Origin of the sequence: Salegentibacter tibetensis, assembly GCF_020164485.1 — a bacterium.
Lineage (GTDB): Bacteria > Bacteroidota > Bacteroidia > Flavobacteriales > Flavobacteriaceae > Salegentibacter > Salegentibacter tibetensis.
Genome location: NZ_JAIQZA010000023.1, coordinates 1 through 57,671 on the forward strand (window position 1 = coordinate 1; position 57,671 = coordinate 57,671).

54 protein-coding genes and 1 tRNA gene (1 of these 55 running past the window's edge) are annotated in these 57,671 nt (G+C 37.6%); 21 read left to right on the forward strand and 34 right to left on the reverse strand.

The window, feature by feature from the left end; all coding sequences use genetic code 11:
* Positions 1 to 252: 252 nt before the first annotated feature.
* The 4 genes from LB467_RS12350 to xerA form a co-directional block, all read right to left on the reverse strand.
* Positions 253 to 717, reverse strand: coding sequence for a hypothetical protein (locus LB467_RS12350; protein ID WP_224474350.1), 465 nt, complete (start codon positions 715 to 717; stop codon positions 253 to 255).
* A gap of 153 nt (positions 718 to 870) precedes the next feature.
* Positions 871 to 1,485, reverse strand: coding sequence for a hypothetical protein (locus tag LB467_RS12355; RefSeq protein WP_224474351.1), 615 nt, complete (start codon positions 1,483 to 1,485; stop codon positions 871 to 873).
* A gap of 237 nt (positions 1,486 to 1,722) precedes the next feature.
* Positions 1,723 to 2,328 (reverse strand): hypothetical protein, encoded by a 606-nt coding sequence (locus tag LB467_RS12360; RefSeq protein WP_224474352.1) that lies wholly within the window; start codon positions 2,326 to 2,328, stop codon positions 1,723 to 1,725.
* 1,074 nt (positions 2,329 to 3,402) lie between these two features.
* On the reverse strand, positions 3,403 to 4,527 hold the full coding sequence (gene xerA / locus LB467_RS12365; protein ID WP_224474353.1) for a site-specific tyrosine recombinase/integron integrase: 1,125 nt from the start codon (positions 4,525 to 4,527) through the stop codon (positions 3,403 to 3,405).
* Positions 4,528 to 4,622: 95 nt separating this feature from the next.
* Here xerA and LB467_RS12370 point away from each other — a divergent pair, with 95 nt between their 5' ends.
* The 4 genes from LB467_RS12370 (at position 4,623) to LB467_RS12385 (ending at position 8,260) form a co-directional block, all read left to right on the forward strand.
* Entirely contained in the window at positions 4,623 to 5,015 is a 393-nt protein-coding gene (locus LB467_RS12370; protein ID WP_224474354.1) for a hypothetical protein, read from the forward strand.
* A gap of 1,145 nt (positions 5,016 to 6,160) precedes the next feature.
* A complete protein-coding gene (locus LB467_RS12375) occupies positions 6,161 to 6,517 on the forward strand; it encodes a BfmA/BtgA family mobilization protein (protein WP_224474355.1) in 357 nt (118 codons plus the stop codon).
* Positions 6,518 to 7,214: 697 nt separating this feature from the next.
* The gene (locus tag LB467_RS12380) at positions 7,215 to 7,505 is read left to right on the forward strand and encodes a helix-turn-helix domain-containing protein (protein ID WP_224474356.1); all 291 of its coding nucleotides are present in this window, start codon (positions 7,215 to 7,217) and stop codon (positions 7,503 to 7,505) included.
* Between the two features lie 5 nt (positions 7,506 to 7,510).
* The gene (locus LB467_RS12385; protein ID WP_224474357.1) at positions 7,511 to 8,260 is read left to right on the forward strand and encodes a hypothetical protein; all 750 of its coding nucleotides are present in this window, start codon (positions 7,511 to 7,513) and stop codon (positions 8,258 to 8,260) included.
* A gap of 242 nt (positions 8,261 to 8,502) precedes the next feature.
* Here the strand turns inward: LB467_RS12385 and LB467_RS12390 are convergent, their stop codons facing one another.
* Both LB467_RS12390 and LB467_RS12395 read right to left on the reverse strand, forming a co-directional pair.
* The gene (locus tag LB467_RS12390) at positions 8,503 to 9,744 is read right to left on the reverse strand and encodes a site-specific integrase (protein ID WP_224474358.1); all 1,242 of its coding nucleotides are present in this window, start codon (positions 9,742 to 9,744) and stop codon (positions 8,503 to 8,505) included.
* A 239-nt stretch (positions 9,745 to 9,983) separates the two neighbouring features.
* Positions 9,984 to 10,071: transfer RNA gene (locus LB467_RS12395), tRNA-Ser, on the reverse strand.
* 183 nt (positions 10,072 to 10,254) lie between these two features.
* On the opposite strand from LB467_RS12395, the gene LB467_RS12400 reads away from it, so the two are divergent.
* The gene (locus LB467_RS12400) at positions 10,255 to 10,962 is read left to right on the forward strand and encodes an SGNH/GDSL hydrolase family protein (RefSeq protein ID WP_224474359.1); all 708 of its coding nucleotides are present in this window, start codon (positions 10,255 to 10,257) and stop codon (positions 10,960 to 10,962) included.
* Positions 10,963 to 11,070: 108 nt separating this feature from the next.
* The gene (locus LB467_RS12405) at positions 11,071 to 12,075 is read left to right on the forward strand and encodes a M28 family metallopeptidase (RefSeq protein WP_224474360.1); all 1,005 of its coding nucleotides are present in this window, start codon (positions 11,071 to 11,073) and stop codon (positions 12,073 to 12,075) included.
* A gap of 223 nt (positions 12,076 to 12,298) precedes the next feature.
* On the opposite strand, the gene LB467_RS12410 is transcribed toward LB467_RS12405, so the two are convergent.
* A complete protein-coding gene (locus tag LB467_RS12410; RefSeq protein ID WP_224474361.1) occupies positions 12,299 to 14,149 on the reverse strand; it encodes a fasciclin domain-containing protein in 1,851 nt (616 codons plus the stop codon).
* 231 nt (positions 14,150 to 14,380) lie between these two features.
* Between LB467_RS12410 and LB467_RS12415 the strand changes: the two genes are divergently transcribed.
* From LB467_RS12415 to LB467_RS12435, 5 genes are all read left to right on the forward strand, one after another.
* Positions 14,381 to 14,779, forward strand: coding sequence for a lipocalin-like domain-containing protein (locus LB467_RS12415; protein WP_224474362.1), 399 nt, complete (start codon positions 14,381 to 14,383; stop codon positions 14,777 to 14,779).
* Between the two features lie 105 nt (positions 14,780 to 14,884).
* On the forward strand, positions 14,885 to 15,421 hold the full coding sequence (locus tag LB467_RS12420; RefSeq protein ID WP_224474363.1) for a 2'-5' RNA ligase family protein: 537 nt from the start codon (positions 14,885 to 14,887) through the stop codon (positions 15,419 to 15,421).
* Positions 15,422 to 16,159: 738 nt separating this feature from the next.
* Positions 16,160 to 17,170: a TlpA disulfide reductase family protein gene (locus tag LB467_RS12425; protein ID WP_224474364.1), complete on the forward strand. Its 1,011-nt coding sequence runs from the start codon at positions 16,160 to 16,162 to the stop codon at positions 17,168 to 17,170.
* A gap of 210 nt (positions 17,171 to 17,380) precedes the next feature.
* On the forward strand, positions 17,381 to 17,773 hold the full coding sequence (locus tag LB467_RS12430) for a hypothetical protein (protein ID WP_224474365.1): 393 nt from the start codon (positions 17,381 to 17,383) through the stop codon (positions 17,771 to 17,773).
* Between the two features lie 66 nt (positions 17,774 to 17,839).
* Positions 17,840 to 19,117: a hypothetical protein gene (locus LB467_RS12435; RefSeq protein WP_224474366.1), complete on the forward strand. Its 1,278-nt coding sequence runs from the start codon at positions 17,840 to 17,842 to the stop codon at positions 19,115 to 19,117.
* Between the two features lie 1,002 nt (positions 19,118 to 20,119).
* On the opposite strand, the gene LB467_RS12440 is transcribed toward LB467_RS12435, so the two are convergent.
* From LB467_RS12440 to LB467_RS12520, 17 genes are all read right to left on the reverse strand, one after another.
* Positions 20,120 to 20,881, reverse strand: a complete 762-nt coding sequence (locus LB467_RS12440) for a hypothetical protein (RefSeq protein WP_224474367.1) — start codon at positions 20,879 to 20,881, stop codon at positions 20,120 to 20,122.
* Positions 20,882 to 20,920: 39 nt separating this feature from the next.
* The gene (locus LB467_RS12445; RefSeq protein ID WP_224474368.1) at positions 20,921 to 21,829 is read right to left on the reverse strand and encodes a L,D-transpeptidase; all 909 of its coding nucleotides are present in this window, start codon (positions 21,827 to 21,829) and stop codon (positions 20,921 to 20,923) included.
* A gap of 522 nt (positions 21,830 to 22,351) precedes the next feature.
* Positions 22,352 to 26,332: an HYR domain-containing protein gene (locus LB467_RS12450; RefSeq protein ID WP_224474369.1), complete on the reverse strand. Its 3,981-nt coding sequence runs from the start codon at positions 26,330 to 26,332 to the stop codon at positions 22,352 to 22,354.
* A gap of 342 nt (positions 26,333 to 26,674) precedes the next feature.
* The gene (locus LB467_RS12455) at positions 26,675 to 27,397 is read right to left on the reverse strand and encodes a response regulator transcription factor (protein WP_224474370.1); all 723 of its coding nucleotides are present in this window, start codon (positions 27,395 to 27,397) and stop codon (positions 26,675 to 26,677) included.
* A 4-nt stretch (positions 27,398 to 27,401) separates the two neighbouring features.
* Positions 27,402 to 28,973 (reverse strand): sensor histidine kinase, encoded by a 1,572-nt coding sequence (locus LB467_RS12460; RefSeq protein WP_224474371.1) that lies wholly within the window; start codon positions 28,971 to 28,973, stop codon positions 27,402 to 27,404.
* Positions 28,974 to 29,040: 67 nt separating this feature from the next.
* Entirely contained in the window at positions 29,041 to 29,631 is a 591-nt protein-coding gene (gene coaE, locus LB467_RS12465; protein WP_224474372.1) for a dephospho-CoA kinase, read from the reverse strand.
* Complete coding sequence (locus LB467_RS12470; protein ID WP_224474373.1) at positions 29,628 to 30,584, reverse strand: YbbR-like domain-containing protein; 957 nt, start codon at positions 30,582 to 30,584, stop codon at positions 29,628 to 29,630. The genes coaE and LB467_RS12470 overlap by 4 nt, the downstream gene beginning before the upstream one ends.
* Positions 30,577 to 31,584, reverse strand: coding sequence for a glycosyltransferase (locus LB467_RS12475; protein WP_224474374.1), 1,008 nt, complete (start codon positions 31,582 to 31,584; stop codon positions 30,577 to 30,579). The genes LB467_RS12470 and LB467_RS12475 overlap by 8 nt, the downstream gene beginning before the upstream one ends.
* Before the next feature lie 216 nt (positions 31,585 to 31,800).
* Positions 31,801 to 31,926: a HepT-like ribonuclease domain-containing protein gene (locus tag LB467_RS19445; RefSeq protein WP_224474408.1), complete on the reverse strand. Its 126-nt coding sequence runs from the start codon at positions 31,924 to 31,926 to the stop codon at positions 31,801 to 31,803.
* 662 nt (positions 31,927 to 32,588) lie between these two features.
* Positions 32,589 to 33,416, reverse strand: a complete 828-nt coding sequence (locus LB467_RS12485) for an enoyl-ACP reductase FabI (RefSeq protein ID WP_224474375.1) — start codon at positions 33,414 to 33,416, stop codon at positions 32,589 to 32,591.
* Positions 33,417 to 33,485: 69 nt separating this feature from the next.
* On the reverse strand, positions 33,486 to 35,138 hold the full coding sequence (gene recN, locus LB467_RS12490; RefSeq protein ID WP_224474376.1) for a DNA repair protein RecN: 1,653 nt from the start codon (positions 35,136 to 35,138) through the stop codon (positions 33,486 to 33,488).
* A 162-nt stretch (positions 35,139 to 35,300) separates the two neighbouring features.
* Positions 35,301 to 36,188: a type IX secretion system protein PorD gene (porD, locus tag LB467_RS12495; RefSeq protein WP_224474377.1), complete on the reverse strand. Its 888-nt coding sequence runs from the start codon at positions 36,186 to 36,188 to the stop codon at positions 35,301 to 35,303.
* On the reverse strand, positions 36,181 to 37,386 hold the full coding sequence (gene coaBC / locus LB467_RS12500) for a bifunctional phosphopantothenoylcysteine decarboxylase/phosphopantothenate--cysteine ligase CoaBC (RefSeq protein ID WP_224474378.1): 1,206 nt from the start codon (positions 37,384 to 37,386) through the stop codon (positions 36,181 to 36,183). Before coaBC ends, porD begins: the two co-directional genes overlap by 8 nt.
* A 5-nt stretch (positions 37,387 to 37,391) precedes the next feature.
* Complete coding sequence (locus tag LB467_RS12505; protein WP_133547446.1) at positions 37,392 to 37,724, reverse strand: DNA-directed RNA polymerase subunit omega; 333 nt, start codon at positions 37,722 to 37,724, stop codon at positions 37,392 to 37,394.
* Positions 37,725 to 37,737: 13 nt separating this feature from the next.
* Positions 37,738 to 38,565 carry an outer membrane protein assembly factor BamD gene (locus LB467_RS12510; protein WP_317196369.1) on the reverse strand — a complete coding sequence of 276 codons (828 nt, stop codon included), beginning with the start codon at positions 38,563 to 38,565 and terminating at the stop codon, positions 37,738 to 37,740.
* 302 nt (positions 38,566 to 38,867) lie between these two features.
* On the reverse strand, positions 38,868 to 39,746 hold the full coding sequence (gene dapA, locus LB467_RS12515) for a 4-hydroxy-tetrahydrodipicolinate synthase (RefSeq protein ID WP_224474379.1): 879 nt from the start codon (positions 39,744 to 39,746) through the stop codon (positions 38,868 to 38,870).
* 201 nt (positions 39,747 to 39,947) lie between these two features.
* Positions 39,948 to 40,646 carry a hypothetical protein gene (locus LB467_RS12520; protein WP_224474380.1) on the reverse strand — a complete coding sequence of 233 codons (699 nt, stop codon included), beginning with the start codon at positions 40,644 to 40,646 and terminating at the stop codon, positions 39,948 to 39,950.
* A gap of 302 nt (positions 40,647 to 40,948) precedes the next feature.
* Here LB467_RS12520 and LB467_RS12525 point away from each other — a divergent pair, with 302 nt between their 5' ends.
* Positions 40,949 to 41,707 carry a 5'-nucleotidase C-terminal domain-containing protein gene (locus tag LB467_RS12525; protein ID WP_224474381.1) on the forward strand — a complete coding sequence of 253 codons (759 nt, stop codon included), beginning with the start codon at positions 40,949 to 40,951 and terminating at the stop codon, positions 41,705 to 41,707.
* 95 nt (positions 41,708 to 41,802) lie between these two features.
* Positions 41,803 to 42,711 carry a bifunctional metallophosphatase/5'-nucleotidase gene (locus LB467_RS12530; RefSeq protein WP_224474382.1) on the forward strand — a complete coding sequence of 303 codons (909 nt, stop codon included), beginning with the start codon at positions 41,803 to 41,805 and terminating at the stop codon, positions 42,709 to 42,711.
* Between the two features lie 65 nt (positions 42,712 to 42,776).
* Here LB467_RS12530 and ligA read toward each other — a convergent pair whose 3' ends face one another.
* The 5 genes from ligA to LB467_RS12555 form a co-directional block, all read right to left on the reverse strand.
* Entirely contained in the window at positions 42,777 to 44,771 is a 1,995-nt protein-coding gene (gene ligA, locus LB467_RS12535; protein WP_224474383.1) for an NAD-dependent DNA ligase LigA, read from the reverse strand.
* 18 nt (positions 44,772 to 44,789) lie between these two features.
* Positions 44,790 to 45,458 carry a VOC family protein gene (locus LB467_RS12540; protein WP_224474384.1) on the reverse strand — a complete coding sequence of 223 codons (669 nt, stop codon included), beginning with the start codon at positions 45,456 to 45,458 and terminating at the stop codon, positions 44,790 to 44,792.
* Between the two features lie 10 nt (positions 45,459 to 45,468).
* Positions 45,469 to 46,074: an LOG family protein gene (locus tag LB467_RS12545; protein WP_394371788.1), complete on the reverse strand. Its 606-nt coding sequence runs from the start codon at positions 46,072 to 46,074 to the stop codon at positions 45,469 to 45,471.
* Between the two features lie 90 nt (positions 46,075 to 46,164).
* A complete protein-coding gene (gene prmC / locus LB467_RS12550) occupies positions 46,165 to 47,022 on the reverse strand; it encodes a peptide chain release factor N(5)-glutamine methyltransferase (protein ID WP_224474386.1) in 858 nt (285 codons plus the stop codon).
* 196 nt (positions 47,023 to 47,218) lie between these two features.
* Positions 47,219 to 47,704, reverse strand: a complete 486-nt coding sequence (locus LB467_RS12555; protein WP_224474387.1) for a GNAT family N-acetyltransferase — start codon at positions 47,702 to 47,704, stop codon at positions 47,219 to 47,221.
* A gap of 28 nt (positions 47,705 to 47,732) precedes the next feature.
* Between LB467_RS12555 and ribD the strand changes: the two genes are divergently transcribed.
* The 4 genes from ribD to LB467_RS12575 are packed head-to-tail and all read left to right on the forward strand — an operon-like array spanning position 47,733 to position 50,904.
* On the forward strand, positions 47,733 to 48,779 hold the full coding sequence (gene ribD, locus LB467_RS12560) for a bifunctional diaminohydroxyphosphoribosylaminopyrimidine deaminase/5-amino-6-(5-phosphoribosylamino)uracil reductase RibD (protein ID WP_224474388.1): 1,047 nt from the start codon (positions 47,733 to 47,735) through the stop codon (positions 48,777 to 48,779).
* On the forward strand, positions 48,772 to 49,380 hold the full coding sequence (locus LB467_RS12565) for an HAD family hydrolase (protein ID WP_224474389.1): 609 nt from the start codon (positions 48,772 to 48,774) through the stop codon (positions 49,378 to 49,380). The genes ribD and LB467_RS12565 overlap by 8 nt, the downstream gene beginning before the upstream one ends.
* Positions 49,377 to 50,249: an EamA family transporter gene (locus LB467_RS12570; protein ID WP_224474390.1), complete on the forward strand. Its 873-nt coding sequence runs from the start codon at positions 49,377 to 49,379 to the stop codon at positions 50,247 to 50,249. Before LB467_RS12565 ends, LB467_RS12570 begins: the two co-directional genes overlap by 4 nt.
* Before the next feature lie 46 nt (positions 50,250 to 50,295).
* Positions 50,296 to 50,904, forward strand: a complete 609-nt coding sequence (locus tag LB467_RS12575; protein ID WP_224474391.1) for an IMPACT family protein — start codon at positions 50,296 to 50,298, stop codon at positions 50,902 to 50,904.
* 120 nt (positions 50,905 to 51,024) lie between these two features.
* On the opposite strand, the gene LB467_RS12580 is transcribed toward LB467_RS12575, so the two are convergent.
* A complete protein-coding gene (locus LB467_RS12580) occupies positions 51,025 to 51,420 on the reverse strand; it encodes an acyl-CoA thioesterase (protein WP_224474392.1) in 396 nt (131 codons plus the stop codon).
* 204 nt (positions 51,421 to 51,624) lie between these two features.
* Here LB467_RS12580 and dnaA point away from each other — a divergent pair, with 204 nt between their 5' ends.
* Genes dnaA through LB467_RS12595 form a run of 3 tightly spaced genes read left to right on the forward strand, consistent with a single transcriptional unit; the run spans position 51,625 to position 54,258 of the window.
* Positions 51,625 to 53,052 (forward strand): chromosomal replication initiator protein DnaA, encoded by a 1,428-nt coding sequence (gene dnaA / locus LB467_RS12585; RefSeq protein ID WP_224474393.1) that lies wholly within the window; start codon positions 51,625 to 51,627, stop codon positions 53,050 to 53,052.
* 10 nt (positions 53,053 to 53,062) lie between these two features.
* Positions 53,063 to 53,533, forward strand: a complete 471-nt coding sequence (locus tag LB467_RS12590; RefSeq protein WP_224474394.1) for a low molecular weight protein-tyrosine-phosphatase — start codon at positions 53,063 to 53,065, stop codon at positions 53,531 to 53,533.
* Positions 53,533 to 54,258 carry an SAM-dependent methyltransferase gene (locus tag LB467_RS12595; RefSeq protein ID WP_224474395.1) on the forward strand — a complete coding sequence of 242 codons (726 nt, stop codon included), beginning with the start codon at positions 53,533 to 53,535 and terminating at the stop codon, positions 54,256 to 54,258. The genes LB467_RS12590 and LB467_RS12595 overlap by 1 nt, the downstream gene beginning before the upstream one ends.
* On the opposite strand, the gene LB467_RS12600 is transcribed toward LB467_RS12595, so the two are convergent.
* From LB467_RS12600 to dapF, 4 genes are all read right to left on the reverse strand, one after another.
* Positions 54,255 to 54,926, reverse strand: a complete 672-nt coding sequence (locus tag LB467_RS12600) for a peptidoglycan-binding protein LysM (RefSeq protein WP_224474396.1) — start codon at positions 54,924 to 54,926, stop codon at positions 54,255 to 54,257. The two genes, LB467_RS12595 and LB467_RS12600, sit on opposite strands and share 4 nt — an antisense overlap.
* Positions 54,927 to 55,130: 204 nt before the next feature.
* Entirely contained in the window at positions 55,131 to 56,174 is a 1,044-nt protein-coding gene (mltG, locus tag LB467_RS12605) for an endolytic transglycosylase MltG (RefSeq protein ID WP_224474397.1), read from the reverse strand.
* Positions 56,174 to 56,698, reverse strand: a complete 525-nt coding sequence (locus tag LB467_RS12610; protein WP_224474398.1) for a GNAT family N-acetyltransferase — start codon at positions 56,696 to 56,698, stop codon at positions 56,174 to 56,176. Before LB467_RS12610 ends, mltG begins: the two co-directional genes overlap by 1 nt.
* A complete protein-coding gene (gene dapF / locus LB467_RS12615; protein ID WP_224474399.1) occupies positions 56,686 to 57,480 on the reverse strand; it encodes a diaminopimelate epimerase in 795 nt (264 codons plus the stop codon). The genes LB467_RS12610 and dapF overlap by 13 nt, the downstream gene beginning before the upstream one ends.
* A gap of 135 nt (positions 57,481 to 57,615) precedes the next feature.
* Between dapF and LB467_RS12620 the strand changes: the two genes are divergently transcribed.
* Positions 57,616 to 57,671, forward strand: partial view of a S1C family serine protease gene (locus LB467_RS12620; protein ID WP_224474400.1) — the start only. The gene runs 1,342 nt beyond the window's last position; the window shows 56 of its 1,398 coding nt (coding positions 1–56); its start codon is at positions 57,616 to 57,618; the stop codon falls past the right edge of the window.

Here is a 57,671-nt window from a genome sequence, read left to right on the forward strand (position 1 = left end):
TCATCGCTAAATACTTGGGGACGCTACTAAAAAGTATGTCCTTCTCTTTCCTTTAGCTATACCTCCCAAAATCAGCCCAGGATCCTCAAAAGATGACCGCTCGCGACAAGAAATTGCATACAACGTCCCGTATAAAAACTGTGCCGCTGGCGAGCTTGATTGTCCGCAGGACAATCCGTTAAGTAAGCGAGCACGGAGGTTCGATTTGAGACCGATTTAAGCATTGTTTTTATATAATGTTGGCAACTGGCTTTATTTCAGGGTCTTTATCGATTTATTAAAAAGTTCTTTATCAGCTGGAGAAACATTTAAATAACCAATAAACTCTTCACCTACCTTTATTTCTTTCCAAAAAAGACCATTGCCCTGTTGCCCGTAAACAACGGTATCTTTATTCTTATTCAAAAGATCAAATCCTTGCCAACCTATAGTCTCATAGTTCTTGAAATTTGGAGTTGCGATAGCATCATCATTAGTATAATAAATTATTGAAGAGTCCGCATAAACAATCTTAAATCCGTGTCCGTGCCCTCCAAATTCCTGATATACTTTCTTTTCGTTTTCCTCAAGATCAGGTACTTGAATCGTGTAGGTTTTTCTAACTCCAGTATCTTCAGGTTTAAAAATTATTCTTTCTTTTTCCAATCCGTTATTTAGGCTTACACAGCCAATAATGGTCAAAAAAATTGTTGCGAATATAATATGATGTCTTTTCATTTGTTTTTCAGCTTGTTGCCAACGTCTCGTATAAAAACTGTGCGAGCTGGGGAGCGTGATTGTCCGCAGGACAATCCGCTGAGCACGCGAGCACTATGTTTCGATTCAAGTTTGGTTTTAGCATTGTTTTTATATGTTGTTGTGCAACGTTTTTTATCTGTCTCCTTTTTTACTGTCGACTATTTCCCTCATTTCGTGGAATTGGAAAAAATTTGTGCTATCAAAGTCTTCAAGTTTTTTCCAATCTATCCAGCCAATTTTAGTCTCTGTATCAAATTCTCCTAATAAACCGTCGAATAATTGGTAGACCGCGTTTTTAGCTCTTGGACTGCCATCGTAATTCCGAATATATAATTCAACTCCTATCTTTTCACCTTCATCAGCATATTTGAAAAAGATGTCCGAGTAGCTGAGTGAAAAATCATCAAATTCTATTTTTAATTCGTCCCCAGGAATTCTTTGTCTAAAGGCTTTTATTTTCCAGTTCGTAATTTTAGGAGCAGATTCTACCAACTTGATAACATTAGGAAAAAATTCCTGCATTCCATCAGCAGAAATGGTCAGTTCTCGTATCCCTTTTTCGTTTAACGGACTAAATTCGAATGTCAGCTCTGGATGAACTTTATGAAGTTGTTTTAAGAGTTCGTCAAATAGTTTCTCCCTTTCTGTTATGTCATCCACATCCCGATAATAACTTTGTTCATTTTTTTGAAACCATTCCCAAAATTTTTCTTCATTATTTTTACCCGAAAAAAAACTTATTACCATGAGAATTGAAATTAAAATTTTTGTAGTCATATTTCCTTAATGTTGCACAACGTCCCATATAAAAACTGTGCGCGGGCGGGCTTGATTTTCCGTTAGGAAAATCAGGCGCAGCAAGCAAGCACAGACTTTTGAATTGAGACAGGTTTTAGCATTGTTTTTATATTTTGTTGTAGCACGTTTTTGTACGTCCTTTAAAATCACTAATGGTCTTTAACATATTGGCTCCATCCTCAAAATTCACCACCATTCCCAGTGAGATTTATGATTTGAAATAGTGATTTTTGTTTTCGCCCCTTGTTCAATACAAATTTCCTTATTTGCTCGAATGTAGGAAGGTGAGAATTGAGAGAGTAAATTTTTCATTGGCTCGGAATAATCCTGGTGATCCCCAAGTAGATTATAGAAATTAAAATAAGGCTGCAAGTTTAATTCTAAAGTATCGTTAGGTTTGACACTAAACTCAGTTCTATCTATTGAACTTAAAAAATGGATGGTATCAGTTCTTGTAGTCTCATTAATAATCCAGGAAAAATTCGACTTTACCTCCTCTTTGTCATTTAAAAAAATCTTCTTAGGCTCACTATCGTTGTTAATCGCCTTCAATTGTAAACTTAATCTCAAATCAGTATGGCTTCGAACCAGAAAAGTATCTTGCACGGTATTCCAAACAGAAATTTCTTCTAAAACAAAATAAAGATTTTCTCTGTTACAGTCTTGGTCTCTAATATTTACCTGGTCCGATATGTCGATTTCTTCAATATAAGTCACATTTTTTCCACAACCGCAAAGAAAAAGCAGAAAGCCTACAAATAGTATTCTATTAATGAATGAGTAATCCTCCATATTAAAAATCGAATTTAAGCATGATTAAAATATCGTAGTTCGAATTCTGACTAACGTCAAAATTAATTATTATTTGTTCCAATCCTTTTGGTGGTCGGCTCTAACCAACTTTTAAGGTCTTTTTTTATGAAAAAAATCCAGAAATTTGACGTTAGCCTAAGAAATTAATGGAGTTTCTTCATGTGGGGAATGTGCTACAACGTTATGTGTAAATGCTGTGGCCCCTTTTCAGGCTAATATTTTGGGCCATGGCATTTACATAGTGTTGTATGCTTTTTTGGTTATCTGCCTTAAGATAAGTAAAAAAGGGACTGTTGATTGGAGCGGCCAAAATTAAAAGTCATTTTTTGGGGTCCGTGCCCCGTTTCCATTGTGTTTTAGATCCCCATCTAAACATCTGTGGAATAAGGGGAGGGCTTTCCAATGGTTCGTATAGCTAAGGGAAAATTAAGGGATTTGACCTATAGACTCTTTCAGTCAGGTCAACTACCTTAACCGCAAGTATTTGTAACGTGATAACGTTTGGATAGTCGGAAAAGACTCTCCACGATCTCATCGCCACATACTTGGGGACGCTACCAAAAGGTATGTCCTTCTTTCCCCTAGCTGTACACCTCTCAAAGTAAGCCCAGGATCCGCAAAAAAAGACCATTCGCTACAAGCAATTGCATACAACGTCTCGTATAAAAACTGTGCTGCTTACAGGCAATGATTTCCCGTTAGAAAATCAGGCAAAACAAGTAAGCACAAAGTTTCGAGTTGAGACCAAATTAAGCATTGTTTTTATATTTTGTTGTGAAAAGTGTTTATTCCCGCTACTTATATTTTTTTGAGTGTTGCTTGCGAAACGCCACCCCGGTAGGGGGAATTCCGCGTACCGCTTCCGCCCTGCTCCGCTCTGATTGGAAAGCTTTTTGCGCAATGATTGCGAACTGCTTGGAAGTCCGCTTTTAGATTTTTTTGAGGGATTTCCTTTTAAAAATCAATCTCATCTTTAAAAGATCGACCCCACATTTTTCACAACGTACGTATAAATGCAGTATTACATTTATATCTATTATGTCTTTACTCCAGCTAATCTAGCGGATTTTTGATCTTTAAAAAAATATTAGTGGCCACGTGAGTGTAAATTTCGGTAGTCTTGGTGCTTCTATGCCCCAGGAGTACCTGAATATACCGTAAATCGGTTCCACTCTCTAACAAGTGGGTTGCAAATGAATGCCGTAACATATGTGGTGTAACTCTCTTTTTAATATTTGCTTTTTTTGCGGCATTTTTTACTATACAGGAAACACTTTCGCCACTATAAGATTTCCTGCCGGGTCCTTCAAATAAAAATTTCGTTGGCCGCCATTCCAGGAAATATTTTCGTAGATCCCTAAGGAGTTTTTCACTTAGAATAGTAAACCTATCCTTATTTCCTTTTCCAGCACTTACTTTAATGACCATCCTTTTGCTATCAATATCTTCCAGCTTTAAGTTTAAGAGCTCCTTTCTTCTTAAACCGGCTGAATAAAGCAGGCCTACTATACACCGGTGTTTAATATTATTGGTATTCTCAATAATAGCCATTATTTCTTCTTTTGCCAGTACCTTGGGAAGTTTCTCAATTGGTCTTGGACGTTCTATGGCATAAAACCTATTGGGCATTTCCAGTACTACCTCATAATAGAATTTAATAGCATTGATAGCCTGGTTTATATAAGAATGCGAGAAATCGTCCCGTATCAATTTCTGAAGGTACATTCTTATATCTTCTTCATTTAGGTCCTGTATTTCTCGATCATTATAATGGTTGATAAAAGTTTCAAAGCAAGAAACGTAGGTTCTTATGGTACTATTGGCGTATCGCTTTAATTCTAACTTCCTTAGGTAGCTTTTAGGGCAGTATCGCCGGCCACTTAATTTTTCCCTATTTTCCAACTGCTGCACCTCAACGGGGTTTTCCTGGCGGCCGAAACTAGCCCTGGAATAGAAATGATTACAATTTATCCAGGCCACTCCACGGAAGGTCCTAAAAATAAGCTCCAGGTTTTTTGGTGTGTTTGAAATATAATTCATTCGAAATTTCTCACTCCATTTTATATCGGGTAAGTCATTTACCATCGCTTGCACTACTTTATCCGTAAAGAATTTTAATCCAATACACTTCTCCTTTTCAATGATTAAATTCTTTAATGTAATGTATTTCCTGTCCATACGGTCTGGTCATTTATTATATATAAATGTAAACAGACTAAAACCCTAAAACGTTTATTATCCGTATATTATACGACTAAAACGGCTTTATAGTTATGGAGATTAAAAAATATTGCCTGGCCTGTAATAAAGAATTAGAAGGTAGACCAGATAAAAAATTCTGTGACCCCTATTGTAAAAGTGCCTGGCATTACAAAAAAACCAAAGAAGGAGCTTCCGGATTTTATGCAAAAGTAGATCGCCAGTTAAAAGCCAATAGAAGAATTCTAAAAAGCTTTAATAAAGCGGGAAAAGCAACGGTTAGGGCTGCAATACTAATAGAACAGGGTTTCGATCCCAACTTTTTTACGCATTTTTGGAAAAATAAAAATGGCGATGTATATCTCTTCATCTATGAATTCGGTTTCCTAAGTAGAATTGAAAACGGAAGAAAAAAATATATTCTTGTTACCTGGCAGGCTTATATGGAAAAAAGCAAAATTCCATAAACCGATCTAATACGACTGAGTGTTCTCAAAATATTTATTTAAACCTATTCTCCAATTTTCACTCGAAAAAAAAGAAAAACATGGCTTCGCCGCCGTCAATCACATTGATGCTCTTTAAATCAGCAATGAGTTGTCTATTTTCATACTCCCTCGTAAAATTGCTATAAAAATTCTACCGGGCTTATTTTTATTTTTCCTGGAAAATTTCCAAAAAAAATTGAAATCATGACGCTTAAAAAGAGTCCGATTTAGGTTTCAGTAAAAAATGCTTTTAATTGTAATAGTGTAGGGACTCCAAATTTAAAAATTATCAGGCCTCCGGTTTAAATGTTCGCTTATAGTTATTAACAATATATTAAGAAGAAAAATAAGAATTAGATAAAATTGTGCAATCTACTACCCCATTCAGCACTTTTGCCTTTTGTACCTCCAGGCTTTAGAGCTTCATTCTACAACAACCGGACACAAGCGAAAAACCGCCACCTCCCATTCCACTTTTTCCGCACAAATAGCGGAAACGCTTCACTCCCGGTTATGGTTTTCCACTTAAGTCCTATAAAGGATTTCATAATTAATTTAATTCTGCTTCCTGCTCCTTCCCTACTCTTCCATTTCCCTATTTGAAGTATTCCCAGCCTTCACTGCCACAACCTTTTTCTGTAATGCAAAATACTGCATAAAGCCGGTCCCTGCTCCCTATTTATAAGTCCTCCCTAATTCTAAATCTTGAAAGTATATCAGCTTCAAAAAGGAGTAATAGGGAAAAATTAGAAGGTTTTAAAACGGATTATAAACTTCATGATCGTAATTCATTTTATAGAATTCTCAATTATTCTTCCAATTCTCTATCGTCAATTTCAAAGATTTTCTTTTTCAATCTTAAAAAACAGGATTCATTTTTTATCCATCAAAAGCGCTATTAAATTCAATTTAATAGTTGAAATTTTTGTCCCTGTGGGACGAAAAGGTAAAGCAAGAGGGTAACCCGCAAAGCGATGTTACAGATACCTTTTCTATTTTATTTATTTGATTATCAGTAATTTGAAAATAACAGAAATATTTTAAAATTATGGATTTACTGGTTTTGGGCTCGAAACCCCAATAAAATGGTTGAAAAAACCAGTAAACCTTAAAAATTGTGAATTATGAAAGAGGTTAAGAACATCACCATCGAAAAGAAAACGGCTGAACGCTTTCAGCAATTTTCCAGAACACATTACAAAACACATTCGGAGGCATTAGCCGGGATGCTGGATTTTTTCTTCTACAATGAGATTTCCCCAAAAGAAAACTTCGGGCCCACCGGAAGACGGATTGAAAATATTTTAAAGAAAAGAATCAATGCAGTGATCGCCATAACGAAGAATATGGAGAAGAATAAAGTAAACCCCACTTTAGCCATTTTGGAAGCTTTGATGGAAGCTGCAGATCCAAAAAATAACTACTCCAATAGAAAAAGAGATTACGAGCAGGATGACACCCATCCTGATTTTTATAAATAATTATCCGGTTAAAACTTCAGTTTTTTTATTCCGGTCCTCTCTATCCCAATGCCTTCCCTTTTGCTGCGAAAGCAACAAGCTTTGAAATTAACCGGAGCGCATAAACCGGCAGGCTATTTATAGCTCCTCTATAATTTCAAAGCTTGAAGATACAGTGGCATCAAAAAGGAATGCGAAGGCGCTGAAAGAAGTAAATGAAATGAAGGATCAAAAATCTTCATTCTTCGCTACTTTTTGCTCCTTTTTGACGTTAAAAAGGAAAATGCTCCAGATGAAAAAAGTAAATGCCTGAAATAGCCTTAATTAAAAATGTTGCTTTTTGATGCTATTTAAAATGTTAGCGTGTAATTTTTAATTTTAGAACTATCAAATTCACACAAATAGCATCAAAATTAATGTTACTAAAAAAACCACTCTCAACTACTTTATAATCAATTTATTACTTATTTTTAAAGAGATGAATTACAGTAGTTTTTAAAGTGCTTAAATGTCCATTTTTGTTTGACTTCGCAGACATAAGCATATAAATAATAAAAACCTTTTTGGGTTTCTTGCCTGGTAAACCACTTGTTGGTTAAGCTAAGCTTGTACGAGATTTTTGCCCCTGGAGCAATTTTCTGAAAAAAAGCTGCCAGAAGGTGAAAAATTAAGTAATGGTGATTTTAAAAATAACAATAGATAATAAACTAATACAATTATGAAAGAAAGCACCCATCCATTTATGGTCAGTATGCATTCCCTGGAAGCTAAGATTGAACAGCTCACCAGGGAATTCAGGATCAGGCAGATCAAGGATCCCTGTCTCATCCTTCTGGATAATGCTGATTTTATCCAGCTATTTAAAATAAGTGCGAAAACAGCTCAAAACTGGCGGGAAGAAGGGCTGATTGAATATGCACAGGTGAAAGGAAAGATCTACTACAGCCTCAAGGATATCCAGTCGTTTATAAATCGTCACCGAAAAAACAGGAAATATGCTAAACCTTAAGTAAGATGACTTCGGAAATCTCAGTTCCCATCCAGCTATTTATTGAAGCACAGCACAAAGGCTGTGCTAGAAAGCTTCAGTTCTTTTTATCCTTAAAGCTCCTCTACAGGTGCGGAAAGGCGAAACTGGACGATGGGGAACTTTTATTTTTAGAACTCACGGAAGAGATCGGTTCCCGGAAAACTATCTTGAAGTATGTAGACTTCCTGGTAAAAAAGGGATGGCTGCGATACAATTCCAGAACAGGCTATTACATCATCAAATCCTTTGACAGGATACGAAAAGAGAACAATTGGGAGGCAAGATTTTCATTCCCGGTGGATTTTGATTCCTATAGAAACATTAAGGCAATTACAGGAGCAATTATTTATGGATACCTCCATAAAGATTTCTGGAGAAAAGTAAGGAGAAAGAAAAGCGTACAGATAAAAGGCAGTACCTATCATTTTCTATCCCCTCACTTTAATTATAAAGAAGCACCTGCTCCGTTATCTGTCCTTGGGATCTGTAGGATATTTCAAATTTCACCATCCACTGCTTCCAGGCTTAAAGATGCTGCCCAAAAGCAAAAATTGCTTGAGGTCAAAAAGAATTATGGGGCCACAATACCCAGTAAAAAAGCTATGGAGCTGTGTTTAGACTACAATGATAAGAGAAACAATATTGTCTTTTACCAGGGAAATTACCGATTCCAGTTAATTGATACTATTTTACCTCTTTTTCTTTTTAAAAAGCGGAAAAAACTGAAAACATAAAGGAAAGGTTTATAGGAAAAATAAAAAAAACTTTTTGGCCAAAGTTTGATCTTGTTTAGGCGCGATAGCGCGTTTGTTTATTTTTCGCAGTTCACCGTACCGGAACTATTTCAGCATAAGTGCACAGCTTATTGCCTACTTGTTTACCACTTGTCCATTTTTTGGACTAGTTAAGACGAATCGTTTTATCCTTAGATAGATTGTCAGGTTAGCTCAGGCAATGAACCGGTTTGAAATCGTGTTCAAGCCTTTCCCCAAAAATTTTTAGATCCTAAACGGTCCTTCAGAACAGCCATATCATCACTGACCTTTCGATCTAAAATCTTTGCATAGTGCTGGGTAGTCTGCAGATTTTTGTGCCCCAACATCTTACTAACACTCTCTATAGGGACTCCATTAGAGAGCGTAACAGTAGTGGCAAAGGTATGTCTGGCCAGGTGGAAAGTTAGATTTTTATTAATGCCGCAGAGATCCGCTATTTCTTTGATATAAGCATTCATTTTTTGATTACTTAAAACCGGAAGTAATCTCTTCTCACTGACTTCAGGATGTGATGAATATTTCTGCAAAATATCTTCGGCCACAGGAAGAATTGGAACGCTACATCTGGTTTTAGTCTTTGTTCTCTTTGTTTTAATCCATCTGTTCCCATCAAAACCAATCACCACTTCTTTTTCTGAAAGTTTTTTTACCTCTGCATAACTAAGTCCTGTGAAACAACTGAACGTAAAAATATCTTTAACCAAACCTAGCCGCTCGTTCTTAATTTCTTTGGATATCAAAGCCTGAAGTTCACCTTCTGTTAGAAACTCCCGGTCTACCACTTTTAATTTACCCTTCCAGTTCTGAAATGGATCCCTGCTAATCCACTCATTGGTAAAAGCAATTCGGATTATTTTTTTAAAATTTGTTATGTATTTAATCGCTGAATTATGCGCACAATTTCTTTCTGTTTTTAAATAATATTCAAACCCGGTAATAAATTTGTGATTTACATCTTTTACGGGAATATCAGAAGCTTTGTACTCCTGCTTTATATATTCTTCAACGTGCTTTTTAGCCGTTCTATACCTTTCGGCTGTTCCGGCGGCAAAATCTTTCCCTACCAGTCTATTCACACGATCATTGTGTTCCTGAAAGATCTCTAAAAGCATCCTTTCCTGATCCTCTTTTTTCTTATTTTTTCCAAGGTAAATATCTATTACATCCTTAGAGGAAAAAATTTCTCCTTTGTCCACAAGTCGCTGATGCGCATTATAAATATCATTCTCAACTTTACTGAGAAATCTATTAATGGCTTTAGCCTGAGCCGAATTTCCAATTGCTTTACCGGAAGCCGGGTTCCATAGTGTGAGTGGGACTTCCCGTCCTGTTGTAGTAACAGCTCGTTTACCATTTACTGTTATTCTGAAATATAATATTCCAGAATCCGTTTTAGTTTTACTTTTTCTCAAGTAAAAGAGGTGGGAAAATGTTGTATTCATAACCATATAGATTTTATTAGACAGTTCAAGATACAACATAATCCCTTTATATTTAGGTCATTAAGTTTTATTTTGTAGGATTTATATTACTTTGGTTACACCTAATTTACGATTACCAGGTGTAACCGAATGTGTAACCGAATAGATTGATTTGTTTTGTTATTTTTTGATATAGTGAAGACAAAAAAAGCCCCAAAACCATAGATTTTGGGGCTTTTTGAGCTATTTTGTAATGTAATTGGCGGAGGAAGAGGGATTCGAACCCCCGGACCTGTTACAGTCAACAGTTTTCAAGACTGCCGCATTCGACCACTCTGCCATTCCTCCAATAAAATACTAAGCTTTTCTGCTTAGCGGATGCAAATATAACAAGCTTTTTCAAATACACCCAATCTTTTCTATAAGTTTTTCAAAGCTTTTTGCACTCGATTAATTTTCAGACTCTTCAGCATAACTTTTTTATCAGAAAAATTTAAAATATCTTTCGGATTACTGAAAAACACTATATCAATGCAAAAAACTTCTTTATTACTATTATTAATCTCAGTGATTTTTACAAATCTAAACGCACAGGAAAAAGAATACCGTGAACTTATGGAACAGGATTGGGCCGAACTTAAAAAATATAAAGCCGAAAATGAAAAAATAATCGATACCAAAAACTATCCCGATGTTGTCTTTATGGGGAATTCAATTACCGAAGGCTGGGTAAAGGCACAACCAGAATTTTTCAAAAATAATAATTATGAAGGCCGAGGAATTAGTGGCCAAACTACCCCGCAGATGCTAATACGCTTTATGCCCGATGTTATAAATCTTCAACCAAAAGCAGTGGTGATACTAGCAGGTACTAATGATATAGCGGGGAATACCGGATTTTCTTCCGTAGAAATGATTACAAATAATATTCAGGCGATGGCTCAATTGGCCAAAGCAAATAATATTAAGGTCATCCTCGCCAGTATTCTACCCGTCTACGATTATCCATGGCGCCCTGGATTAGAACCGGTTGAAAAAATAGCTAAAATCAATAACTGGATTGAAAATTATGCAGCAAAAAACGCTCATACATACCTCGATCTTTTTACTCCACTAAAAGATGAAAAAGAAGGCCTACCAAAACGATTTTCGGAAGACGGAGTTCATCCCAATTTGGCCGGATATGAAGTTATGGCTTCACCTACAAAAAGAGCCATAGATAATACATTGCTTGAATAGTAAAGAAATCCTTGCAGACTTCTCTGAAATTTAATCCGAAACTGCTATCTTGCTGCGACTTTAATAAAAACTTCGAAGATATTTGACGAAGTATTAAATAAATAAACTATGAAAAAAATGCTTTTCGTGGCACTTACCGCCGTAATGGTGGCTTGTGGCACACAAAAAAATGTTGAAAATGCCAGTCCTATGGAGTATGCTGAAACCATAACTTCATCTGAGTTAAGAGATAATCTTACCACTTTTTCCAGTGACGAGTACGAAGGCCGAAATACCGGAGAGCCAGGACAGAAAAAAGCCGCTGAATTTATCGTTAATGAATATAAAAAACTAGGTATAAAAGCTCCAGAAGGGACAGACGGTTACTACCAGATAATTCCTACTGAATACTTTGACGGAAAACTTAATGCTTCAGAAAATGTACTTGGTTTCATAGAAGGAAGTGAAAAACCTGAAGAAATATTGGTAATTACTTCTCATTATGACCACGTGGGTGTTGATGATGAAGGAAATATTTATAACGGTGCCGATGATGGTGGCTCTGGACCAATGGCGATCCTGGAAATCGCTGAAGCCTTTATGAAAGCTAAAAAAGACGGTTACACTCCAAAGAGATCAATTCTTTTTATTCATTTAACCGGTGAGGAAAAAGGTCTTTTAGGTTCTAAATATTATGTTGAAAACCCTGTATTTCCTTTAGAGAATACCGTTGCCAACCTTAATATGGATATGATTGGCCGTATAGATAAAGACCACGAAGGGAACGACAACTATGTTTACCTGATTGGAAGTGATAAATTAAGCACAGATCTTCACGAACTTAGTGAAAACGTAAATTCAAAGTTTATGAATATGGAGCTGGATTATACTTATAATGATGAAAATGACCCAAATCGTTTTTATTACCGAAGTGACCACTACAACTTCGCAAAAAATAATATCCCGGTGATTTTTTACTTTAATGGAGTTCACCCGGATTATCACAAACCGACTGATACTGCTGAAAAAATTGAGTATGAAGCCCTAATGAAAAGAGCTCAATTGGTTTTCCTTACCGCCTGGGAAATCGCTAACCGCGATGAAAGACTGGTAGTAGATAAAGCTGAAGAATAAATTTTCTTTCGTCAAGCTGTTTCAGACTTTATCCCGAATTTACTTCGGGATTCTAACATGTTTTTATTATCAATATCTTAGGTCTCCGACCAAATTTCGGAGCAAGCTCTGAAATAAATTCAGGATGAAGCTGTAAAATTTAAAAATAGCTAAACTTTCAAGGACTAAAACAAAAAGCCCCGGATACTTTCCGGGGCTTTTGCTGTTTCAATTATTTATTAAATTATTCAGCTGGAAGCAATACTGTATCAATTGCGTGAATTACACCATTGGTAGCCTGAACATCTACTGTGATAACTGTAGAAGTTCTGTCTCTGGCATCAGTAATAACTACATCATCACCAAGGCTTATGGTTAAGTCACCTCCCTGTAAAGTTTGAATCATCATATCATCAGTTAGATCTCCAGATCTTACATTAGCTCCTGCAACGACGTGATAAGCCAGGGTAGCTTCTAAAGTTTCAGTAGGGATATCTGCAAGTGCTCCTAACTCGAGTTCTTCAAGTAAAGCAACAAACGCATCGTTAGTAGGCGCAAAAACAGTAAATGGTGCAGGATCATCTGTCATCATTAAGGTTTCCACAAAAGTAAATGATTCTTCTCTTGTAAGGGCTTGTACAAGAATATCAAAATTAGGATCGGCAGTTGCAAAAGTAGTTACATCTGGTAGGCCTATTACGGCATCTACCGCGTGAATTACTCCATTATCTGCTTCAATATCTGCAGCAGTAACCGTAGACACTCCGTTAATCGTAACTCCATCTGAAGTATTAATATACATACTTAAAAGTTCTTCTGAAGCTCCCCAAACAGCCATACTTGGAATATAACCAGTACTTAAGTCACCAGACATAATTTCGCCTGCTTGAACGTGGTTCAGTAAAACCTGGGTTAATAAATCTACAGGTACTTCCTCAAGACTACCAAATCCGGCATCGTTTAAAAAAGCAGCAAAAGCAGCGTTATTAGGGGCAAATACGGTATAATTATCGGTTCCGGTAAATGTGGAAGTTAAACCTGTAGCTTCTAAAGCTACCAGTAAAGAAGAATAATCTTCATTTCCAGCTACAAAATCTGCTATGGTATTGGTTTCAATTTCAATAGCATCATTTTCTGGAAGAATAACAGTATCCAATACGTGAATTACACCATTGTTCGCCTGAACATCGGTAGCAACAATTGTAGCGGTTCTCCCGTTTTCATCGGTAATTGTTACATTATTTCCAAGGTTAATGGTAAACCCTCCGGTTTCAAGTGTTTCCACCATCATTTCATCTGTCAGGTCACCTGAACGAACATTGGCTCCGGCTACTACATGATAGCTTAAAATACTGGGTAAAAGATCGGCAGAAATATCACCTAATCCGGCTAATTCTAGTTCTTCCAATACATTTGCAAAAGCCGTGTTTGTTGGTGCAAAAACAGTAAATGGTGCAGGAGCATCGGTCATCATTAAAGTTTCTACAAAAGAGAAAGATTCATCTGCAGTAAGTGCCTGCACTAAAATATCAAAATTAGGATCGGCGGTAGCGAAGGTAGTTACATCCGGTAATCCAATTACCGCATCTACAGCATGAATCACACCGTTATCAACTTCAACATCGGCAGTAGTAACAGAAGAAACTCCGTTAATCATAACTCCGTCTGAAGTATTAATATACATACTTAAAGGCTCGGCTGAAGCCATTCCCGTAGCCATACTTTGAATATAACCGGTAGATAGAGCGCTAGACACGATTTCACCTTCCTGTATGTGGTTTAGAAGAATTTCAGTTAAAACATCTTCCGGTACCTCATCCAGACTACTGAATCCGTTTGCAGATAAGAAGCTATTAAAAGCAGCATTGTTTGGTGCAAAGACCGTGAAATTGGCAGAACCGTCTAAGGTAGCATCCAGACCGGTTACTTTTAAAGCAGCCTGCAAGGATGAATAATCATCATTTCCTGCGACAAAGTCGGCAATAGTATTTGTTGGCATGATCACGTCTCCGCCATAATCGTCATTACTGCAGGAAAATAGCCCGAAAGCCATAAACGCCAATAAAGCAAGTTTAGTAAATTTAAAAGTTTTCATAATTCTAAGTTTTTGTTATGAAGTAAAACTAACCCACAACCAATTTATATTTTGTTTATTGTTTGTTAATTATATTGAAACAATAGTTAAATGTTTAATTATTTTTAAAATAACTTAAACAAGTAAAGTTACCAGGATGTTCCTATTATACAATAAATAAGGGTCAATTACGCTTTAATCATAGACTTATTAAAATTTGAATATATTTACATAAACTCAAAAACTTATGTTATGAAAAAACTTTTTCTAATGCTTTTTAGTATTGCCCTATTTACCTCCTGTAGTGATGATGATGAAAATGGAGATGATCCAATTTTGGGTATCTGGTATGCTGTAGAGATCACCAACCCGCCCATTCCAGGACTTGTTTTAAGTGAATGCAATCAAAATTCAAATATTACTTTTAATTCAGATTTTTCAACATATTCTGAGTTCTACTCTGAAGTTGAAGGAAATTGTGAGATGGAAGATAGCTCTGAAAGCACCTGGAGTAAAGATAATAGCATTTATACTTTTACAATTCCGTTTGAAGGAATTGGCCAGTTAAATGGGACTGCAGATTTCCAGGGAGATACTTTTATTTTTACGCCAATAGCTTCTCCTGACACCAGTATTGTCTTTGAAAAATAAATAAGGCTTTTTATAAAGCTATTAAAATAATTATTCTTAACCCGCCTTATTCCTGGCGGGTTTTTTCAGGAATTAAATTGAATCTGTTTTTAACTTCATTTAGAAATGCCACTATACTTTCTCGCTATAATTCCTTCGGAAAAAATTTGTGAACGGGTAAAATCGCTGAAACTAGAAATCGCTGTGAAATATGAAACCAAACACGCGCTGAAACTTCCGGCACATATTACACTTCAAATCCCGTTTAAAATTCCTGAAAGCAAAGAAGAAAAACTTATTGATACCCTGAAACATGTTGCCAGGGAACAAAAAAGCTTTGAAATAGATTTAAAAGATTTTGGCAGATTTTCTCAAAAAGTGATTTTCATTAATATTGAGCAGCACGAAGAGATCATTAAGCTGCACGCCGATTTACAAGAAAACCTGAACAAAAATCTCAGCTTAAAAAAGCACGAAAAATTCTCCAAAATCTATCCGCATATCACCCTCGCCACGCGAGACCTACATTATAAACAATTCCCTCTAGCCTGGTCCGATTTCAAAGCTCGAGAATTCACAGCTTCTTTCACTACAAATAATTTCACACTTTTAAAGCACGACGGTAAACATTGGCAGCCTCACTGTGATTTTTGTTTTAATTGATTTTTGTTTTAAAATCAATATTTCCGGGAGATTTCTTTAATGTCTAAACCTTTTTCTTAAAGAGGAATATAATTATGTGATTTTTAAAATCAAGAACCTCGGGGCAAGCCCGCCTGAATGATTCGGGCAGGCCTCGGGGGAGTTAAACCCTCAATGAGGGATTAAAAATGGATAGTAATTTACAGCATTATATTCTGATCAATATTTTAACCAAATAACCTATAATTTTTCTTCTTAACAGCTTAAATTTGGATAAAAATAATAAAATTCCTTATATTTATCCTCAGTTTTATAAAAATAGGATTCTAAATACCCGATTTCTCAAAAGCCAGGCGCTTTGAAAATCAAACAGATTTTCACCAGAATAATATTCTCAAAAGCGGCTTTCTGAGATTCAAAAAAAAAATTTAAACATGAAAGATCATATAGATATTTTAAAATTAGTAGGAATTATTTTTACCGCCTTTATGTTGGTCATTTTACTGGATTTCGCCTTAAAAGCATTGGTGGGAGCTTAACCCCCGTATTCCTATCCATATATCAAGATAATTTTAGACTTTTTTACTTCAATAAAAAAATTTTGAAGAGTTTCTTTTTTTTAACAAGGGAATAGAAAAACTCCTTAGGATAAACAAGATTTTAAAAATAGATAATAGTTCTAAGAATACTTCAAAGCCTTTAAAACCTTTTTGTTTTATAATCGTTATCTTGAACTGCAACTTTTAAATCGGCAGTTTTATGCGATTAATTTTAATCCTTTTCAGCTTTCTATTTTCTTTAACTCCCCTTCTGGCACAGGAATCAACTTTCTCTTTAAGCGGAAAAACCAGTGATATTAAAGATGGTACCTGGCTGTATTTCCGCGATATGGTTAACGATGGCACCCTGGATTCCGCAGAAGTAAAAAATAACAAATTTAAGTTTAACACCAAACTTCCTGAACCCAGACTTTGGGTTATGCTGCATACCAAAGATCGTTCTAAATTTAAAGACTTATGGCTGCAGAATAATCCTATGTATTTTGATGCCAGTAACAGTGATTTTGAGGAAGCTGAAGTTACCGGCTCTGTTTCCCAAAATTTAGTTGAAAAAGAAAAAGTTGTCTACCAAGACTTTGATAAAATTAGTGAAGTTGAACTCAAAAAACGCCAGGAAAACTTCATAAAAAATAATCCCAATGCCCTTATTAGCATTCGAATGCTCTATGAGGTATCAGGAACATGGGGACAGAAGGCTACCGCCCGTTATTTCAAATTGTTCCCTGAGGAAATTCAGGAAAGCTCATTGGGTAAGCGAATACTCTCCTTTCTAAATAACGACAGTATTCCGCAAATTGGTGAAAAGTACGTTGACTTTGAATTACCGGCACCAAATGGTGAGCAGTTAAAATTCTCAGAATTAACCGGAAAAGTAACGCTTTTACAGTTCTGGGCTTCTACCTGTGAACCCAGCAAAATGCAGAACCGGGACTTAAAAAAACTATACCGAAAATATAAATCTGATGGTCTTGAAATTGTAGCTGTATCCCGGGATATCGATAAGGAAGAATGGGTTAAAAGTATTAAAAAGGATAACTTAAAATGGCCGCATCTGAGTAGTTTAGAAGGCTGGGAAGGTGCGGTTTTCACTAACTACGGAGTTAGAATAACTCCTTCTAATTATCTAATAGATACCGAAGGTAAGGTTGCTGGCATAAATCTAAGAGGAGAAAAATTAGAAGAAAACATTGAACAATTATTGAAACAATGATTTTTTTGTTTAAATTCATTTTTCCCTTAAGACTTAACATTAAAATTTAGATTTGAATTTTATCTTTAATATTACGGCAGGGCAAATTACAGCCTTTAGCCGGAATATAATTCAAGCACCATAAAACAAGAACCTCGGGGCAAGCCCGCCTGAATGATTCGGACAGGCCTCGAGGAATTAAACCCTCAATGAGGGATTAAAAATTAAGCTGTGATCATTAATTACCGCAAGAAAAGATTAAAATTACAATTGCTTTTTGGTGTTTCATCGGTAATAATTGGGCTCGTAGCACTAATTATCGGTTCAGAATCTATTTTTATATATCCATGGCTTATCCTGGGGCTTTTAGAAATTGGCATCTGGTATTACGAAAATAAATATCAATACCTAAAAATAGATAATAACATCCTTACCAAAAATTCGCTTTTTTCAAAAAGCATAGATCTTACTCAACTTACCGCGATAAAGAAAAACAAAAGCACTTTTGTGCTGGAATCCAATGATCACAGTTTAAAGATTTACAAAGATATGATCGCTCCCGATTCTCTAAACCGGCTTACCGACCTTTTAAATGAAATTGAACTGAAACCTCATCAAGTATAGGCGATTTTTCATTTCTTCATTTATTGATAAATCTGTATTTTTAATAAGCATATTAATTTTCAATAGATGAAAAAGCTGCTTTGGCTGGTTTTTATACTTCTAATAGGTTTTATCGGCCTTATTTATTTTTCAGTTTCGAGTACCGATAAGGAATTTGAGACCGCCACCATTAAAAATTTTCAAGACCTAAAAAACATAGATTTCCGTCAGCAAGATTCGGTTCTGGTGGCAGCCAGTAGTTTGTACGAAACCAATCGGTTAAAAGATATTATGCAGGGAGAAAATTATCGGGAGGCCTGGGCCATGCCGGTAAAAGTTCCGGTGCTTTTCCTCGATACCCTTTATGGTGGGATGGAGATCGTAAAAGAAGGCGGCGGTACTCAAACCCATTCGCTTCGCTTAAAAGATAAAGATGGTTATTTGTACTCCCTTCGCAGCGTAAATAAAGATCCTTCTACCCATGTGCCTGAATTTGCCCGCAGTCTGGGTCTGGAAAATATTATAATTGACGCCATTTCAGCCTCACATCCTTATGCCGCATTACTTTCGGCTTCACTTTCAGAAAAAGCAGGCGTTTTACACACGCACCCAAAAGTGGTTTTTGTACCAGAACAGGATTTTTTGGGTAAGAAATACAACGAAAAATATGGCAATCGCCTGTTCCTGCTGGAATATGAAACTGAAGGTAAAAAGAACTGGACGGGCTATGAAAATGTAGATGCAATACTCGATACCAAACATCTGCAGGAATTAAAAGAGAAACATACTGAAAAAGTTTCGATAGATGAAAATGCACTGGTGAGGGCGAGATTGTTCGATATGTTCATTGGCGACTGGGACAGGCACGCCAAACAATGGGGCTGGGTGATCCAGGAGAAAGACGATGTGTTTAAAGCCATTCCCGTTGCCGGAGACAGGGATAACGCCTTTTTTAAGTTAGGCGGCATAATTCCCGGTATAATTTCTAACAAAAATATAGAGCCGAAAGTAAGACCTTTTGAACACGAGATTGATTATATGCCGGGACTGGTTTATCCTAACGATGTTTATTTCCTTACCAATACTCCAGTTGAAATCTTTATTACCGAAGCAGAAAAACTACAGGAATTAATGACCGATGAAGCTATTGCCGATGCTTTTAAAGTCTGGCCAAAAGAGATCTATGAGTTAGACGGAAAAGAGATAGCAGAAAAGTTAAAATCCCGAAGGGAAAATTTAGTAGAATATTCAAAAGAATTCCACCGCTTAATCACTGAAAGAGAATTACTAAACGAACCGCTTAAAGGCTCTGAAGACATTGAGATTAGCCCCGGATTGGTAAAATGTTTTGAATGTAGGATTTAAGTTCTCAATTGGTAGTTTTGAGTTTGCTGTTTAAGGTTTGTGGTTCTGGTTTCACGTTCATTGCGAGACCCGTGATAAAAAATTTTATCTAGCGTAGGAAAATGACGTTTCGAGCAAAGCGAGTTTTAAACTCCGTGTGTGAGTGTAGAAAATCAGCTGCGTTAATAATTTTTGAAAGCTTGTCCTGAGTCGAGTCGAAGAGCCCTGGAAAAAATTTAGCTGCTGATTTGCGGTTTTTTGGTCTTGTTGCCAAAAAAACACCTCCACATAGGGCGCCCTTCCTACCCGTCCGTTCAGGCGGGTTTTGTTTCGCTTACTTGTATCCGACGAACGCAGTGAGAGGAATACACGCAAAAAATGAAAAAGGAAACTTTTAAACCAGGTAAGTTTCTTTTTGAATTATAAAAATATCAAAAACAAACCTAAATATCAGCGTTTTAAAAATACGTCAATGGTAAGTCTGAGATTAAAAAGTTTTATCTAGCGGAAGGAATGACAGTTAAATATGATATTACTGATTTATTAATGAAGCTGAAATAGATTCGTGTTCTGTTCTTTTTCCATTGATAAAAAAGAACCAAAAAATCTAGGCTTACGAAAATGGATCTAAATTTTTCGTTCGATGTCTAAATTTTCTGAACTCGCGGGGAAAATATGAGTAACGAGAAAAAGACGTGTCGCTCAAACCCGCCTGACCGAACGGGCAGGCAGCAGAAAATTTAAACGACATCTCACTTCAAATTTTACGATCAATTTCCGATAGGCCGCTTAAATTTCCTACTAAGTATTATATACCTACTGCTATAACTCTAATTTTATCTCTGTCAATGGTAGACAATAGTCGATGCGGAAATCTGTTCCGGAATAATTCACTCCTTTAAATGTTCTCACTTCAATCATAAGATCGCCGCGCTCCTTCCTCGCTCGCGATGACATATACCAAACAATAAACAATTTAAACGGCAACTGAGAACAGAGAACTCACAACCGAGAACTGAGAAGTTAATTAATAATAATATTGGTTTTATCTACCCCGGTGTTGCCGGTAAGGGGATCGAATGCGTAGATCGTGATCGTGTAATATCCTTTTTCCAAATTGGTGTTTGCGGCAAAGGTGCTGGGCTTTTCGGTTGGACTTAAAGTTATTTCCCTGCTTTCCATTTCTTCAGAACTAATAATTGCTCTTACTTCATATTGATTCGCGTCCCAGGTGCCACCTTCGGTTACAGGGCAACCGCACATCATAACTACGTTAGCTTTAAGGCTAATCTCTTCTGAAGATTTTATACGTTCATGGGTTTGCGGAGAAAGAATATCTACTACAAAACCGGGAACTTCCAACACTACTCCATCGCCGGTAATATCTTTTCCGGGAATAACCCAAAGCTGCGTGCTTGAAATCACTTTAGCCTGTTTCTTATTAAAAGGCGCGTGGGCTTCCACGTCTATAAATATTGGATCATCTATATCTAATTTAGCTTCAAATCCGGCTGTTTTCTCATCGGTAAGGCTGTCGTAGCGTTTTTGCGGAGTATGCAGGATTAATTTTGTATCTCCCGTGCTTCCGGAAGTCAAGCCCTGGTCCAGGATCTCCCCAGTTTCAGCATTTCTAATAATTATTTTAGCACCGCCAATAGAACTTCCTATAAATTTAGCATCTTTAGCCAGAGCCCGCACCATTATCGTGGTTTCCTGGGCGGAAAGACTTCCAAAACAAAATAAAAAAACACTTAATAAGCTAAAAACCTGGAGTCTAAATTTCATAAAATTAAATTTTCACTAAAATACAAAATGCCCAAGAATCTAAAGCATAATTTCGTTTTCGCTTAGATCTTTGAAATTAAAGTTTAACGGATCTTTTTCATGACGCTGGGCATAAACTCTTAGCGTATCCATTTCAGCAGAATTTAGCTCGTTGAATTTGTTGTTTCCGGCAAGTTTAAACCAGGGTTGAATATCTTTAAAATCATATTGGCCAATTACCATAAAAGGAGTACCGTTTTGCACAATCACATCGCTTTCCAGTTCCCACATACTAGCCCAATCGTAAATAAATTTTGCATCTTCCCTGTACATTCTCACGCAGCCATGGCTGGCGGGATAACCCGGGAGGGTATATTCGTGGGTACCGATTCCTTCAAAATTCATAAAATTAAAGTAATAGGGCATAATCCAGGACTCGTCTATGGTACTTATTTTTCGTTTCGCTTTGTAATTCCCGTAATATAACCCAGAAGGTGTGCCGGTGGTTTGCTTCCCGGTACTAACCGGACCCCAATGTAACAAATTACCATTTTCATATAGTGCGAAAGCCTGAACCCTTTGCGAGATTACCACGGTTTTATCTATGGAATCCAAAAGATTTAAATTCTTTGGAAATGGTGAATACAATTTGATGTCTTTCACTAAAGAATCGGGAATTATTAGTTTTGTGCCGGTTTTAATTCGGTGTTCATCAATTCGGTTTAGAGCATAAACCAGTTTTCGCTCTTCTTCTGAAAAACTATTTTTAAGGCTGTCCAGATGCTCCGGGCTCGAAATCGAATCCAGCCTGTAGGTGGTTTTAAAAACCGGAGGTTCCAGGGAAATAGTATCTAATTGAGTAGGTGGAATTTCCTCTATTTTTTCTTGTTTATCATTATTACAGGAAGAAAAAATCAATAATAACACCCCTGAAAACACCAGAAGGAATTTAATATATTTTGGTTTCAAAATGTTTGGGTTTAGGTTGTGTTCAGGGAAAAACACCTCCCCGAATACTCCACGAAATTAGGTCGTCAGGTTTTTTAATGCTGCCAATGAAGCGTTAATAATTTGTTGTGGGATTGGTAAAAAATAAATGTTTGCAGTTCGGGGTTTGGAGTTCAGATCAGGTGTCTGTTATCGGTTTTCTGTTATGAGTTGTGGGTTCATTTTAATTTTTTACGCCAGTTCGAGTGTCGGTATTTGAGCCTGAGTGAAAATATCGCTTTATCGAGAACCATTAAAAGTCCTAACATCACAAAACTTCTCGATACGCCCGACTCCCATCGGGCTACTCGAAGCGACGAACGTCATTGAGAAGACTACGATAGCCTCACATGACAATTCTGTACTGAACTAGTCCCATTGAAAGGTTTACTTTCCAACAAAAGATCGCCGCGCTTGTTCCTCGCTCGCGATGACGATTTTGTGAACCACAAACCTCAAACAATAAACTACAGAAAACTACGACTGCAAACTGCCTACTGGACACTATCTCTTAATAATCGCCCTCTTCACAATCACTCCTTCATTGGTAAAGATCTGCAGGGTGTAGACCGATTCCTCCACCCCCTGGATAGTCATTCTATAAAAGCGGGCATTGGCATTGTAATCTTGCTGCATGAGGTAACGGCCGCGGGAATCAAAAACCCTTACGCGTTCAATAAACATCCCTTCGGGGGTGGCAATGGTGAAAACACCGTTGCTTGGATTGGGATAGAGGAATAGAAATTCATCCTCTCCTATTTCTGGAAACTCACAAGCTTCGCCACTAATCCTCACCTGGATATTTCGCTCTGTTACATTTCCGCTAGCGTCTTCAACTTCAACATTTACAGTATTTATCCCCACATCTTTACAGGTAAAAACCGATTTACCGAAACGGTAAATAAGTTCTTCGCTGCAATTATCTTCAGCTAAAACAGCATTCTCTTCCAGGTATGCAAAACCTGCATTATTTAAACTTAGCTCCACAATTCCGGTGATGATCACCGGGGGTATTTCTTCACGAATTTCCACATTGATCATACAGCTGCCGTTCTTTTCTCCGGAGTAATCCAACTGAATTACTGCTGTACCTAAATCACTGCAATTAAAATTTAGCCTACTTGCCTCAAAGGTAATTCCACTGGCGTCGCCGGTGTAAAGGTCTTGCAGGTTGAGGCTGGCTTCCCCGTTTTCACCGAGGTTAAGTACTACGTTTTCCCGGCATTGAAATTCGCCTGAAGCAGTATCTACAACCTCTACTGTGGTGTCACAGGAATCCATATTCCCTGCTTCGTCCCGAACCGTTAAAGTTATTGGCACCTCGCCGATATCGGCACGGGTGAAATCTAACTGACTTAAAACCATGGAAACGATTCCGCAATTATCGGTTGAGTTGTTGTCCAGGTCTTCGGGTTCTATACTCCCGTTGCCGCTACTGTCTAAATTCACTACAAAGCCGGAAACACAAGAGGCTACCGGTGGCATAAGATCTACTACTCGTGAAGAAAAAGAACATTCTCCCACAAATTCCTCGGTTTCCTGATTAAAAATTTCAATAGTAGTAAGGATAATATTGTCAAACTGTTCATAGGATTGTTCAAAACTTGGCGTAAAATTTTGAGTCTCTATGAGGTAGCTGTAATCGGGTACGGTAAATTCACAATCTTCGTCCAGCCTAATATCGGGGATGTCACCCTGGAAACATTGGTATTCGGGATCGGCGGGCTCTGCATCTTCAGCTATAATTTCTATGGAAGTGGTACATTGGTCAGTATTTCCGGCTGAATCTTCTATATAAAGAGTGATATTTTTAGTCCCTGTGGTAGTAAAAGTATCCTCAGAAAGGCTTAGAGTAATTTCACAATTATCACCTGAGTTTAAATCTATTGCAGATGGAGGAATAATTACACTACCATTTTGCAGTCGAAATTCCCGACCCGGTTCTATACAATTTGCTTCGGGGGATATTTCGTCAAAAACCTCAACCTGCGCAGTACAGGTAGAACTCAAATTTGTATCAGGGTCTGTCGCGGTTAAGGTTACGGTATTCGTTCCCAGGTTAGAACAGTCAAATTCTTCCTGGTTCAGGCTTAAAATTAGATCATCCCTTTCCCCGTTATAAATAGTTTCAGGATCCAGACTTGCCTGTCCGTTTTCATCGAGGAAAACCTCGTAATTTAGACATTCTATTTCGGGACCCATTTGTTCGTCTTGCAGAATCAAAGTGATCACACAGGTTTCTGTATTATTATTGCTGTCGGTAGCGGTTAAATTAATAGTATATTCACCCGGACTGGCAATAACAGTTCCCGGCGAGGGAGACTGGACTAAATTAAGCTCCTCTTTACTGTTACAATTATCTGAAACCCTGTTTTCAAAAAAATCGGGTACCTCATACCCATCTTCGGAAAGATCCACAATTATGGCTTCTGCCGGACAAATAATTAACGGAGCTCCCACATCTTCTACGGTTACTTGCACCGGGCACGAGTATGTTTCACCAGTTTCAGTATTTGTAGCATTGATAATTAATGGATTAGTACCAATATCTTCGCATGTAAATTGCTGATCTTCTATAGTAAACACAAGATTTGAGGTGTCACTGGTTACAAATTCTGAAGTTGGGATTTCTGTTACCGAAGAATTTTGGGCATCTTCTCCTAATCTAACTGTATATTCTTCTACGCATTGGAAATCGTATGGTTCTGGTTCTTCAGGTAAAATTTCAATCGAAGTTGAACATTCCTCTGTATTCCCTGATGTATCTTTTACGGTCAAAGTTATAATTTTTGTTCCCGGAGAGGTAAAAGTAGACTCAGAAAGTGTTCTAGTGGAAATACCACAATTATCAGAAGAACTTAATTCTATATCTGAAATTGCAATAGTTACACTGCCATTTTCTAATTGAAATTCCTTTCCATCTGCAACACAACTTACAAGAGGATCCTGGTCATCTGTTACCGTAATTATTGCTGTGCAGGTATCAGACAGACCCGTTTGAGCATCTATAACTGTTAATTCCACTTCATTTTCTCCAATATCTGAACATGTAAAACTTTCTTTATCAATTTCAAGTTCAAGATCTTCATTTCCATCGTAAACTTGTGCTGCTGTAATAGAAGCCTCTCCATTATCATCTAAAGTCACTTCAAAACTATTACAATTCGCTTCGGGTGGCGTTTCTTCTTCACCTTCCAGAATCCTTATGGTAGTTTCACAAGTATCTATATTCCCATTAGTATCAGTTACGGTTAAAGTAATTGGAAAATCACCCGCTTCTTCGAAAGTATATTGTGAAAGTTCTATATTTTCAATTTCACAATTATCAGTAGAACCGTCATCAATTTGCTCTGCGGTAATGGTAACTACTCCATTATCTAAGGTGAATTCAGCATCATCCACACAAACCGCTTCCGGATTCTCAGTATCAAAAGAAGGAGTACGATTATAAATTTCTAGTTCAAAAACTAACCTAGAAAAGATGCTAGCTCCCTGAATATTAGAATTATTTACAGCCATTTTATCAGTACAGTAGGTAAATGTCAAATCAAATGGCAATTGAACTCTATCCCTTACAGCTTGTTCATAAGTATTATCAGAATTAAATAATTTAATTGAGAATTCATTATTGTCTATCCCATCTCTAATATCACCTAATGCACCTAATAAATAAAATGCATCTCCCTCCAAAATTTTAGCAAAATCAATTTTATCCGAATAATCAATAATATGGATAAAACCTTCGTGATCTATCTCTATACTTCCTGGAGAACCTAAATTTGACATTTTTTGCAAGAAATTAAAATTTTCGTCAAAAACCAATGTTTCTCCATTATTAGCCGCGTGACTGATATAAATATTACCTGAAGTTGCAACAGCTATCCTATATGGCTGATCTAATTCATTCATTAAAAGATTGGAACTTACAGTTCCATCTTCATAATAAATTTTCAACCTACTGCTAATAGTACTTTCGGCTCCAGTTCCATCGTTATAATCTACTATAAATAAATTATCTGCTTGATCGAAAGCTAAACCTAAGGGTTTAAAGTACCCTGAACTTTTTCTTCTATTTGTTAACTCATTTCCATTTAAATCAAATGCAAGAACCTCTCTACCTTCATAATGAGCCACATAAATCTCATTTCTAGAATTTATAGCCATATCCACTAATCCTTCAAAAGAACCTTCTAGTTGAAAAGAACCATCTAAGTCTCCATTGCTATCAAAAACCAAAACCTCTCCGCCAAACTTCAAAGCATAAATGTTGTCTTCAGTATCTGTAGAAGTTGCTATAACTATTTGATCCAGATTACTGGCATTCGCTTGCCCCATTGGCTCAGCTTTTTCCCAGTTATAAACTGGTACTTCCTGTCCAAAACCAACAAAAAAATTCAGTAAAAAAAAGAGAAAAAAAAGCGCTGTAGTTCTACTAAACGGCTGTAGCCGAAAAGTATAACCGGGGTGTGAGTAACTTTGCTTCATAGCCGGATTTTAGCGCCTCCGGCAGTAAAGATAAATATTGTGGCGTTAAAGACTTAAAAATTACGTTAATAATACGATATTACGTAATTTATAAATGGGCATAGATATGCCTGGCCAGGTACCGGCCGCGAGGGGTTTGTTAAAAAAGTCCGGGTAAGAAAACAATGAGAATGACTTTTTGAGTTTAAGTCGTCTTTGCCTACGTCAAGTTAAACCTGCCCGACCGCTCAGACGGGCTTGTTTCAGCTTCTAACATGTTAGATCCTGAAACAAGTTCAGGATGACTAAAATAAAATATTTTAGCCACTCTCATTATTCCCGGAAACTGAAAATTACCTCGCTTTATGCTTCGGCATTTTCGCTGTTCTTCACTACCAATCTAAATCCTTCACCGTGAATGTTTAAAATCTCAACATTCTCGTCTTTCTTAAGGTATTTACGCAGTTTGGCAATATATACATCCATACTTCTGGACGTAAAATAGTTATCGTCTCTCCAAATTTTGGTAAGCGCAAGTTCCCTTGGCATCAAATCGTTTTCATGCAAGGCAAGCAAACGCAATAATTCGTTCTCTTTTGGAGAAAGCTTTTGAGCTTCTTCATCCTTATAGGTTAAAAACCTTAGTTTAGAGTTAAGGTGAAAACCACCAATCTCAAACTCAAATTGCTTAGAATCTGCAACGCTGTCTGTAGCTTTACGCTGCATAATGGCTTTAATCTTCATAAGCAATACTTCGCTGTCAAAAGGTTTGTTAAGGTAATCGTCTGCTCCTACTTTATATCCTTTAAGCACATCTTCTTTCATCGCTTTGGCGGTAAGGAAGATAATTGGAATTTCTTCGTTCTTTTCCCTTATCTCCTTAGCCAGCGTAAAGCCATCTTTGTAAGGCATCATCACATCCAGGATACAAAGATCGAAATCGTCTTTTTTAAACTTTTCAAAACCTTCCATTCCATTTTTGGCGTGCGTTACTTCGTAATCGTTCATCGCCAAATAATCTTTTAAAACAGTTCCAAAGTTTGGATCGTCTTCTACTAATAAAATTTTCTTGTCTTCAGTTTCCATATATTTAAGATATTAGAGGTAATTTAATTATAAATGTGCTTCCTTTTCCTTTTTCGCTTTCTACCGAAATCTGTCCGTGGTGATCTTCAACAATCCGCTTGGCATAAGCCAAACCTAAGCCGTGACCTTTCACGTTATGAATATCTCCGGTATGTTCACGATAAAATTTTTCAAATATTTTCTTTTGAACCAATTTTGTCATTCCTGCGCCCTGATCGCGAATTTTAAGAATGATATAGTTCTTTACATTTTCAGTATAAATATCAATTTTAGGCTCTTCTGGTGAGTATTTCACCGCATTATCCAGCATATTTACGATCACATTGGTAAAGTGATCCTGATTGGCCAGAATTGAAGACCGTAAAGCTCCAAAATGAGTTGTTATGTAACCCCCGCGATCCTCTACTATAAGTTCTACATGAGTAATAGCATCTTCTACCAGCTCGTGTAACTGAATCCTTTCTTTTTTAAGGTCCAGCTCATTCCTTTCCAGTTTAGAAATTCGCAATACGTTTTCTACCTGGGCGTGCATTCTTTTGTTTTCATCACGAATCATCTTAAGATAGCGCTTTTTCTTTTCTTCGTCACTGCTAATCTTTGGATTCTTAATAGCGTCTAAAGCCAGGTTTATCGTGGCGATGGGCGTTTTAAATTCGTGGGTCATATTATTGATAAAATCGGTTTTAATCTGTGAGATCTGCCGTTGTTTTATCAATTGGGATAATGCGCTGGAATATGCTATTACTATAATAAGGGTAAAGATAATAGATAAAGATGCCATTAAGGTAATAGATGAAAGTACTACTTTTTTCTTCTCGGTAAAATTCACCAGCAACTGGTAATTGCTACTTCCCATATCGTCTGCAAAAAGCGGAACGCCATACGTGGCAGGGTGGCTTAGCGAAAAATCGTCGCTGTGCAAATTTGTAGAAATACTATTGCTGTATACGCCATATTCAAATTGAGATTTGATATCGCGATTGCTTAATTCCTGGGTTAAAAGTCTTTCTATAGTGGCCTCGTTTACTCTTTGGTGTAGTGGTAACCTGCTGGTATGCTCGGCTATATATTCTTTAAGTAAATTCTTTTCGTATTCATCCATACGAATAATACGCTCAATTTGTTGTTGTGTACTAAGACGACTACCATCTAAATTATTGCGATTGTTTACAATACTGGTTACCTTCTTATTAATTAGTTTCGTGAAAGGAATACTATCCCGCGCTGATTCTATAAAACCCGAAGAAACTTTATAATCTTCTTCCAGAATTGCATCGGAATGAAAAAGAGTTTGATTTCTTAACTTATTTTCATTTACGTAAGAATATTCGGTAATTGTAGAAGATGCCAGTCGACTGTTAGTAGTATCGGCATCTTTAAATTTCATCCAGTAATCTTCTATCTCCTGGTTTTGAATTTCGTTTGCCACGCGTAAAAGCACCTGCTTCACATCGTAGGTAAACTGCTCTTCTTTATCATCTACGGTACTCTTAATCCAGTATCCCTGCACGAAAATTATTCCGATTAGGGAAAGACTCATCAAGATAACGAGGAGTAAAAAAAGCTTTTTATTCATGTGGGCAAAAGTAAGATTTTAACATTTAGGGCTTCTGGCGTTTAACCAAATGTTAACAAAACTTCTGCTAATTTTTACCTCGTTTTAAGAGAATCTCATGTAATTCGTCAACCCGAGATCTGGTAAGGGCTAAATCGTGATTTTCAATTTCAAAATCGGCCAGTTTTTTCTTTTGCTCATCACTCCATTGTTTAGCCATTCGGGCTTCAATTTCTTCAATAGAACTATTATCGCGTTGCTGTAATCTTTTTAGTTTTTCTTCCTTATCTGCGGTTACCAAAATATTGACATCGCATTTTTTATAGCCGCCGGCTTCAAATAAGATCGCGGCTTCATAAAGCACATAAACCGAATTTTGTTTTCCTCTCCATTTTTCAAAATCTATCGCAACAGCAGGGTGAATAATCTTATTTAGTGCCTCCAGCTTTTCTGAATCATAAAATACTACGGAAGCGATGTGTTTGCGGTTGGGGGTGTTGCCGGTATAGGCCTCGTCGCCTATTAAAGCCATTACCTTTTCCCGAATTTCTTCTGAAGTTTCCAGTAAGCGTTTTCCTGCATCGTCAGCTATATATACAGGAATGCCTTTTTTCTTAAAAAAGCCAGCCACGGTGGTTTTTCCACTACCGATGCCACCTGTAAGTCCAACCACCATCATCTTTTTATCACAAATTGAATTTTACGCTCGTTAAGCCTTAGGTTGCTTACAAAAGACGGGGACTCTGAAATTCTGGCAATTATAAAATCGTCTCCATCATCTATATCATTGTAATCGCAAACCACCCTGAAGTTTTCGGCTTTCACCATTTCATACTGCTTTAAATTTACCTGGTAATACACCAAAACTTCTTTCGGAAAAATAGAAATATTAGTGTTTTCCGGCAAATTTAAAACCTCTATCGGTACTTTTACACTGCCTTCGGTAAACTTCTCTACCTCCTGGCTATACGACACTTCGTTGGTATAAAAGCTCAGCATTCCCAGGCTGGAAGTATCGATCTTTACTTTTCCAGAAACATTCGTATTTATGTTATTTATCCTCAGATAAACGGTATTTAAACTCTGCAGGGTATCAATAATATTCTCGGGGCCACTCACCTGAATAGAATCTGGACGCAGTTTAACAGGTTCTCTCGCAGAATAACCTACAGCATAACTCAAATCGATCTCGGGATTTACTTTTACCCTTTTTTTCTTTTTCGGCTGATATTTTATGGAAAGGCTTTCCTGGATAAACCGGGCTTTTTCAAAATTGATATTTACCTGATCTTCCAGAAATTCACGATTGGCTTCAAAATTATAGACCAGCTCCCCGTTTTCTTCTAAAGCTTTGCCGAGATCTAATTTCACCTCGGGCCTAAAGATCTTGTAATACCAAATAGCGAATCCTTTATCCTGAATCCTTAATTTTAAATTCTGTGGTCTTTCCTTAGCAATACTTTTATCCATGGGAACATTCACATAAGACACGGGAATATCTATAACCTGGGTATACTCTTTAGAAATCTGTACAAAAAACCAGATGAGGGAAGCAAACAGCAAAAAGAATCCAAAGGTCTTAAGACTGGATCTTTTAATAGAAATACGCTTAAATCTTATGTTTTTAAACATTTTTAAAGAATAAATTCGGGAATTCGTGTTCCGGGTCTTGTTTTAAAATATGAATATGCCATATCGATTTCATAAAACCATAACCATACCCAAAAAATTGTACCAAAGCAGCATAAACCGCTAAAAAACCTATTCCCAGGCTGTTGTTTTTTATGGTGGCGTGGATAGCAATCAGCACAAAATATAGCACATATAATACAAACAACCACCAAAATCCCAGTCTTAAAAGTAAAATAGCCAATAAAAAGCCCAAATTAAATACCGCTGGAAACCAATAGGTGATCTTTCCTGAGCCCGGATGCCATTTATTGAGAATTGGTCGCACCATCCCGAATTTTTGTACCTGGGTGTAAAATTTCGACCAATCGATGCGGCGTTTATGAAAAACCACCGCATCGGGAATAAGGCATAATTTAAACCCAAGTTTTTTAAGTCGAAGTGAAAGATCGGGATCTTCGCCGGGATGAATTTTTCCGAAACCGCCGGAAGCCTCAAAAGCTTCCTTGGAAATTCCCATATTAAAACTTCTAGGCTGAAAATCGCTCACCGAAGACTTTCTACCGCGAATCCCGCCGGTGGTTAAAAAGGAGGTCATCGTATAATCTATGGCTTTTTGTGTTCTGCTAAAAGAAGGATGGGAAGCATCTGGCCCGCCAAAGCAGTCGCAGTAATTGTTCTTAAGAAAAATATCTACCTCCTTTAGGTAATTTTCCGGTAATAAAACGTCAGAATCCAGGATAAGATAATAATTGCCTTTTGCCTTTCGCATCCCAAAATTCCGGGAATCTCCGGGCCCCGTATTTTTCTTAAAATAATAACTGATATTAAGTTGCTGCTGAAATTCTGTGACAATTTCCCCAGAAGTAATACTGGAACCATCTTCAACGATCACGATCTCAAAATCACGATCAAACTGAAGCTGAAGCATACTCTCTAATAACTCCTTCACCTCCCCAGGCCGGTTATAAACGGGAATTACAAAAGAATATTCCAAACTCATGCGGTAGTTAAAATTTGAGGGTCTATATTATTGATTTCTTAAGTACGTCATCCTTGAATTACTTTTCTTCAAAACCTCATCCTGAACTTGTTTCAGAGCCTGCTCCAATTTTTATCGGAGATCTAAGATGAGTGAAATTCTATTCGTATTAGACGCTGAAATAAATTTAGCGTGACGAAAGGTGGTCAAATCATTTTTTAACAAATGTTATCAAAACTATTCCTTCAGCAATTTATCAACTTCTAACTTTAAACTTTCTAAATCCCGAACAATTATTGACCACAAGATTTCATCAGAAACAGTATCATAACCGTGGCTTATCCTGTTTCGGGTATCAACAATCTTCGTGCATTTGAGATAGGAAAATCAGGTTTGGCTTTCAAAACCCAGCTTACAGCTTCTCCAATAATTTCAAGGTTACGTTCAATCGGTTTTAACTTCATTCTCCATAAACACGGAGTTTATTCTGGTCAATATCCTGTCTTAGAAACTTATTTTTTATAGCTCTTAATCCAAGTAAATCAATTTTCCGGTTAAAGATTTTCTCCAGGTTAAATTTTAAACCGAAATATTTATCAGAATAAGAAAGTGGATCTTTATCGTCAATAATGACTTAACTTTATTGGTATCACAAAGCTTTTTGATTTGATCGATATGTTTGTTGATTTCTTCCATCTTTATCCTATCAAATATACTAAAAAGCTGATTTATGACCTTAATTGTCCTTAGAGAACATCAATCAAAAATTAATCGTCATCCTGAATTTATTTCAGAGCCTGTTCCGATTTTTATCGGAGATCTAAGATGAGCATTAATATCGTGTTAGATGCTGAAACAGGTTCAGCACGACGTAAAATCATGAACTTAGTATTTAAAATCCACGACACGCTGAAGCTATTTTTCTATTTCACGTCACCCTGAACTGGTTTCAGGGTCTAAGTTGTGAGAACTTCTATTCTGGCTAGACGTTAAATAAATTCAGCGTGACGTAGCATTAAATCAATCTACTTCTCCCCCTGCCCTTTCACAAAAGACTCCATGACTTCCTGGCTAACTCCCATATTTGAGAACCCGCCATCATGGAAAAGGTTTTGAAGCGTAACTTTTTTAGTAAGATCAGAGAACAGGCTTACGGTATAATCGGCACACTCTAATGCGGTAGCATTTCCAAGTGGCGACATTTTATCGGCGTACGCGATAAAACCGTCAAATCCTTTTACTCCCTGTCCTGCGGTTGTTGGGGTTGGCGATTGTGAAATGGTATTCACTCTAACTTTATGATCTTTTCCGAAGAAATAACCAAAACTACGCGCTATAGATTCTAAAAACGCCTTGTTATCGGCCATATCATTATAATCCGGGAATACGCGTTGTGCGGCCATATAGCTAAGTGCTACAATGCTCCCCCACTCGTTCATCGCTTCTTTCTTATAAAGCACCTGCATGGTTTTATGAAAAGAAACCGCAGAAATATCCCAGCCTTTGTGGGTAAAATCGTAGTTCTGCTCGGTATAATGGTTATTCTTTCTAACGTTTACAGACATCCCGATGGCGTGAAGTACAAAATCGATCTTTCCGCCAAGGATTTCCATAGATTTTTCAACCAGGTTTTCCAGGTCTTCGATCTTTGTAGCATCGGCAGGAATAACCTGAGATCCGGTTTTGTCGGCCAATTCTTGAATGGTTCCCATTCTTAAAGCGATTGGAGCATTGGTAAGTACAAACTCCCCGCCTTCTTCCTTAATGCGTTCAGCGGTTTTCCAGGCGATAGAATTCTCGTCTAAAGCGCCAAAAATAATTCCTTTTTTTCCTTTTAACAGGTTATATGACATAGTGGTAAATTTTTTATTGGTTGTTTGTTGAGCCCGTAAATATAGCAAAATTACTTTCGGGACATAGTTTTAATCCAGGAGTGCACGTGCGTGAGCCCGCGCGGAATCTCCTATATTCTTACCACCAAGCATCATCGCCAGCTCTTCTACGCGCTCGCTGTCTTTTAATTCCTCGATCTTGGTAGTGGTGGCATTCGCCGAATCTTCTTTAAATATCTTAAAATGACTGTTTCCTTTCCCGGCAATTTGCGGAAGGTGCGTAATGGCAATTACCTGCATCGCGCTCCCCATTCGCTGTAAAATTCCCGCCATTTTTTGTGCGATATCTCCTGAAACCCCAGTATCAATTTCATCAAAAATGATAGTCGGTAATTTGCTTTGCGCTGCAAGAATACTTTTAACAGCCAACATAATTCTTGAAAGTTCTCCGCCGGAAGCCGCTTTTTTAATTTCCTTAAAATTACCACCTTTATTCGCTGCCAAGTACCAGTTTAATTCATCCTGACCGTTAGCGAGAAAACTCGGAGCCTTTTTTAATTCAATTTTTAACCGGGCATTAGGCATTCCTAAATCGCCCAGTAAGTTTTCGGCTTCTTTTATAAATGCTGGAACTATAGCTTTTCTTTTTTCGTGCAATTTTGCAGCGACAGCGCCCAGTTTGGATTCCTGCTTAACAATTGCGTTTTCTAATTCTGAAAGCGCATTTTCCGCATTTTCACTTACCGAAACTTTCTCCTGAAGTTCTTCCTTTATCTTTAGTAATTCTTCAATATTTTCTGCGGAATGTTTCTTCTGTAAATTATAGATCAACTGAAGCTTTTGATTGGTTGCTTCCAGTTCTTCAGGATTAGCTTCTACCCTATCCAGAGCGCTGTTAACTTCCGAAGAAAGATCGTCTAATTCAATAATTACACTTTCTATACGCTGATGCAGATTTTCATAATTTGAAGATAAACTGGCAATCCTGGCCAAAGAAGCACGAGCCTGTTTTAAACTGTCCAAACTTCCAATTTCTTCCTGCTCCAGTAAATTTAAAGCTGAGCTTAAATTTTCGGTTAACTCTTCAACATTGCTCAACTCTTCGTAACGGGTTTCCAGTTCTTCCTGCATCCCGTTTTTTAAACGAGCTTCTTCCAGTTCATTCAGCAAAAATAAATTGTAATCGTATTCTTTGGTGGCTTGCGCCTGTTCTTCTTTTAATTCTACCAATCGCTTTTGTAATTTTTTATAGGCTTTTAGTTCGGTTCTATATTCCAAAAGCAAAACCTCGCTGCTGGCAATAGTATCAATTACCTGAAACTGGTAATCGTTATTTCCCAAACTTAAAGTTTCATGCTGACTGTGAATATCAATAAGATATTCGCCCAGTTTATTAAGAGAAGTGAGTTTTACCGGCGTATCGTTTACAAAGGCCCGTGATTTTCCTGAAGCCAGGATTTCCCTTCTGATTATGGTATTTTCTTCATAATCCAGATCTTCAGAAACAAAGAAATCTTTTAAGCGGTAATTGGAGATATTGAAGGATCCTTCTATCACGCATTTTTTCTCTGCATCGCGGATACTTCCGTAGTCGGCGCGGTTACCTAAAAGGAGCCCGAGAGCGCCCAGCATGATGGATTTCCCGGCACCGGTTTCCCCGGTAATAATGGTAAAGCCCTCCTGAAGTTTGATATTTATATCTTCAATTAAGGCGTAATTTTTTATAGATAGAGCTGTGAGCAAAGTGAACTAAATTTGCGTTAAATATACGGGAGAAATTTTTCCCAATCAACAATAAACTTTCAAGTGAGTCCACAAGCAATAATAAAAGAGATAATTTGAAATTTAGAGGCATCTGGATAACAGGATAGAGCATTTAAATCTCGATTATCGAGTAAAAATCCTTTATTGCAGGTTTCTCCAGTTTCGGGCATAACGGGGTGCAAGGCCGCTTAAAGTCTGGCTTAAACCAGGGCGGTTAATTTCGGGGCCATCGCTAAAAATTTGCGTTACCTCATCGGCTTTTGCATCAAAAAAGCTCCTAAGCAATAAAGAATTTGCCCTTCTGGAATTCATTGCGGTTAAGCTTTCTATCGCATCGGCGATAGCCACTTTTCCGGCTTCAGGATCTTTATGCATTACATCTAATCCCTGGCGGTGATACTGATATAAAGCAGTACGATATTCAGAAAACATATTCGAAAGCAAATCGGAATTTAAGCGAAAACGTGAACTCTGCCCATCGGCACCACTCCAGCCGGCTCGGCCACTTTGCTGAGCGGTATTCACAATTTGGTTAGCTTCCTGGTAATAATCTGTACCCCCTTCAGGAGCAAAAGTATCGGCATCCATTCCTAAGATAGTATAGACATAAAAAGAAACCACCGAAACCAGGTTGCTTGAAAAGGAATTCTGACTGTAATTTAAAGGCTGGTATTCGCGATAATTAAAGCTGAATTGCGCATCGTTAAAATTAAAAATCGGGCTAATCATATTAGAGCCATAGACAGGCCTCGAAGATTGCACCTGGATAGTCCCGCTGAAAGATTCGCCCTCAAAATCGTTTATGGTGATAAACATACTGCAGTTGATACGTTCTCGCGGCTCAAAATCCCTGCTGGTCCAGGATGTTTGATTTACAAATTCCCGAAGCGAATTCTCTAAAGTTCTAAAAACCGATAGGTTGCTTTGCCCGGTTTGCTCGGTGTTGATCACTATTTCGCAATTGAGTTCCTGGGCGGCCACAAAAGGCATCCCGGCGATTAAAAGAATAAGAAATAGTAATTTACGCATCTAACAAATGTACAATTTCGTTTAAAATATCGGTAGCGACCTCAGCCTTCGTTTTTAGGTCAAACACTTTTTCTGAATCCTTATAGACCAAAGTAATTTTATTGGTGTCTTTTTTAAAGCCTGCACCGGCATCATTCAAAGAATTCAGCACAATAAAATCGAGGTTTTTTTTCGTGAGTTTTTCCCGGGCGTGAACTAGTTCGTTATTGGTCTCTAAAGCGAAACCAACAAGTTTCTGATGGGTTTTCTTTTTTCCCATAGACAAAAGAATATCCTGTGTTTTAGTTAGTTCCAGGCTTAAGTTTTCTTCGGCCTTTTTAATTTTTTGTGCGGCCACAATCTTTGGTTTATAGTCTGAAACCGCTGCGGCAGCAATAGCCACATCAACATTTTCAAAAAAATCGTGTGCGGCAAGATACATTTCTCGGGCACTAACCACTCTAATTAAATTGATCTTTGGATCTTCAATTTCTAAATGTGTAGGTCCTGAAACCAGAATAACCTCAGCTCCAAGGGCAGCCGCTTTTTTAGCGAGTTCAAAGCCCATTTTTCCGCTGGAATGATTTCCAATAAAACGCACAGGATCTATAGCTTCATAAGTTGGGCCGGCGGTGATAAGTACTTTCTTTCCCTTTAAGGGTAGATTTTCAGCGAAATGCGCTTCAAGAAAACCGATGATTTCTTCGGGCTCTGCCATTCTTCCCTCGCCTTTTAATCCGCTGGCAAGTTCACCGGTTCCTGCGGGAATCATAATATTTCCGTAGGATTTAAGACTTTCAAAGCTTTTTGTTGTGGAAGGGTGCTTAAACATATCCAAATCCATCGCCGGGGCAAAGAAAACCGGGCATTTCGCCGAAAGATATGTTGCGAGTAAAAAATTATCGCTATTGCCCGAGGCCATTTTAGACAAAGTGTTTGCTGTGGCGGGGGCTAAAAGCATAAAATCGGCCCAAAGGCCGAGTTCTACGTGATTGTTCCACTGCTCATCTTCATCATCTTCAGTAAAAGAAGAAAACACCTCATTTTTGGATAAGGTAGAAAGGGTAAGCGGAGTAACAAATTCTTTTGCAGCCGGCGTCATCACAACTTTTACCTGTGCACCGGCTTTAATAAACAAGCGTACTAAAAATGCAGATTTATAGGCAGCGATACCGCCACTTATGCCCAAAAGCACTTTTTTGCCTTTTAGTACAGACATCTTAATTAAGCTTCTGCTTCAGAATCTTTAGTGTTACGGTAATAGATCTTACCGTCTAACCATTCCTGAATAGCAAGCGCGTGAGGTTTTGGAAGTTTTTCGTAAAACTTAGAAACCTCAATTTGCTCCTTGTTCTCAAAAATCTCATCCAGACTGTCGTTGTAAGTCGCAAATTCGTCAAGCTTCTCCAACAATTCTTTTTTGATCTCAGAATTGATCTGGTTTGCTCTTTTCGCAACCACTGAAATAGCCTCGTATATATTACTTGTTGGCTCGTCTACCTTGTTCTTATCAAAGGTAACGGTGTTGATTGGTGCATCTGTCTTTTTAATATCCATCTTTCTTCTACTATTAAAAATTTTGTAAGCGTGATTTTATATCTTCTGCTGAAGCTTCAATTGCTTCACTATATTCACCTTCGGTGTAATATTTTTTATAATCCTGGTAGTATTCCAGTGCTTCTTCAAGGCGTTCTTGCATTAACTCCCTAAAGCTGTTAATCGCTAATTGATATGCCGAATCAAACCTGTAATATTGCGCGTCTTCCCTAAACGGGGAACCGGGATTATTAGCCAGGAAGTTTGTAAATGACCTGATAGCGGCCCGGTAGTTTCCGGCTCTGGCTTCACCGGTTAAATGATATTGTTTTGCAATTTCATATTCTTTTCTTTCCAGTTTAATACGCAACTCAGCGGCCATATCATTGGCCTCCTCGGCATGCTCACCTTCGGGATAGGTATTTAAATAAGCCTGAAGTTCTGTAATTGCTTTATTAGTATCGGTTTGATCAAGATCATATCTTGGGGAAAGTTCGTAAAAACTTCTTGCTTTTTTAAAAGCTGCTTCCTCAACCTTATCACTGTTAGGATAAGATTGTCCAAAACGCTCAAATTCATAAGAAGAAAGGTAATAATTCTCTAATTCATAATAGGTATCGGCAAATAAGTAGCTAAGTTTTTCTCCCTGAGGTTTTCCGCGATACTCGGGAACAATTTGCTCAAATAACCTTAAGGCTTTTCGATATTTCTTTTTATCGTCATCTTCTTTAGCTTCGTTGTACAACTGCTCTGCGTAGGTATATTTCTTTCCGCTGTCCTCACTTTTTAATAAGGTTTGAAACTCACCGCAGGACACAGTTAACATCAAAACTGCTACTAATAAAATTGCTTTCTTCATCATTTGTAAAAACATCTGGCAAAAGTACATTTTTCTTCAGTATAAAAAAAACTTTGTATTACAGCCTTAGATAACATAATTAGCCCTCTTTTATTGTTCTGAAAGACGATAAAATAAGGCTTTTGCTGTAAAATTTAAGAACTAAAAAGTTCTCCTTTCGTCAAGCTGAACTGGTTTCAGACTTTATCCCGAATTTATTTCGGGATTCTAACATGAGATAATTATCAACTTATTAGATCCTGAAATAAATTACCATTGACGAAATTTAAAACTTTTTAGACTTTAAAATAAGTAGTCGATAAATTTTATTTGAAATTCTTCAGAAAATCTGCAATTTGCTGCTGAAGTGCAGGTGTTGCTTTTACCAAAGGTAATCTCAGGTAATTCTGAATACTTCCTTTTTGGGCAAGCAAAGCTTTAATTCCGGCAGGATTTCCTTCAGCAAAAATCAATTCTATAGATCGCTGCATTTTATAATGAAGTTCGTAGGCTTCAGTTGGTTTTCCTTCTAAACCTAGGGCAACCATTTTAGAGAATTCCGCAGGTAATCCTTGTGCAATTACTGAGATCACTCCTTTTCCCCCGGCTAAAACCATAGGAAGGGTAAGCATATCGTCTCCGGAAATTACCAGGAAATCTTTTGGCACCAGGCTTATTAATTTCATTGCCTGTACCATATCCCCGGCAGCTTCTTTAACCCCAATAATATTATCAAAATCCCTGGCGATTCGGTTTATGGTTTCCGGCAGCATATTAGATGCGGTTCTTCCCGGTACATTATAAAGAATCACCGGTAGTGGTGATGCAGCAGCTACTGCCTTAAAATGTTGGTAAATTCCTTCCTGAGTAGGTTTGTTGTAAAATGGCGAAACCGAAAGAATTGCTTCAAATCCCGTAAAGTCTCCGGTTTTTAGTTCTTCACAAAGAGCATGGGTGTTATTTCCACCAAGCCCTAGAACTAAAGGCAGGCGGTTATTATTCTGTTTTACAACAGTATCTATTACGAGTTGTTTCTCTTCTTTATTCAGGCTGGCGCTTTCGGCGGTTGTTCCTAAAACCACCAGGTAATCTATTCCATTTGCGATCTGGTTCTCTACCAGATTTTCCAGCTCCTGCACATCTACAGATAGATCTTCCTGAAAAGGAGTTATCAAAGCAACACCGGTACCAATAAATGATTTCATTCTCTTTGTTTTTTTGTGATAATCGAAAAGATTTGCCCTATTTCAGCTTAAAACTGAAAAATGCAAAATTTTCGGGCGACAAATGTATTAATTTTGCCAACTTCAGCACCTTAAAACTAGTTCTGTATTTAGAAAAAAGCACATATTTAACAGCTTTGTTTTTTCTGTTAAAAAATAAACAAGGAAAAATGTCTCAGCAAATTAAACAAGGTTCATCAAGCGAAGTTTACGCTCGGGGGTTAGAAAAAAAAGCAGACAAAAAATTAATCCTGTATACCAAAGTAAATTACCTGTAATTAAAATAGCAGAATCTTTCATATAAAAATATGCGGAATCTCTAAAAACATCTGCAAATATAAATGCCAGTACCAGTGTAACAAAGTAAACTGATTTTTTAGAATAGGAATTCAGATAATAGATGAGAGAGAATATACCCAACAGTAATAAAACACTGTAATAGACTATATAAATAGAAAATTCAAAATTATTAGCCATATAGCTCTCAAGTTCAACTACATGCATCAACAATAAATAGGTGTTTATAGAAATAAGAAGTAAAAAATAGATCAGCATTGTTTTACTCGCTGTTTGTCGCTCTGTGTTCTGTAATGCTTCTCTGCTCAAACCAAAATATGCAGCTATATAAAATAATAGTGAAAAAATAGTTAAACTGTAAGTATTAAAAAAGAAGCCTGCGATTTGGGCGGAAATGAAAAATACAAAAAAGAACATCGCATTAAAACCGGCTTTTTTGTTTAGCCTTAAATAAATACCTGCCAGCCCGGTAACAAACAAGACCTCTGTAGCCTGCATCAACCAGTCGGCATCAGCTAAGGTAGCATATAGGTTTACAGCCAGTAGCGGAATAAGAAGTATAAATATGTAATGATAAAGACTCATTTTCAACAAATTGCGGCCCGAAAATATAAAAATCATTTTATCATTTTCACCTTTTTTACTAAAGCATTGGCGTTTTTAAGTTAATGATGTAATTTTTCGATAAAATACCCGCTTTTTCAGTTGAATTACCACTGATTTTTCAAAAAAAAATTTTTAGTCGAGCCGAATAATCTACATATCTTTGGTTTTTTAATAAAAATTAAATGAAATCAGCATGATGCTGAATCCCAAAAATTGGCAGGTAGAGGAGAATAAATATAAGTCTTTGTCAAATTTCTAAAACAGGTTAAAATTCTAAACGGATGAGGAAAATTAGATTAAGTTTTTATCTGCTTCTTTCGGCAATTATATTAAGTTGCAAAGGGAATTCAGTTGAAACAGCCGAAATTAAAGCGCAACGAATTGCCATAGATGAAAATATTGAAGCCGACCCGGAAATTGAAGAATTTGTAGCTCCTTTTAAGGAACACCTCAATAAAACCCTGGATAGCACTTTAGCCTATAACCCAAAGGATATGGTGAAAAGCGATGGCGATCTAAATACAGCGATTGGTAATTTGATGGCTGATATTGTAATGGAGCAGGCAAATCCAATCTTTAAAAGCAGGACCGCCAACGAAATAGATATGGTGCTACTGAATTACGGCGGAATTAGATCTGGCTTAAACAAAGGCAATATTTCTACCCGTAGTGCTTACGCACTAATGCCTTTTGAAAATGAGATCGTAGTCACTGAACTTTCCGGAGAAAAAATTAACGAAATGCTTTCTTACCTGGAGCGAGCCAAAACGGCTCATCCCGTTAGTGGAATCCAGATAGAAATGGATCAAAATTATAATGTAAACCGGGCAGAAATTAAGGGTAAAAAAATTGATGAAGATAAGACCTATTTTGTGGCGACTTCAGACTACTTGCAGCAAGGTGGCGACAATATGAACTTTTTAAAAGATCCAGTTGAACTTTATAAAGTAGATTATAAACTACGTAACGCAATTATAGATTATTTTAAAAAGATAGACACCCTAAAAGTTGAAAAAGACAATAGGTTTATTAGAAAATAAGTTAACCGGGAACAAGTCCCTATGCACGATTAGAAAATTATTTTTTTTAATTTCGAGAAATCTCGAAATAATAAATCCCGATTATCGAGTAAGTGATGAGAAGAAGAAATTTTATACAACAAACCTCAGCAGCAACAGCATTTATAGGAATTGGCGGCTTAAGCTCCCTTTCGTTTAAACCAAATTACAAAAAGCACATCACCATTCTACATACCAACGATGTACATAGCCATATTGAGCCTTTTGGCCCCGACGATTCCAGAAATCCGAATATGGGCGGAGCAGCCAGGAGAGCAACTTTAATTCAGCAGATCAGGAATAAAAATCCGAATACCTTGTTATTGGATGCGGGGGATATTTTCCAGGGAACGCCTTACTTTAATTTCTACGGCGGCGAACTGGAATTTAAACTGATGAGTAAAATGAAATACGATGCCTCTACCCTGGGAAACCACGATTTTGATAACGGGATAGACGGATTGTATTCGCAACTACCCCACGCTGAATTCGATTTTATTTCTTCAAATTATGATTTCAGCAATACGGTGATGGATGGGCATACTCAAAAGCATAAGGTTTTCACTAAAGACGGAGTGAAAATTGGTGTTTTTGGACTGGGAATTGAATTACAGGGCTTAGTAAACGATAACCTTTACAAGGAAACCAAATACCTTGATCCTGTAGAAATTGCTCAGGATATGACAAGGATCCTTAAAGAAGAGAAAAATTGTGATCTGGTTATTTGCCTATCCCATTTAGGTTACGACTACAGCCACGATAAAATTTCTGATATCAAACTGGCAAAAGCTACAGAGAATATTGATCTAATAATTGGCGGCCATACCCACACTTTTCTTGATAAACCCACTATTGAAACCAATAAGGCCGGTAAAAAAGTTTTAGTAAACCAGGTTGGATGCTACGGGCTTTACCTGGGAAGAATTGATTTTTATCTGGATGATGAAAATAAAATTGAAGCTAATGGATTAAAGATTGAGGTTTAAGCACTAAATGTCCATCCCTATCTTTAATTATTTTTCTGAATTTCCTGCGGAATAATTTCACAAAACTAATCAAGCATTTTCAGGAATTCGTCTTCACTTACAATATTAGTCCCTAGTTTTTCGGCTTTTGCCAGTTTGCTGGGACCCATATTTTCACCGGCAACCAGGTAATCGGTTTTTCCTGAGATTGATCCTGAAACTTTTCCGCCGTTATCTTCTATCATTTTCTTGAGCTCGTTCCTGGAAACTTTCTCAAAAACGCCCGAAATCACAAATGTATTTCCTTCCAGTATATCACTCTGATTTTCCAATTCTTCCGCAGCGATTTCCAGTTGAAGTCCGTAGTCTTCTAATCGCTGAACGATCTCCCGGTTTTCTTCGGAAGCAAAGAAATCGGTCACACTTTCGGCGATGCGTTCCCCTATTTCATCAACAGCTGTCAAATCTTCGGTTGAAGCTGAAGCCAGGGCTTCTATATTTTTATAGTGTTTTGCCAGTTTTTTGGCTACGGTTTCCCCCACATACCTTATTCCCAAAGCGAATAAAACCCGTTCAAAAGGAATTTCTTTAGATTTTTCAATCCCGTTTACCAAATTATCAGCCGACTTCTCTGCCATTCGTTCCAGTGGGAGAATATCCTCTTTTTTTAGAATATAGAGATCGGCATAATTGGTAATTAAATTCGCGTTAACCAATAAAGCAACCGTTTCACCACCCAGGCCTTCAATATCCATCGCTTTTCTGGAAATAAAATGCTGAATCCTTCCCACAATCTGAGGAGGGCAACCATTATAATTCGGGCAGTAGTGCTGGGCTTCGCCTTCTTTTCTAATTAACTCGGTTTCACATTCGGGGCAGGCTTTGGCATATTGGGTTTCGGGGGTTTCAGGATCTCGTTGGGTAAAATCTACCCCCACGATCTTCGGAATTATTTCCCCGCCTTTCTCTACAAAAACAACATCCCCTTCACGCACATCAAGCTTTTCAATTTGATCGGCATTATGCAAAGAGGCACGTTTTACCGTAGTTCCCGCCAATTGTACCGGTTCCAGGTTCGCTACCGGAGTGATCGCTCCCGTTCTTCCAACCTGGTAAGTGATCTTATTTAATTTGGTGCTTTCCTGCTCGGCCTTAAATTTATAAGCTATGGCCCAGCGCGGGGATTTGGCCGTGTAACCCAATTCGTCCTGCTGATCAAAACTATTTACTTTCACCACCACGCCATCGGTTTCGTAAGGCAAATCGTGACGATGATGATCCCAGTAGTTTATATAATCCAAAACTTCAGCAATACTATCTTTTAATTCAGCTTCAGGCGGAACTTTGAATCCCCATTCCCTGGCTTTTTCCAGGCCTTCAAACTGAGATTTAACCGGTAATTTTTCAGCAACTAAACTATAAAGCAGGCAATCTAAAGGTCTTTTGGCAACCTCAGCACTGTCCTGCAACTTTAAACTTCCGGAAGCAGTATTTCTCGGGTTCGCATAAGGCTCTTCCCCGGCTTCCACCCTTTCAGCATTCATTTTAGCAAAACCTTCATAAGGCAAAACAATCTCCCCCCGAATATCAAATTTCTGCGGAAAATCCCCTTTCAGTTTTAAAGGTATAGACCGAATAGTTTTTACATTATTAGTTACATTATCCCCCTGAAATCCGTCACCACGCGTCACTGCGCGTTTTAACTTCCCATCTTCATAAGTAAGACTAATAGAAGCGCCATCGTATTTTAACTCGCAGACATACTGCACCTTACCACCGATAGATTTCTCGATGCGTTTTTCCCAATCTTCCAGCTCCTCCTGGGAATAGGAATTTGAAAGCGAATACATTCTGTAATCGTGGACTACAGTTTCAAAATTCTTGGTTACAGCGCCGCCTACACGGCGGGTGGGAGAATTAGCGTCTTCAAATTCAGGATTTTTTTCTTCGAGATCCTGCAATTCATTCAGCTTCATATCAAAATCGTAATCGCTGATCTCGGGCTTGTCTTCTATGTAGTATAAATAATTATGCTTGTGTAATTCTTCGCGCAATTGCTTGATCTTTTCTTCGGTACTCATAAAAATCGGGCTGGTAAGTTATTGCTGAACTTTTAGTTTATCGTTTTCAAAAATAAGGGAATGTTTTTCCCCCTGGTGAGTAAATTCAATTTTGAATTCAGATTTATAGGCTTTATCATCGGTAGGAAACCAATCTTTTAGCTTTTGGTTAATAGTGATTAGCAAACCTGCGTCGTCCCCAATCGCACAAAAACGTTCAAAATCCCCATCGTATTTTTCTAATTGAAAATTAGATTTTAAGAACTCAAATTTTTCTGTAATGTTTTCAGTCACCAAACCAACTTCACTTATTCCCAAAATACTGTTTTCCGAAAATAATGTTGTTTCCGGTTTACTAAAACTTTCCCGGGAAATGAATTCGATTATATTTTTATCTTCATCATAAAAATAAAGTGATTTCGCATTCCAGGCCAGAAAATCTACAATTTCCTGTCCGTTACCGTGCAAAACAGGACTACGTTCCTTCACCCACTCCAGGGCTAATTCATGCTGATTATCGGGAATATGAAAAGCGATATGATAAGCTGTGGCATTTTCTCTGCGCTGAAATTTTATAGTGGAATATCCTGTTTCAACTTCAAAATAATCATCGGCATAATCGGTGATTTCTAAATTTAATTTATCCCGGTAAAACCGAAGCTGCTGCTTGATATTATCGGTATATATTTGAAGTTTATGGATTTTCATAGCGTCTTTTTTAGGTCTGATCTTTATTCATCCATTTCGGAACCGGCATAGGTTTAAAATTATGCATTTTTTCCAGGAGCTCCTCAATATTTTCGGCAATTAGCAAAAGATCAAAATTCTCTTTTCTAAGCAGACCTTTTCTAACCATGGTTTTAAGCATCTCGATTAGATCATCGTAGAATCCATTGATATTTAAAAGTCCTATTGGATTTTGGTGCAAGCCTAATTGCCCCCAGGTCACGATTTCAAAAAGTTCTTCAAAAGTTCCAAATCCCCCTGGAAGGGCGATAAATCCATCGCTTAATTCGTGCATCTTAAGCTTACGCTCATGCATATCTTTGGTGGTGATCAATTCGGTTAAATCGGTATGAACAACTTCTTTGGTTTTAAGAAAGTCTGGGATCACCCCGATAACTTCGCCCCCATTTTGGAGAGTGCCGGCAGCAACCTGCCCCATTAAGCCTAGTTTACTCCCTCCGAAAACAAGTTTGATGCTTTTTTGAGCCAAAACTTTTCCCAGGCGGTAAGATTCAGTGTATATTTTTTCATCATTGCCCTCGCTGCTTGCACAAAACACTGCAATGCTTTCTAATTGATTTTCGCTATTGTTTTCCAAAATTATAGTTTTTAAAGACTGAAAAATCATTCTAAGAACGGACTTCCCGACGGCGCTCGAAGTGACAGTTATCCAGCGAAACTGGACTAATCAAATGACCTTAATGAGCTCTCCTTTTAACATCCTGAAATTACCAAAAATATCTCTTCGCAATTCTGTTTTAAATCCATGTTCCTGCATCATCTCTTCGGTTTCTTTAGCCAGGTATTGATTAATCTCAAAATAAAGCTTTCCGCCGGATTTCAGGGCATTCTTAGCCAATTTCGTGATTTTATAGTAGAAAAGTAAAGGATTTTCATCTTTAACATATAAGGCAGTTGGAGGGTCGTACTCTAATACATTTCGGTGCATCTCCTTTTTCTCCAACTCCCGCACGTAAGGCGGATTAGAAACAATAAGATCAAAATTTTGCAAAAGTTTTTCTAACTCAAGAATATCTTGCTGAATCAAATCCAGGTTCACTTTATTAATTTCAGCATTGATTTTGGCAATTTCCAGCGCTTTTTCAGAAATATCTATTGCTGAAATTTTTGCCTGCGGAAGATTTTTCGCCAGGCTTATCGCGATACAGCCGCTTCCAGTTCCTATGTCCAGGATTTTCAGTGCATTATTTCCAGAAGAAAAATCATCTAAGATCCATTGTACCAATTCTTCGGTTTCCGGCCTTGGCACCAACACATTTCTATCAACTTTAAATATTAATCCGAAAAATTCTGTTTCTCCAATAATATGCTGAATAGGTTCGTGATTTTTTAATCGCGATAAAGCTGAACCAAATTTTCCCGCCTGAATTTCATCAATTTCGACCTCGGGATCTAAAGCCAGGTCTATTCGTTTTATTCCGAAAAAAGCTTCGGTTAGCAAAAAGAAAAAAGAAAGCACCTCTTCCGCAGGATAATCGTTCTCCAGCGCTTTTATGAAGATCTCTTTTTGTACTTTAAGTTTCATTCTTCTTCGGTTGTGGGTTGTGGGTTCTCGGTTGTCGGTTTTGAGTTCTGGGTTTGTGTGGTTTGTGGTTTGTGGTTTGTGGTTTGTAAACAATAAACTTTGAACTCTGAACCCTGAACCCTGAACCCTGAACCCTGAACCTTAAATTTTAAACCTCAACTCTTTTCTCTTGAATCTCGTCTCTTTTATCCGGCTTCTAAACATCCCTAATCATCCACATCGTACAATTATAATGTCCGGTGTTGCCAAGGGGTTTTTCTAAAGATTTAAAGCCGCTTCGGCCATAAAGTTTCCTGGCGCTTTCCATATAAGGCAGGGTTTCAATGTAGCATTTTTCAAAACCCTGCGATTTGGCAAATTTAAGGCAGGTGTCCATCATTTGCGCACCCAGGCCTTTGCCACGGGCTTCCGGCAAAAAGTACATTTTCTGGAGTTCACATATTTTTTCTTCCAATCCAATTAAAGGTGCGATCCCTGCTCCTCCAATTATTTTTCCGTCTTCTTCCACCACAAAATAATTCATTCGGGGGTGTTGATAAGTTGCAAACATATCGTCCAGGGCCTTGTCTTCGTAGGCGGTTCCTACCTTGGGAACGCCCATTTCCACCAAAACCTTTCTTATTACTTCGGCAACTTGTTGATTGTCTTCGGGTTGAATTTCCCGTATTTTTAGCGTGCTCATTCTTGGTAAATAATCCTATTTTAGTGGCGTGAATATACAGGAAAAATATATAAAACGCTGTATTGAACTGGCCAAAAACGGACTCGGAAATACTTATCCCAATCCGCTGGTAGGCAGCGTGATTGTTTATAAAGACAGGATAATTAGTGAAGGCTGGCATCAAAAAGCAGGAGAGCCACATGCCGAGGTGAACGCTATTAACTCAGTTAAAGATGCTTCGATTTTAAAAAAGGCTACTATTTACGTGAGCCTGGAACCTTGCAGTCATTTTGGAAAAACGCCGCCCTGCAGTGATTTGATTATCGCCAAAGGTATTAAAAAGGTAGTGATTGGCTGCGTAGATCCTTTTGCTGAAGTCGCCGGCCGGGGAATCAAAAAATTATTGGAAGCCGGGTGTAAGGTTCAGGTTGGAATTCTAGAAAAAGAATGCCAAGAGTTGAACAAACGCTTTTTTACGTTTCATCAAAAAAAGCGACCTTATATTATTTTGAAATGGGCACAAACTAGTGATGGATTTATCGCTCCTGAAATTCAGGAAAAACGGGAACCGGTTTGGATCACCAATCAATATTCCAAAAAACTGGTGCATAAATGGCGCAGCGAAGAACAGGCAATTTTAGTAGGCACCAATACCGCAATTGCCGATAACCCTAAACTAAACACGAGGCTTTGGGAAGGTGCTAATCCGGTTCGGGTGGTGATCGATAAAGATTTAAAGATACCACAGGAATCTGCTTTGTTTGATGGTCTCATAAAAACGATTGTACTAACCAAAAAACAGCCTGAAAACGCAATAAAAAACGAAAATTTAGTTTTTGAAAAGCTCGATCTTCACCAAAATTTGCCTGAACAAATTTGCGATGTGCTTTATAAACATAATTTACAATCGGTTATTATTGAAGGTGGAGCAAAAACGCTTCAGACCTTTATTAATAATAATTTCTGGGATGAAGCCCGGATTTTTACAGGGACTTCTGAATTTCATAAAGGTCTAAAGGCGCCGGAGTTTTCAGGAAAAATACTTTCAGAAACCGCCCTGGAGCGAGATAATTTAAAAATTTACAAAAATGATTAAAACGATAATTTTTGATTTTGGAGACGTATTTATAAACCTGGACAAACCGGCTACGATGCGTGAAATGGGGAAATATGAAATCGCTGAGCTTTCAGAAAATTTACTAAATATTAATCAACAATACGAAAAAGGGCTTATTTCTTCCGAAGAATTTGTAAAATCCTACCGTACTGAACATTCGCAGCTTCAGGAAGAACATTTTAAAAATTCATGGAACGCGATTTTAGTTGATTTTCCCGAATATCGATACCAGTTTTTAAAAAAGCTTTCCGAAGAAAAAAATTACCAGTTGATTCTATTGAGCAACACCAACGAAATCCATATTGACTGGGTTAAGGAGAATGTACCGTTTTTCGAAGATTTCCAGACTTGCTTTGATGCGTTTTATCTTTCGCACGAGATCAATTTTAGAAAGCCCGATGCTGAAATTTATGAGTTCGTTTTAAAAGAACACGATTTAAAGCCCGAAGAATGCCTTTTTATAGACGACACCCGGGAAAATACAGACGCAGCTGAGGAATTAGGAATTCACACCTGGAATATTGAACCCACCCACGAAGATGTGATCGATTTATTTACTGCCAAAAAGGACTTATTTTGATCTACCTGCTGCTTAGCATCCTTTCTTCCACGGTAATTTTTGTCGTGTTCAGGCTTTATAAAAAGTATGGCGTTAATACACTGCAGGCCATTATCGTAAATTATTTCATCGCCTGCATCGTTGGGTTTTTCGGCTATATTGATGGCGTTGAGGATCTGGTAAGAATTCCTTCGGAATCCTGGTTTTTGGGAACTGTTTTCCTGGGGGCTATGTTTATTACGGTTTTTAACCTTGCAGCGATTACCACTCAACGTAGCGGACTTTCGGTAGTGTCAGTAGCTACAAAGATGTCGGTTGCCATTCCTGTTTTCTTCGGTATATTTATTTACAATGAAAGCCTGGGGTTTTTAAAAGTTACCGGGATCATACTCGCACTCGCAGCGGTTTATTTAAGTTCGATTAAAACTGAAAAAGGCATTAAAATAAAGAAAAGGAACTTAATATTCCCTTTACTGGTTTTCTTCGGAAGCGGAATTATAGACACCACGCTCAATTACCTGGAAAATTTCTATGTTTCTGAAACCGATGTTGGACTCTTTTCTTCCAGTATTTTTGGAATCGCCGGGATTATTGGAACTTCTATTCTAATTGGCCAGGCTGTTTTAGGAAAATTAAAAATAACCTGGAAAAACATAGTCGGTGGGATTGCGCTGGGAATTCCGAACTATTTCTCTATTTATTTCCTGGTGATGGCGTTACGCTCTCCAGGTATTGAGAATTCGGTGATTTTCACCTTAAACCATGTGGGTATTGTTTTGGCCTCTACTATTCTTGGAATTGTGCTTTTTAAAGAGGTTTTGCTAAAGAAAAACTGGATTGGAATTGCCCTTGCGATAATAAGTATTATACTGGTGGCTAGCAGTCAATAAAGACCTCACAGGTTTTGGAAACCTGTGAGGTCTAAAACACACAAGAATGAAAGACACTTATAAAACCATCACCAAAGCTTCCCCCGAAGTCTTGTTTAAAGACCGGAATTCTAAGTTTTTCGGTTATGCATTTCCGGTAAAAACCGAAGAAGAGGCTAATATTCATTTGGAAGAATTAAAGAGTAAACATCATAAAGCGCGGCACTGGTGTTATGCCTGGCAACTGGGGAAATCAGATTTTCAATATCGCGCTAATGATGACGGGGAACCTTCAAATTCTGCCGGCATGCCAATTTATGGGCAAATCCAGTCTTTTGAAGTCACCAATATTTTAATTGTGGTGGTGCGGTATTTTGGCGGCGTAAAACTTGGAGTTGGTGGTTTGATCAACGCTTATAAAACCGCGGCGCAAATGGCGCTGGAAGAAGCCAATATTGTCACCAGGACTATAGACGAGGTTTTTGAGATCAGTTTTGATTACCCCGAAATGAATATTGTGATGCGATTGATTAAGGAAAATAACCTTAACGTAATTGAGCAAAAACTGGAACTGGATTGCAAAATTTATATTTCCGTAAGGAAAAAAGACGCCGAATCGATATTCGAAAAGTTTGAATCAACTTACAAGGTCGGGATAAAGAGGTTGGAAGATTGAACTTTTCTTGTCATTGCGATCCCGATGATAATCGGGAGAAGAAATCTGTAATATTGGAATAATCATTGACAGATTACTTCACTCCGTTCGTAATGACGATTTTTTGCTGAAAGAAAAAATTTACTTCAACTTATCTAAAATATATTGAGGACATCGAATTGGTTTTTTGGTCTTGGAATCCATAAAAACCAAAGTTGTGTAAGCTTTGGTGAGCAAGTCTTCACATTGGTTAAAAACCATATATTCAAAAGTAATTTTCACCGATGGAACCTCTTTTAATTGCACTTCAATTCTCAGTTCATCTTCAAAAACAGCGGGTTTTAAAAATTTGGTATTGAGTTCATACACGGGTAACATAACCCCGTTTTCTTCCATAGTTTTATAAGATATTCCTAAAGCCGATAACCAGTCCAGTCGGGCGATTTCGAAGTATTGTGCGTAGTTTCCGTGGTGTACTACCCCCATTTGATCGGTTTCCGCATAGCGGACTTTAACATATGTTTCGTGACTTTTCATATTGAATTTAACAGGTAAAGTGAATGAGGTTTTGTACTTTCATAATCGGATTTAAGTATGCACAAAAATTTCTTAAAATTCAACCCCAAACCGGTTTTTTTATTACATAATTTGTTCACATATTTGTTCCACTCAAGTTGAAAGACCCCTATATCTTTTAACTGCTAATAAACCACTACTAATCTAAAATACACAACACAAAGCATGTCAAAAACTGCGCAATCAGTTTGGAATAGCTGTCTGGCTTTTATCAAAGATAACATCACTCCACAGGCTTATAAAACGTGGTTTGAACCTATACAAGCAGTAAAACTTACAGATTGTGCCCTTAGCATACAGGTGCCCTCAAAGTTTTTTTACGAATGGCTGGAAGAACACTATGTAAAACTTTTAAAGGTTTCGCTTACCAAAGAATTAGGGGAAAAAGCTAAATTGGTCTATGTGATCAAAATGGAAAATACCTACGGAAACAAAATGCCATTTACCGAGAAGATTCCGAGTACGCAACGGAGTCATATGGCTTCCCAGGAGGTAGATGTACCTATAAAGAATAAAAATCCAGAATTAAAAAATCCTTTTATAATCCCTGGAATTAGAAATGTAAAGATCGAATCCCAGCTTAACCCGAGTTACAATTTCGAGAATTTCCTGGAAGGAGATTCCAACCGATTGGCAAGATCGGCTGGTTTGGCTGTAGCCAATAAACCGGGAGGGACTTCTTTTAACCCGTTGCTTATCTTTGGTGGCGTAGGACTGGGAAAAACACACCTAGCACACGCAATTGGGGTTGAAATTAAAGACAAATACCCCGAAAAGACCGTTTTATATATTTCTGCAGAAAAATTTACTCAGCAATATATAGAATCGGTTAAGAAAAATAACCGGAACGACTTTATTCATTTTTACCAGATTATCGATGTTTTAATTGTTGATGATATACAGTTGCTTTCCGGAAAAGCGGGAACTCAGGATGTATTTTTCCACATCTTTAATCATTTACATCAAAATGGAAAACAGGTAATCCTTACCAGTGATAAAGCACCGGTAGATATGCAGGATATTGAACAACGCCTGCTTTCAAGGTTTAAATGGGGACTTTCGGCTGAATTGCAACATCCCGATTTTGAAACCCGGGTTTCCATCATTAAAAACAAACTTTATCGCGACGGCGTAGAAATGCCGGAAGAGATCGTAGAGTTTTTGGCAAACAATATCAAAACCAATATCAGGGAACTGGAAGGCGCAATCATATCGCTTATCGCCCACTCTTCTTTCAACAAAAAAGATATCACTTTAGAACTTGCGAAGAAAATCGTAGACAACTACGTAAAGAATACCAAACGTGAAGTTTCTATAGATTACATTCAAAAGGTAGTTAGCGATTATTTCCAGATGGATGTGCAAACCTTGCAGTCAAAGACCCGTAAAAGACATATTGTACAGGCAAGACAACTGGCCATGTTCTTTGCAAAGAAATTCACCAAAGCTTCTTTAGCAAGCATTGGTTCTCAAATTGGAAAACGCGATCACGCCACGGTTTTACACGCCTGCAAGACGGTAGATAACCTGGCCACGACAGATAAGCAATTCAAAAAATTTGTTGAAGACCTCAACAAAAAACTTACCATATAAAAGCATTTTTATGAAGACTAAGGTATTGATGGTGTGCCTCGGCAATATTTGCAGATCACCGCTTGCCGAGGGAATTTTAAAATCTAAAGTAGACGAATCTAAGGTTTTTGTAGATTCGGCTGGCACCGGCGATTATCATATAGACGATTCGCCCGATCCACGCTCTATTGCAATAGCAAAAAAGAACAACCTGGATATCACTTACCAGCGCGGAAGACAGTTTCAAGCTGAAGATTTTGATAAATTCGATCGCATTTATGTGATGGATAATTCAAATTTTAAAGATGTGATTTCCCTGGCCAGAAATGATGATGACCGGGCGAAAGTTCAGCTGATCCTCGATGAAATATTTCCAGCGGAAAACGTAGATGTTCCCGATCCTTATTTTGGCGGAGAACACGGCTTTGAAAATGTCTTCCAAATGCTTGATGAAGCCTGTGAAAAGATAGCAGAACAACTTAAGGAAGAAAACAAGGCTTAATGTCAGACTTCAAATATTCCGGGAAACTTTACCTGATCCCTACCACTATGGGAGCGGCAAACCCAATGCAGGTTCTTCCAATTCAGGTTAAAGAAATTATGGAAAGCCTGGATATTTTTATTGCTGAAAATGAAAAAACCGCCAGGAGACATATAAAAAAACTGGTTCCGCAAAAGCAACAGTTTGAACTTCAATTTTTTCATCTTAATAAATTCACTGAAGCTTCAGAAATCCCTTCATTTTTAAATGATTGTAAAGAAGGAAAAAATATAGGTTTATTGAGTGAAGCCGGTTGTCCCGGTGTGGCAGATCCTGGGGCTGAAATCGTTAAAATTGCGCACAACGAAGGTATTCAGGTGATTCCTTTAGTTGGACCTTCTTCAATTTTACTGGCTATGATGGGCAGTGGAATGAACGGCCAGCGTTTTACCTTCAATGGCTATTTACCTATAGATAAAAAAGAGCGAAAAAAGGAAATCAAAGATTTGGAACGGCTTTCTTTCGAAAAACAGGAAGCACAAATTTTTATTGAAACCCCTTACCGAAACAATAAATTGCTTGAAGATTTGCTCCAGCTTTTAAATCCTGCAACCCGGCTTTGTGTCGCCTGTGACCTTACCCTTCCTACTGAATATATTGTGACTAAACCGGTTTCAGAATGGGGGAAAACAAAAACAGACCTCCATAAGAGGCCTGCTATTTTTATTTTTCAGAAAGAAATTTAAGCTCTAAAAGCTTTAATATTCACTCTCGGATTTTTCTCAGGTATTACAAATGAAGTATCATAGCCTCCAAATTTCTTCATATAGTTTCTAATAGAAGTTCCAAACGCGTCGCTAAAAGATTGCGCACCCCAGCTTCTAAGATATTTCTTTACACTTCCCGGCCCCGAAAGGTGAGCAGCAGCAAGAATTCCAGATTCGGTTACTTCTACCCCGTTGATTACTTTCCCTTCAAAACGGGCAATATCACGTATTAATATCCATTTATTCCTGGAAGCATTGGTATAAAAAGCTGCCTCCTGGAGTTGTGGTGAGTTTAGGAATTCAGCACCGTTGTATATACCCAGTAATTCCAAGGTACCAATACCAAATTGGTATTTCCCCATATAACCAAACTCATTGATTGTTCGGTAATTTCCGCGGGATTCTTTAAAACCTACCGCTTCTTTAAAACCTACATAGGACTTTCCCAGTTCAGGTAACGCCCTCTCAAGGCTTAGATCTTTTGCTAATTCGCTTTCCTCTAAAAGGGCCACAGTATAGTTTAGATCCAGATTGGAAGTTGAATAACCTTCAATTTCCAAATTTGCTGCTTCTCTAGTTGAAAAACTGAAAAACATGCAGCCTGCAAATACAGGCAAGATTGAAAATTTTGCAACTTTCTTTCTCATTACATTTTGTTTCTGAAAGGTTAACGGTTTAGGCTAAAAATTAAGCTTACGCCCCTTTCAATTTTGCCGTGCAAATGTACAATAAATTTTAAAAATCTGAAGTACAAGATGTTAAGTTAACTATAAAGTTCTAAAAGGCTTAACATGCCTGTAAGAAGGCAAAGGCGTTAGAGCTTTCTTAATAAAATGAGGGGAAAATTATTCTTATCTTTTTACGCCCTGCTTGTTAATCCAACGCACATATTCCTGTTTATTTCGATTATGCTGTGCTAAATTTTTTGCGAATTTATGATAACCAAAATTTTGAACATCTGCTACAAAATAGAAGTAATCGTGATCTTCATAATTAAGCACTGCATTTATCGCTGAAATATCTGGCATAAATATAGGCCCCGGAGGTAATTCTTTATAAATATAAGTATTGTAAGGCGAATCGAGTTCCAGGTCTTTATAGAGCACTCTCTTTATAATGGTATCCCATTTTTGAGTCTTGTGTTTAAGCGCATAAATTACGGTAGGATCGGCATCTAATTTCCACCCATTTTTGTAACGATTCATATAAACACCGGCCACTTTAGGGCGTTCATCTACCTTAGCGGTCTCTTTATGAACTACGGAAGCCAGAGTTGAAACTTCTTTAGGGTTTAAGCCAATTTCCTCAGCTTTTTGCCGTTTTTCTTCGGTCCAGAAGCGATCATATTCCCGCTTCATTCGTTCCCTAAATTCTTCTGCCGAAGTATTCCAGTAAAATTCATATTGATTCGGAATATACATCGCTAAAGCTTCGGCTTCCGTAAAATTATTTTCAGCTAAAAATTTTTCATCTTTAAAAACTTCGATTAAAGCAGTACTATCGGCTTCAATTTGATCGGCAATTCTTCCGGCGAGATTCTCCAGGCGCTCCTGGTTATTAAAAGTTAATTTAACCGGAACATTTCCGCTGCGCAAGGCGTTTACCAACTGATTGTTATTCATGCCAGAGCTTATGGCGTATCTCCCAGCTCTAATATTTGAAGCATAACCTTTTTTACGGGCAACCAAATCAAAAGACTCCATATCCTCAATATAAGGCTGAAGACTGTCTATTACGGTTTGATAATCTGCACCGGTAGGCACATAAACCAACTTTTCTTTTTCTGAAAAACTCGTGTTTGCTGAAAAGATACTCGTATAAATATAATAGCTAAAAACAGAAAGGCCTATAAGCCCAAGAATGGCAATAGCCAGTAGGATTTTTTTAATGTACATTATTTATTGATCAATTGATATAGAATTTCATCTTTAAACCGGCCGTTTGAATAAGTCCAGTCTTTCTTTACGCCCACTCGTTGAAAACCCAGGTTTTCAAAAAGTTTCACACTGGTTTCGTTTCCCCCAGCAATATTGGCGTAAACCTGGTGCATGGCAAGATGTTTAAAACAGTAATTGCAAATAAGTTTTAGGGATTCTTCTCCATAACCTTTACCCCGTTCTGAAGGATCGGCTATTAAAATTCCCAAAGCTGCCCTACGGTCTTTAGGTTCAAAATCGAAGATATCTATTAGTCCGACTTCTTTGTCTTTTAAATCGCATATCACTAAACGCAGCTGCTTAACATCGTAAATATCACGATGCGCATTTTCCAGGTATTGTTTAATCATAAACCTGGAATAAGGAGTTTGGGTAGCGCTTACTTCCCAAAACTCTTCGGTGTTCTCCACCCTGTGAACAAAATCGAGATCTTCCGGCTCCAGGGCTCGCAGATAGACCTTATTTCCTTTTAGGCTTGACATACTATTTCACCTTTAAAAACCTGTTCTGCAGGCCCGGTTAACCAAACATCGGTATAAGTTCCATTTTCTTTCTGGAAAGAAACCGATAATTCTCCGCCGGGAACAATGAGCTTTACCGTATTAGCATTAGCTTTTCCCGACGCATGCGCTGCCAAGGCGACAGCGGTAACTCCTGTGCCGCAAGAAAGTGTTTCGTCTTCCACTCCCCTTTCGTAAGTTCTAACCAGGAAAGTATTTTCTTCCTGCATATCTACAAAATTCACGTTGGTTCCCCCATTGGTAACATACTCATCTGAATATCTAATTAACGCTCCTTCCTTTTTTACATCAAGGTCGGCCACATTTTTTGTAAAAACCACGTGATGCGGGGATCCGGTATCAAGAAAAGCGCTATTTCCCAGTTGTTTTATTTCTGAAAGGTTTTGCATTTGCAAACTCACCTCGTGATCGCTAATTGTTGCTTTGTGAGGTCCGTCTATCGCAGTAAAAGTAGCTTCATTTTCTATAATTCCCAGAAATTTAGCAAATGCAACGAGGCAACGCCCGCCATTACCACACATGCTGCTTTCATTTCCGTCAGCATTGAAATAAACCATTTTAAAATCGTCTCCTTCAACTTCGGGATTTTCTAAAAGTATAAGGCCATCGCCCCCAATGCCAAATTTACGGTCGCAAAGCTTTTTAATTATTCTGGTATTATTTTTGGATAACAATTGTTGACGGTTGTCTATCATCACAAAATCGTTTCCGGTGCCTTGATATTTATAAAATGGAATTTTCATTACGTTAATTTTAGGGGCTACAAAGATACTATAAATAACACGATTTTGAGGATGTTAAATGGCCGTTAAAGTTAAAAACTACAGATACTAATGTTATAATTTTAAAGTTGAATTTTATAAAATCCTATTTAAAAAATGAAAAATTTATCAAAATTACTTCTCGTTTCCATTCTTGGAGGCGCGCTGACTTT

Excerpts from the sequence above, each read along its gene's own strand:
- LB467_RS12350 (WP_224474350.1), bottom strand. The coding sequence starts at position 717 with ATGAAAAGACATCATATTATATTCGCAACAATTTTTTTGACCATTATT.
- LB467_RS12355 (WP_224474351.1), bottom strand. The coding sequence starts at position 1,485 with ATGGTAATAAGTTTTTTTTCGGGTAAAAATAATGAAGAAAAATTTTGG.
- LB467_RS12360 (WP_224474352.1), bottom strand. The coding sequence starts at position 2,328 with ATGGAGGATTACTCATTCATTAATAGAATACTATTTGTAGGCTTTCTG.
- xerA (WP_224474353.1), bottom strand. The coding sequence starts at position 4,527 with ATGGACAGGAAATACATTACATTAAAGAATTTAATCATTGAAAAGGAG.
- LB467_RS12370 (WP_224474354.1), top strand. The coding sequence starts at position 4,623 with ATGGAGATTAAAAAATATTGCCTGGCCTGTAATAAAGAATTAGAAGGT.
- LB467_RS12375 (WP_224474355.1), top strand. The coding sequence starts at position 6,161 with ATGAAAGAGGTTAAGAACATCACCATCGAAAAGAAAACGGCTGAACGC.
- LB467_RS12380 (WP_224474356.1), top strand. The coding sequence starts at position 7,215 with ATGAAAGAAAGCACCCATCCATTTATGGTCAGTATGCATTCCCTGGAA.
- LB467_RS12385 (WP_224474357.1), top strand. The coding sequence starts at position 7,511 with ATGACTTCGGAAATCTCAGTTCCCATCCAGCTATTTATTGAAGCACAG.
- LB467_RS12390 (WP_224474358.1), bottom strand. The coding sequence starts at position 9,744 with ATGAATACAACATTTTCCCACCTCTTTTACTTGAGAAAAAGTAAAACT.
- LB467_RS12400 (WP_224474359.1), top strand. The coding sequence starts at position 10,255 with ATGCAAAAAACTTCTTTATTACTATTATTAATCTCAGTGATTTTTACA.
- LB467_RS12405 (WP_224474360.1), top strand. The coding sequence starts at position 11,071 with ATGAAAAAAATGCTTTTCGTGGCACTTACCGCCGTAATGGTGGCTTGT.
- LB467_RS12410 (WP_224474361.1), bottom strand. The coding sequence starts at position 14,149 with ATGAAAACTTTTAAATTTACTAAACTTGCTTTATTGGCGTTTATGGCT.
- LB467_RS12415 (WP_224474362.1), top strand. The coding sequence starts at position 14,381 with ATGAAAAAACTTTTTCTAATGCTTTTTAGTATTGCCCTATTTACCTCC.
- LB467_RS12420 (WP_224474363.1), top strand. The coding sequence starts at position 14,885 with ATGCCACTATACTTTCTCGCTATAATTCCTTCGGAAAAAATTTGTGAA.
- LB467_RS12425 (WP_224474364.1), top strand. The coding sequence starts at position 16,160 with ATGCGATTAATTTTAATCCTTTTCAGCTTTCTATTTTCTTTAACTCCC.
- LB467_RS12435 (WP_224474366.1), top strand. The coding sequence starts at position 17,840 with ATGAAAAAGCTGCTTTGGCTGGTTTTTATACTTCTAATAGGTTTTATC.
- LB467_RS12440 (WP_224474367.1), bottom strand. The coding sequence starts at position 20,881 with ATGAAATTTAGACTCCAGGTTTTTAGCTTATTAAGTGTTTTTTTATTT.
- LB467_RS12450 (WP_224474369.1), bottom strand. The coding sequence starts at position 26,332 with ATGAAGCAAAGTTACTCACACCCCGGTTATACTTTTCGGCTACAGCCG.
- LB467_RS12455 (WP_224474370.1), bottom strand. The coding sequence starts at position 27,397 with ATGGAAACTGAAGACAAGAAAATTTTATTAGTAGAAGACGATCCAAAC.
- LB467_RS12460 (WP_224474371.1), bottom strand. The coding sequence starts at position 28,973 with ATGAATAAAAAGCTTTTTTTACTCCTCGTTATCTTGATGAGTCTTTCC.
- coaE (WP_224474372.1), bottom strand. The coding sequence starts at position 29,631 with ATGATGGTGGTTGGACTTACAGGTGGCATCGGTAGTGGAAAAACCACC.
- LB467_RS12470 (WP_224474373.1), bottom strand. The coding sequence starts at position 30,584 with ATGTTTAAAAACATAAGATTTAAGCGTATTTCTATTAAAAGATCCAGT.
- LB467_RS12475 (WP_224474374.1), bottom strand. The coding sequence starts at position 31,584 with ATGAGTTTGGAATATTCTTTTGTAATTCCCGTTTATAACCGGCCTGGG.
- LB467_RS12485 (WP_224474375.1), bottom strand. The coding sequence starts at position 33,416 with ATGTCATATAACCTGTTAAAAGGAAAAAAAGGAATTATTTTTGGCGCT.
- porD (WP_224474377.1), bottom strand. The coding sequence starts at position 36,188 with ATGCGTAAATTACTATTTCTTATTCTTTTAATCGCCGGGATGCCTTTT.
- coaBC (WP_224474378.1), bottom strand. The coding sequence starts at position 37,386 with ATGTCTGTACTAAAAGGCAAAAAAGTGCTTTTGGGCATAAGTGGCGGT.
- LB467_RS12505 (WP_133547446.1), bottom strand. The coding sequence starts at position 37,724 with ATGGATATTAAAAAGACAGATGCACCAATCAACACCGTTACCTTTGAT.
- LB467_RS12510 (WP_317196369.1), bottom strand. The coding sequence starts at position 38,565 with ATGATGAAGAAAGCAATTTTATTAGTAGCAGTTTTGATGTTAACTGTG.
- dapA (WP_224474379.1), bottom strand. The coding sequence starts at position 39,746 with ATGAAATCATTTATTGGTACCGGTGTTGCTTTGATAACTCCTTTTCAG.
- LB467_RS12520 (WP_224474380.1), bottom strand. The coding sequence starts at position 40,646 with ATGAGTCTTTATCATTACATATTTATACTTCTTATTCCGCTACTGGCT.
- LB467_RS12525 (WP_224474381.1), top strand. The coding sequence starts at position 40,949 with ATGAGGAAAATTAGATTAAGTTTTTATCTGCTTCTTTCGGCAATTATA.
- LB467_RS12530 (WP_224474382.1), top strand. The coding sequence starts at position 41,803 with ATGAGAAGAAGAAATTTTATACAACAAACCTCAGCAGCAACAGCATTT.
- ligA (WP_224474383.1), bottom strand. The coding sequence starts at position 44,771 with ATGAGTACCGAAGAAAAGATCAAGCAATTGCGCGAAGAATTACACAAG.
- LB467_RS12540 (WP_224474384.1), bottom strand. The coding sequence starts at position 45,458 with ATGAAAATCCATAAACTTCAAATATATACCGATAATATCAAGCAGCAG.
- prmC (WP_224474386.1), bottom strand. The coding sequence starts at position 47,022 with ATGAAACTTAAAGTACAAAAAGAGATCTTCATAAAAGCGCTGGAGAAC.
- LB467_RS12555 (WP_224474387.1), bottom strand. The coding sequence starts at position 47,704 with ATGAGCACGCTAAAAATACGGGAAATTCAACCCGAAGACAATCAACAA.
- LB467_RS12565 (WP_224474389.1), top strand. The coding sequence starts at position 48,772 with ATGATTAAAACGATAATTTTTGATTTTGGAGACGTATTTATAAACCTG.
- LB467_RS12575 (WP_224474391.1), top strand. The coding sequence starts at position 50,296 with ATGAAAGACACTTATAAAACCATCACCAAAGCTTCCCCCGAAGTCTTG.
- LB467_RS12580 (WP_224474392.1), bottom strand. The coding sequence starts at position 51,420 with ATGAAAAGTCACGAAACATATGTTAAAGTCCGCTATGCGGAAACCGAT.
- dnaA (WP_224474393.1), top strand. The coding sequence starts at position 51,625 with ATGTCAAAAACTGCGCAATCAGTTTGGAATAGCTGTCTGGCTTTTATC.
- LB467_RS12590 (WP_224474394.1), top strand. The coding sequence starts at position 53,063 with ATGAAGACTAAGGTATTGATGGTGTGCCTCGGCAATATTTGCAGATCA.
- LB467_RS12595 (WP_224474395.1), top strand. The coding sequence starts at position 53,533 with ATGTCAGACTTCAAATATTCCGGGAAACTTTACCTGATCCCTACCACT.
- LB467_RS12600 (WP_224474396.1), bottom strand. The coding sequence starts at position 54,926 with ATGAGAAAGAAAGTTGCAAAATTTTCAATCTTGCCTGTATTTGCAGGC.
- mltG (WP_224474397.1), bottom strand. The coding sequence starts at position 56,174 with ATGTACATTAAAAAAATCCTACTGGCTATTGCCATTCTTGGGCTTATA.
- LB467_RS12610 (WP_224474398.1), bottom strand. The coding sequence starts at position 56,698 with ATGTCAAGCCTAAAAGGAAATAAGGTCTATCTGCGAGCCCTGGAGCCG.
- dapF (WP_224474399.1), bottom strand. The coding sequence starts at position 57,480 with ATGAAAATTCCATTTTATAAATATCAAGGCACCGGAAACGATTTTGTG.